General features: G+C 51.0%; 49 protein-coding genes, 1 tRNA gene and 2 pseudogenes (2 of these 52 only partly in view). 37 read left to right on the plus strand and 15 right to left on the minus strand.

The genetic code is table 11. The features are described 5' to 3' along the window. The 5 genes from GN242_RS07690 to GN242_RS07710 all read left to right on the plus strand — a co-directional run. Positions 1-310, plus strand: partial view of an acyltransferase family protein gene (locus GN242_RS07690; RefSeq protein ID WP_154751622.1) — the end only. The gene continues 791 nt to the left of window position 1, outside the view; only the last 310 of its 1101 coding nucleotides appear in the window; its start codon lies beyond the left edge, outside the window; its stop codon occupies positions 308-310. 279 nt (positions 311-589) lie between these two features. Continuing rightward, on the plus strand, positions 590-1735 hold the full coding sequence (gene dacD / locus GN242_RS07695; RefSeq protein WP_154751850.1) for a serine-type D-Ala-D-Ala carboxypeptidase DacD: 1146 nt from the start codon (positions 590-592) through the stop codon (positions 1733-1735). A gap of 158 nt (positions 1736-1893) precedes the next feature. Continuing rightward, complete coding sequence (gene sbmC / locus GN242_RS07700) at positions 1894-2364, plus strand: DNA gyrase inhibitor SbmC (protein ID WP_156287215.1); 471 nt, start codon at positions 1894-1896, stop codon at positions 2362-2364. Positions 2365-2576: 212 nt separating this feature from the next. Continuing rightward, entirely contained in the window at positions 2577-3635 is a 1059-nt protein-coding gene (locus tag GN242_RS07705; protein ID WP_154751620.1) for an FUSC family protein, read from the plus strand. A 161-nt stretch (positions 3636-3796) separates the two neighbouring features. Then, the gene (locus GN242_RS07710; RefSeq protein ID WP_154751619.1) at positions 3797-4114 is read left to right on the plus strand and encodes a DUF496 family protein; all 318 of its coding nucleotides are present in this window, start codon (positions 3797-3799) and stop codon (positions 4112-4114) included. A gap of 72 nt (positions 4115-4186) precedes the next feature. Here the strand turns inward: GN242_RS07710 and GN242_RS07715 are convergent, their stop codons facing one another. Beyond that, positions 4187-5260 carry a LacI family DNA-binding transcriptional regulator gene (locus GN242_RS07715; protein WP_154751618.1) on the minus strand — a complete coding sequence of 358 codons (1074 nt, stop codon included), beginning with the start codon at positions 5258-5260 and terminating at the stop codon, positions 4187-4189. Positions 5261-5439: 179 nt separating this feature from the next. Between GN242_RS07715 and kdoO the strand changes: the two genes are divergently transcribed. From kdoO to GN242_RS07735, 4 genes are all read left to right on the plus strand, one after another. After that, complete coding sequence (kdoO, locus tag GN242_RS07720) at positions 5440-6336, plus strand: Kdo hydroxylase KdoO (protein WP_156287216.1); 897 nt, start codon at positions 5440-5442, stop codon at positions 6334-6336. Between the two features lie 132 nt (positions 6337-6468). Then, the gene (locus GN242_RS07725; protein WP_156287217.1) at positions 6469-7899 is read left to right on the plus strand and encodes an EmmdR/YeeO family multidrug/toxin efflux MATE transporter; all 1431 of its coding nucleotides are present in this window, start codon (positions 6469-6471) and stop codon (positions 7897-7899) included. A 125-nt stretch (positions 7900-8024) separates the two neighbouring features. Continuing rightward, entirely contained in the window at positions 8025-8813 is a 789-nt protein-coding gene (locus tag GN242_RS07730; protein ID WP_156287218.1) for a siderophore-interacting protein, read from the plus strand. A 1-nt stretch (position 8814) separates the two neighbouring features. Continuing rightward, positions 8815-9339, plus strand: a complete 525-nt coding sequence (locus GN242_RS07735) for a PadR family transcriptional regulator (protein WP_230320645.1) — start codon at positions 8815-8817, stop codon at positions 9337-9339. 148 nt (positions 9340-9487) lie between these two features. On the opposite strand, the pseudogene GN242_RS07740 reads toward GN242_RS07735, so the two are convergent. After that, a pseudogene (locus GN242_RS07740) lies at positions 9488-10501 on the minus strand (NADH:flavin oxidoreductase/NADH oxidase); the annotation flags it as partial. 231 nt (positions 10502-10732) lie between these two features. On the opposite strand from GN242_RS07740, the gene GN242_RS07745 reads away from it, so the two are divergent. Beyond that, the gene (locus GN242_RS07745) at positions 10733-11671 is read left to right on the plus strand and encodes a 2-hydroxyacid dehydrogenase (protein ID WP_156287220.1); all 939 of its coding nucleotides are present in this window, start codon (positions 10733-10735) and stop codon (positions 11669-11671) included. A gap of 78 nt (positions 11672-11749) precedes the next feature. Here the strand turns inward: GN242_RS07745 and GN242_RS07750 are convergent, their stop codons facing one another. Continuing rightward, positions 11750-12448 (minus strand): RraA family protein, encoded by a 699-nt coding sequence (locus tag GN242_RS07750; RefSeq protein ID WP_154751612.1) that lies wholly within the window; start codon positions 12446-12448, stop codon positions 11750-11752. A 12-nt stretch (positions 12449-12460) separates the two neighbouring features. Beyond that, positions 12461-13669, minus strand: a complete 1209-nt coding sequence (locus tag GN242_RS07755; protein ID WP_154751611.1) for an aspartate transaminase — start codon at positions 13667-13669, stop codon at positions 12461-12463. Positions 13670-13990: 321 nt separating this feature from the next. Here GN242_RS07755 and nac point away from each other — a divergent pair, with 321 nt between their 5' ends. The 13 genes from nac to GN242_RS07820 all read left to right on the plus strand — a co-directional run bounded on the left by nac (position 13991) and on the right by GN242_RS07820 (position 25596). Continuing rightward, positions 13991-14914, plus strand: a complete 924-nt coding sequence (gene nac, locus GN242_RS07760; protein ID WP_154751610.1) for a nitrogen assimilation transcriptional regulator NAC — start codon at positions 13991-13993, stop codon at positions 14912-14914. Positions 14915-15195: 281 nt separating this feature from the next. After that, complete coding sequence (gene pxpB, locus GN242_RS07765) at positions 15196-15867, plus strand: 5-oxoprolinase subunit PxpB (RefSeq protein WP_154751609.1); 672 nt, start codon at positions 15196-15198, stop codon at positions 15865-15867. After that, positions 15864-16832: a 5-oxoprolinase subunit C family protein gene (locus tag GN242_RS07770; RefSeq protein ID WP_154751608.1), complete on the plus strand. Its 969-nt coding sequence runs from the start codon at positions 15864-15866 to the stop codon at positions 16830-16832. Before pxpB ends, GN242_RS07770 begins: the two co-directional genes overlap by 4 nt. A gap of 19 nt (positions 16833-16851) precedes the next feature. Further along, positions 16852-17283, plus strand: coding sequence for an acetyl-CoA carboxylase biotin carboxyl carrier protein (locus GN242_RS07775; protein WP_197094775.1), 432 nt, complete (start codon positions 16852-16854; stop codon positions 17281-17283). Next, positions 17264-18037: a LamB/YcsF family protein gene (locus tag GN242_RS07780; protein WP_156287222.1), complete on the plus strand. Its 774-nt coding sequence runs from the start codon at positions 17264-17266 to the stop codon at positions 18035-18037. The genes GN242_RS07775 and GN242_RS07780 overlap by 20 nt, the downstream gene beginning before the upstream one ends. Positions 18038-18179: 142 nt before the next feature. Next, positions 18180-18932, plus strand: coding sequence for an SDR family oxidoreductase (locus tag GN242_RS07785; RefSeq protein ID WP_154751605.1), 753 nt, complete (start codon positions 18180-18182; stop codon positions 18930-18932). 31 nt (positions 18933-18963) lie between these two features. Continuing rightward, positions 18964-19665, plus strand: a complete 702-nt coding sequence (locus GN242_RS07790) for an amino acid ABC transporter permease (protein ID WP_154751604.1) — start codon at positions 18964-18966, stop codon at positions 19663-19665. 6 nt (positions 19666-19671) lie between these two features. Beyond that, complete coding sequence (locus GN242_RS07795; RefSeq protein WP_154751603.1) at positions 19672-20430, plus strand: amino acid ABC transporter permease; 759 nt, start codon at positions 19672-19674, stop codon at positions 20428-20430. A gap of 3 nt (positions 20431-20433) precedes the next feature. After that, positions 20434-21171, plus strand: coding sequence for an amino acid ABC transporter ATP-binding protein (locus GN242_RS07800; protein ID WP_154751602.1), 738 nt, complete (start codon positions 20434-20436; stop codon positions 21169-21171). A gap of 32 nt (positions 21172-21203) precedes the next feature. Beyond that, positions 21204-22046 carry an ABC transporter substrate-binding protein gene (locus GN242_RS07805; protein ID WP_156287223.1) on the plus strand — a complete coding sequence of 281 codons (843 nt, stop codon included), beginning with the start codon at positions 21204-21206 and terminating at the stop codon, positions 22044-22046. Positions 22047-22272: 226 nt separating this feature from the next. Continuing rightward, complete coding sequence (gene katG / locus GN242_RS07810; RefSeq protein WP_156287224.1) at positions 22273-24483, plus strand: catalase/peroxidase HPI; 2211 nt, start codon at positions 22273-22275, stop codon at positions 24481-24483. A gap of 267 nt (positions 24484-24750) precedes the next feature. Further along, positions 24751-24996: a DUF2543 family protein gene (locus tag GN242_RS07815; protein WP_154751599.1), complete on the plus strand. Its 246-nt coding sequence runs from the start codon at positions 24751-24753 to the stop codon at positions 24994-24996. Between the two features lie 60 nt (positions 24997-25056). Next, positions 25057-25596: a DUF2058 domain-containing protein gene (locus GN242_RS07820; RefSeq protein ID WP_154751598.1), complete on the plus strand. Its 540-nt coding sequence runs from the start codon at positions 25057-25059 to the stop codon at positions 25594-25596. 1 nt (position 25597) lies between these two features. On the opposite strand, the gene GN242_RS07825 is transcribed toward GN242_RS07820, so the two are convergent. Next, the gene (locus GN242_RS07825) at positions 25598-26296 is read right to left on the minus strand and encodes an RluA family pseudouridine synthase (protein WP_156287225.1); all 699 of its coding nucleotides are present in this window, start codon (positions 26294-26296) and stop codon (positions 25598-25600) included. 186 nt (positions 26297-26482) lie between these two features. On the opposite strand from GN242_RS07825, the gene GN242_RS07830 reads away from it, so the two are divergent. After that, entirely contained in the window at positions 26483-26965 is a 483-nt protein-coding gene (locus GN242_RS07830) for a cold-shock protein (RefSeq protein WP_154751596.1), read from the plus strand. A 205-nt stretch (positions 26966-27170) separates the two neighbouring features. On the opposite strand, the gene GN242_RS07835 is transcribed toward GN242_RS07830, so the two are convergent. After that, positions 27171-28193, minus strand: coding sequence for an AraC family transcriptional regulator (locus GN242_RS07835; protein WP_156287226.1), 1023 nt, complete (start codon positions 28191-28193; stop codon positions 27171-27173). A 61-nt stretch (positions 28194-28254) separates the two neighbouring features. On the opposite strand from GN242_RS07835, the gene GN242_RS07840 reads away from it, so the two are divergent. Next, positions 28255-29457, plus strand: coding sequence for an MFS transporter (locus tag GN242_RS07840; RefSeq protein WP_156287227.1), 1203 nt, complete (start codon positions 28255-28257; stop codon positions 29455-29457). 245 nt (positions 29458-29702) lie between these two features. On the opposite strand, the gene GN242_RS07845 is transcribed toward GN242_RS07840, so the two are convergent. Both GN242_RS07845 and eruA read right to left on the minus strand, forming a co-directional pair. Continuing rightward, positions 29703-31313 (minus strand): LA2681 family HEPN domain-containing protein, encoded by a 1611-nt coding sequence (locus GN242_RS07845; RefSeq protein ID WP_156287228.1) that lies wholly within the window; start codon positions 31311-31313, stop codon positions 29703-29705. A gap of 12 nt (positions 31314-31325) precedes the next feature. Beyond that, a complete protein-coding gene (gene eruA, locus GN242_RS07850; protein ID WP_156287229.1) occupies positions 31326-35396 on the minus strand; it encodes an NACHT domain-containing antiphage protein EruA in 4071 nt (1356 codons plus the stop codon). A gap of 543 nt (positions 35397-35939) precedes the next feature. Between eruA and GN242_RS07855 the strand changes: the two genes are divergently transcribed. From GN242_RS07855 to GN242_RS07865, 3 genes are all read left to right on the plus strand, one after another. Next, positions 35940-36479 carry an SLATT domain-containing protein gene (locus tag GN242_RS07855; RefSeq protein ID WP_156287230.1) on the plus strand — a complete coding sequence of 180 codons (540 nt, stop codon included), beginning with the start codon at positions 35940-35942 and terminating at the stop codon, positions 36477-36479. Then, the gene (locus GN242_RS07860) at positions 36472-37845 is read left to right on the plus strand and encodes an RNA-directed DNA polymerase (RefSeq protein WP_156287231.1); all 1374 of its coding nucleotides are present in this window, start codon (positions 36472-36474) and stop codon (positions 37843-37845) included. The genes GN242_RS07855 and GN242_RS07860 overlap by 8 nt, the downstream gene beginning before the upstream one ends. 546 nt (positions 37846-38391) lie before the next feature. Then, positions 38392-39099, plus strand: coding sequence for a hypothetical protein (locus GN242_RS07865; protein ID WP_156287232.1), 708 nt, complete (start codon positions 38392-38394; stop codon positions 39097-39099). Positions 39100-39771: 672 nt separating this feature from the next. On the opposite strand, the gene GN242_RS07870 is transcribed toward GN242_RS07865, so the two are convergent. The 4 genes and pseudogenes from GN242_RS07870 to GN242_RS07885 form a co-directional block, all read right to left on the minus strand. Continuing rightward, positions 39772-40518, minus strand: coding sequence for a retron Ec48 family effector membrane protein (locus tag GN242_RS07870; RefSeq protein WP_156287233.1), 747 nt, complete (start codon positions 40516-40518; stop codon positions 39772-39774). 16 nt (positions 40519-40534) lie between these two features. After that, complete coding sequence (locus GN242_RS07875) at positions 40535-41653, minus strand: reverse transcriptase family protein (protein ID WP_231617141.1); 1119 nt, start codon at positions 41651-41653, stop codon at positions 40535-40537. Positions 41654-42115: 462 nt separating this feature from the next. Beyond that, positions 42116-42264 (minus strand): annotated as a pseudogene (locus GN242_RS07880) (integrase); the annotation flags it as partial. Positions 42265-42427: 163 nt separating this feature from the next. Further along, the gene (locus GN242_RS07885) at positions 42428-42859 is read right to left on the minus strand and encodes a LysR family substrate-binding domain-containing protein (protein WP_255476755.1); all 432 of its coding nucleotides are present in this window, start codon (positions 42857-42859) and stop codon (positions 42428-42430) included. Positions 42860-43211: 352 nt separating this feature from the next. On the opposite strand from GN242_RS07885, the gene GN242_RS07890 reads away from it, so the two are divergent. The 5 genes from GN242_RS07890 to GN242_RS07910 all read left to right on the plus strand — a co-directional run bounded on the left by GN242_RS07890 (position 43212) and on the right by GN242_RS07910 (position 51071). Continuing rightward, positions 43212-43847 carry a response regulator transcription factor gene (locus tag GN242_RS07890; RefSeq protein WP_156287235.1) on the plus strand — a complete coding sequence of 212 codons (636 nt, stop codon included), beginning with the start codon at positions 43212-43214 and terminating at the stop codon, positions 43845-43847. Beyond that, on the plus strand, positions 43834-46977 hold the full coding sequence (locus GN242_RS07895; protein ID WP_156287236.1) for an ATP-binding protein: 3144 nt from the start codon (positions 43834-43836) through the stop codon (positions 46975-46977). The genes GN242_RS07890 and GN242_RS07895 overlap by 14 nt, the downstream gene beginning before the upstream one ends. Positions 46978-47111: 134 nt before the next feature. Beyond that, entirely contained in the window at positions 47112-47549 is a 438-nt protein-coding gene (locus GN242_RS07900) for a DUF1090 domain-containing protein (protein WP_230320642.1), read from the plus strand. A 41-nt stretch (positions 47550-47590) separates the two neighbouring features. After that, positions 47591-49738 (plus strand): fimbria/pilus outer membrane usher protein, encoded by a 2148-nt coding sequence (locus GN242_RS07905; protein ID WP_231617142.1) that lies wholly within the window; start codon positions 47591-47593, stop codon positions 49736-49738. 250 nt (positions 49739-49988) lie between these two features. Further along, entirely contained in the window at positions 49989-51071 is a 1083-nt protein-coding gene (locus GN242_RS07910) for a mechanosensitive ion channel family protein (protein ID WP_154751589.1), read from the plus strand. A gap of 137 nt (positions 51072-51208) precedes the next feature. Here GN242_RS07910 and GN242_RS07915 read toward each other — a convergent pair whose 3' ends face one another. Next, positions 51209-52048, minus strand: a complete 840-nt coding sequence (locus tag GN242_RS07915) for an MBL fold metallo-hydrolase (protein ID WP_156288221.1) — start codon at positions 52046-52048, stop codon at positions 51209-51211. Positions 52049-52210: 162 nt separating this feature from the next. Between GN242_RS07915 and GN242_RS07920 the strand changes: the two genes are divergently transcribed. Continuing rightward, positions 52211-53098: a LysR substrate-binding domain-containing protein gene (locus GN242_RS07920; protein WP_156287237.1), complete on the plus strand. Its 888-nt coding sequence runs from the start codon at positions 52211-52213 to the stop codon at positions 53096-53098. An 84-nt stretch (positions 53099-53182) separates the two neighbouring features. Here the strand turns inward: GN242_RS07920 and GN242_RS07925 are convergent. Beyond that, positions 53183-53258 (minus strand) — tRNA-Asn (locus tag GN242_RS07925). A 302-nt stretch (positions 53259-53560) separates the two neighbouring features. On the opposite strand from GN242_RS07925, the gene GN242_RS07930 reads away from it, so the two are divergent. Continuing rightward, positions 53561-54682 carry a Gfo/Idh/MocA family protein gene (locus tag GN242_RS07930; protein ID WP_154751586.1) on the plus strand — a complete coding sequence of 374 codons (1122 nt, stop codon included), beginning with the start codon at positions 53561-53563 and terminating at the stop codon, positions 54680-54682. A 139-nt stretch (positions 54683-54821) separates the two neighbouring features. Next, complete coding sequence (gene fepB / locus GN242_RS07935; protein WP_156287238.1) at positions 54822-55868, plus strand: Fe2+-enterobactin ABC transporter substrate-binding protein; 1047 nt, start codon at positions 54822-54824, stop codon at positions 55866-55868. A 150-nt stretch (positions 55869-56018) separates the two neighbouring features. On the opposite strand, the gene entS is transcribed toward fepB, so the two are convergent. Continuing rightward, complete coding sequence (gene entS / locus GN242_RS07940; protein ID WP_156287239.1) at positions 56019-57293, minus strand: enterobactin transporter EntS; 1275 nt, start codon at positions 57291-57293, stop codon at positions 56019-56021. A 169-nt stretch (positions 57294-57462) separates the two neighbouring features. Between entS and fepD the strand changes: the two genes are divergently transcribed. After that, positions 57463-57671: the beginning of a Fe(3+)-siderophore ABC transporter permease gene (gene fepD, locus GN242_RS07945; RefSeq protein ID WP_156287240.1), read on the plus strand. 817 nt of this gene lie beyond the right edge of the window; only the first 209 of its 1026 coding nucleotides appear in the window; its start codon is at positions 57463-57465; its stop codon lies off the right edge, out of view.

The raw sequence follows: 57671 nt of genomic DNA on the forward strand, positions 1-57671 counted from the left end.
GATATTAACAGCCACTGTCTTTTCGATCTTTATGATGTCGTGTGTGATGAGATTTAGAAATCACAAAAATAATTTCATCGTCAGCATATTATCGTTTATCGGAAGATGTTCATTTTCAATTTACCTGTACAATTATATCTTCTGGTGTTTAAAGCCAGGAGTTAACAGTGTTACAAGCGTGCTTGGTGCTTTCTTATTCGTCATCATCATCGGTATTGCCATGCACTTTATTATCGAAAGAAACAGTGAAAAATTAAGGCGTTATGTATTCAGTTCCGGCACTGACGTTCTGAAGTTGATAAGAAGATGATCCCGCGTTCGTCCTGCCAGACAGCCCGGCTGCGGTGACGCATAAAAAGATGAACAGCCGGGTGGGGCGTTGTCAGGTGTCCATTTAACACGATTAGCAAACATTCTGTACGATAGTTTTCGACAGCGGCGGTGTTAATCGCCTGATTTATTCATATTTTCTTGCAATTTTGTCACGCAAATACATCCGGGATGCCGTACAACATGCGCAGTTTTTTACAGTGTAAATGTTGAGGATTGAGCGTTGAAAAAGCATCAGCTTGCAAGTTTCTGTGTGGTTATGGCGCTGAGTACCACTGCCTTTGCCGAAGGCCAGCCCGCTGTGGATGCGCTGGCATTTCCAATGACGGCTCCGGCAATTGATGCCGCTTCCTGGGTGCTGATGGATGCCACCACCGGACAAATCCTCACTTCCGGGAATCCCGATGAACGCCGCAACCCGGCCAGCCTGACCAAACTGATGACAGGCTATGTGGTTGATCGCGCCATCGATAAAAAGCGCATTACCCGTGACGATATAGTGACAGTCGGTCAGGATGCCTGGGGAGCAGGTAACCCGGTATTTAAGGGGTCGTCCCTGATGTTTCTTAAGCCTGGGGAAAAAGTATCGGTACGTGACCTCAGCCGCGGCGTAATTATTGACTCAGGCAATGATGCCTGTGTAGCGCTGGCGGACTATGTTGCCGGAAGCCAGGCGAACTTTGTCACCATGATGAATCAGTATGTGGACAAACTGGGGCTGAGTAATACTCATTTTGAAACCGTACATGGGCTGGATGCACCCGGGCAGTTCACCACGGCACGTGACCTGGCAACGCTGTCGCGCGCGATTATCAGCGGCGAGCCTGATTTCTATCAGATGTACAGCGAGAAATCGCTGACCTGGAATGGCATCACCCAGCAGAACCGTAATGGCCTGCTGTGGGATAAAACCCTGCACGTTGACGGGCTGAAAACCGGACATACAGAGAGTGCTGGTTTTAACATTATCGCCTCCAGCGTGGACGGCCAGCGCCGCCTGATTGCAGTGGTTATGGGTGGCAAAAGTACCAAAGGGCGAGAAGAGCAGGCGCGCAAGCTGCTGACCTGGGGGCAGACTAATTTCGACACTATTCAGCTATTCCATGCTGGAAAAGAGATTGGTCATGAGAACGTCTGGTACGGCAATCCACACAGCGTTTCACTGGGCAGCGAAAAAGATGTATTCCTTGCCCTGCCGCGTGACGCCGTGCAGAAAGTGAAAGCGAAATATGTGATTGACCGTAAAGATCTGGAAGCGCCGATCAAACTTCACGAACAGGTGGGAACTATCCAGCTGGTTGAAGGTGATAAGACACTGGCCAGCTACCCTCTGGTGGCATTAAAGCCCGTTGAAGAGGCTGGTCTTATTACGCGCATTAGCGACTATATTAAACAGAAGCTGTAAAACCTGACCCTCCTCCTGCCGGAGCCGCACACCCATGCTCCGGCCACTTTCCTGTTTGTGCAGTGCCTCTCAAATCAACACTTTCCTCTAAAGACAGCTGGCAAACGCCGCTTCTTCATGGTTATTTATACAGCTGTTAATCAGATCGGGAGAGGATCATGCAGGTTGAAATCAGCACTCTTGGGGCACGGCAGGTGGCAGCGGTTCGTCTGGTTGGCCCGTGGCACGAAACGGCACCCCGGGGCTTTGCGCGTCTGGGTGAATGGGTTTGCCAGCATCAGCTAAACGGCGACTGGCTGGCCTTATATTATGACAACCCAGATATTGTGCCTGCTGAACAATTACGTATTGATACCGGCATCACCGTTCCCTCTGGCTTTGTTTTACCGCCAGAGAGTGACGACATAGAGCTGCGAGCCGTTCCTGGCGGAACCTATGGTGTGGCAAAGGTTACGGTCAGCGACGGAAATTTTGCCAAACCCTGGCTTGAATTCTACGATGAATGGCTACCCACAAGCGGCTATCAGCGTGCTGAAGGCCTCTGTTTTGATCGCTATCTCAATGACGGATCGCAGAGTGGAATATGGGAGTTTTGCATTTGCGTCCCGCTCATCAAGAAGCCGGAATGAGGGGGCTGAAGTGTTATGGGAATGTGAATAAAATCAGCCATTAAGAGAATGTCTGATTAATGTTTTGTATACGAAAAGAGGGCTTAGTGTTTTCTGCTGTGTAACTGCGGAAATGCGTGAAAAAACGGCGGAAACTGCCCTTTCTTCGTCTGCTGCGAGCGTCTGCTTCAGGTATCATGTTCCGCCTGTTCACTCTTCTATCGGAGTCACATTTGCGACCGGATAAGCCCTTATCGGCCTTTGAATTCAGCCTGTATCGCAATTACCGTATCGTACACAGCGCACGTATTGCCCTGGCGTTTATTCTGACGTTCCTGCTGGTGCGCCTGATGGAGATCCCGGAAGGCAGCTGGCCGCTGATTACGCTGGTGGTTGTGATGGGGCCGATCTCCTCCTGGGGGAATGTTTTCCCACGTGCTGTTCAGCGTATTGGCGGAACTATTTTTGGCTCCATCTCCGGGCTGATAGCCCTCAAGCTGGAACTGATCTCTCTGCCCGTGATGCTGGTGTGGTGCGCCGTAGTGATGTTTATCTGCGGTTTCCTTACTCTGGGTAAACACCCCTATATGGCGCTGCTGATCGGCATCACCCTGGCGGTAATCTGTGGCGGCATTCCCGGTGATATGACCACCGCACTGTGGCGCGGGGGGGATGTGATTCTTGGTTCACTGCTGGCGTTGCTGTTTACCAGCATCTATCCGCAAAAAGCCTATACTCACTGGCGCATTCAGATGTCAGATATGTTGCTGGAAACAGCGCGCCTCTATCACGCGGGTTGTTCGCCTAATCTGGTGGAAAAGCCGCGTCTGTCGCAGCCGTTACAGCGCCTGTTAAGCAATGTGGTTAAAATGCGTTCGCTGATTGATCCTTCCAGCAAAGAAACACGCATTCCTCGTTCGGTGTTTGAAGGTATTCAAACCCTGAACCGTAACCTGGTTTGTACGCTTGAACTCCAGCTTAATGCCTGGTGGGCATCGCGTCAGAGTCACCTGATTATGCTGAATGCCCCGGCGCTGCGTCATACTCAGCAAATGACAGAAAATACCCTGCGCGCACTGTCCAAAATGATGGTGGGAGGCGATACCGGTAAAATGGCGGCGAACAGCGAAGAGCTGGCAGAGATCACCCGTGAACTTCGCCAGCTGATCGCCGAGTCTGACAGCGATGAACTGGTGGAAACTCCAATCCACGGCTACGTCTGGCTCAGTCTTGAAATGGCCAGCCAGCTGGAAAAACTGACCGATCTTCTGCGTCTGGCACTGCGAAAATAGAATGATCCAGCAACAACTTACTGCGAGCTGACTCGGTTCAGGGTAAGATAGGGGCAATGCTGTTCTGTAAGTTTAAAATTGCCATCGGCAGCGGCCCGCCGTTAAGCTGGTAGCCACGACAATGATGCCTGTTTTCACAGGCCCAAATGAAAGGTGTCTTCATGGAAAATGCAAAACAATCATTTCAGGACGTACTGGAGTTCGTGCGTATGTTCCGTCGTAAGAATAAGCTGCAACGTGAAATTATCGACAACGAAAAGAAAATCCGTGATAACCAGAAACGTGTGCTGTTGCTCGATAACCTCGGTGAGTACATCAAGCCAGGCATGAGCGTGGAAGCTATTCAGGAAATTATTACCAGTATGCGCAGCGATTACGAAGATCGTGTTGATGACTACATCATCAAAAATGCCGATCTGTCGAAAGAGCGTCGCGAGCTGTCGAAAAAACTGAAGTCACTGGGTGAACCGAAAGCCTGATCCGCGAGCGGAGATGTCTGTTAACACCCTTCGGTGAACATAATAAAGCCGGGCAGAGATGCCCGGCTTTTTTTATTGCTCGCCGTTATCCAGCCGCTGCGCCAGACGCCGTAGCTCCGTTGCTATAGGATGGCTGATCCGCTGATTACGGCGCGGCGCGGCGGTGCTGCTACGCACCACCAGCGATGTGGTAAAAGGCGGCAAATTATCATCACTGCCGGGGTGCTCGAGCTGATTTGTCAGCCACTGAACGCTACGCTCGCCGAGCTGGCGCATATCCTGGCGTACGGTGGTTAGCGGTGGCTGATACCAGGCACTGTCGGCAGTATCGTCATAACCCACCACGGATATCTCTGCGGGGACTGCCACACCCATCTGGTGCAGCGCCTGCATCGCACCCAGCGCCATCTGATCGTTTGCCACCAGCAGTGCGCCAGGCAAAGGTTCACCGGCAAGCTGCATTACCGCCTGGTAACCTGACTGAGCACTCCAGTCGCCATCAAGCTGTCGTACAGGTTCCAGCTGGTGCTCATTCAGCACCTCGATCCATACGGCGTTGCGGGCGCGCGCCGCTACCGACTCCGCCGGGCCATTAAGCAGCGCAATATCCCGATGCCCCAGCTCTAGCAAATGCTCTGCCCCCTGACGTGCGCCGCTATGAGCGCTGAACGTGCAGGCAGCAACGTCGGCATCTTCAGCGACATCAAGAAACAGGCAGGGCAGGGATGCCGCCATGCGTTCAATCTGCTGTGCCGCCTGTGCCTCAAGCGGAACATTAATTAACAGCGCGTCCACCCGCTGTGATAGCAGGTCGCTGACCGCCTGCTGCGCACCGTCACTGCCCGCCATGGCAATCACCAGATGATAGCCCAGCTGACTGGTTCGCTGCTGAATAGCGGAAGCGATCTGCGCCGGTGCCAGCAGCGCTAAATCACTGGTAGCAAGGCCCAGCGTACGGGTATTTTTCCCGGCCAGCTGCTGCGCCACACGATTAGGTACGTAATTCAGCGCCTGCATGGCCGCTTCCACCCGAATACGGGTCTGTTCTGCAACCTGGCTTGAATGGTTCAGCACCCGGGAGACGGTCTGATAGGACACACCAGCGGCGCTGGCGACGTCTTCCAGCGTCACGGAGCGAGATCTCATAGTTAACTCCTGTTTTTGAATGCGCAGTGTAGCAACAAAACGCCCTCGCATCTTTCGTTCAACTGCACCACGTACTCCCTTCCTGTTGTTGAGCTGCGGTTTAAAAAAACTGGTAAGTGGTGAATATAATATTTCCAGAACCTGGTGTGTTTTTTCGACAGACAATAAGGATATATGATATGTCTGAACAAGCCTTATCCCGGGACAGGGTGATCCGAACACTCCCATTAACCCACTGGAATCAACCGCATCATGATAGCGGAGCGCTGGCCTCGCTCGAGCAGGGCAACGTCCTTTTTTTGCCCCACCTCTCTTTTACGCTGATGCCGGAAGAGCTGAAGCTGCTTGACCCGGCGCTGGTGGCTCCAAAGCGTAAAAATATCACCTTCGATCCGCAACATAATCGCGTACGTGGTCTCGCCCGGCAGCAGTATGCCCAACAGGTTACTGACCTGCTATCCCGCTATTATCAGCACTGTTTGCAGTTAATCGATGCGCTACTGCCGGAGTACCGGCACGCCGTGCACTCACCGTCGAATACACTGCGCCTGCATCCGGTCAGCACCTGGCGCAGTAAAAGTTCCTGGCGCAAAGATGACAGCCGTCTCCATGTTGATGCTTTCCCATCCCGGCCCATCCACGGCGAACGTATTTTGCGTATTTTCAACAATATCAATCCGCATGGTGAAAATCGCGAATGGCGCGTGGGTGAGCCATTTCCGGTACTGGCGCAGCGCTTTATGCCTCATCTGAGTGGTTATTCACCGCTGAGTAGCTGGTTTCAGCAGCGTATAGGGATGACCAAATCTTTGCGCTCGCGCTACGACCATATGATGCTGCGGCTGCATGATGCGATGAAAGCGGATAGAAAATATCAGGAGCAGGGGCCACAGGTGACGCTGAGTCTGCCCCCGGGCAGCAGCTGGATCTGTTTTGCTGACCAGACACCCCATGCGGCGATGAGCGGTCAGTTTATGCTGGAGCAGACATTTTTATTGCCGGTTTCAGCAATGCTGAACCCGCAAAACTCGCCGCTAGCGGTGCTGGAAAAACTGATGCAACAGCCGTTGTTATGAACAAAGCGGGGTGCCATAGTTTGTCATCCCGCCGTTGCTGCACTTTGATACATAAAAAGACTTTGCATAAAACCATCCCTTTAACCATGATAATTAAGGTAGGCCCACCCCCTGGTTAAAACTGGAACAATCTTGCAAAACCTTCGTGTTTCTCTACAGCAAGCGATAAAACGGACTGCCTGGTATCCGAAACGACGTTCCTTCCGCGTACTGTTCTGGCGCGAAATAACACCGCTGGCGGTGCCCATTTTCTTTGAGAACTTATGCGTTCTGTTAATGGGAGTGCTGAGTACTTTCCTGGTCAGCTGGCTGGGCAAAGAAGCGATGGCCGGCGTCGGTCTGGCCGACAGTTTTAATATTGTGGTGATCTCATTTTTTGCCGCTATCGATCTGGGTACTACGGTGGTGGTGGCCTTCAGCCTCGGTAAGCTCAACCGTGAACGGGCGGTGGCGGCAGCGCGTCAGTCGTTGATTATTATGACGCTGTTTGCCGTGCTGCTGGCGCTGGCTATCGAGTTTATTGGCCCGCAGATTATCGATCTGATAGCGGGTAAAGCGGAGCCGGAAGTCAAAGCGCTGGCGCTCTCCTATCTTCAGGTTACCGCCTGGAGCTATCCGGCAGCGTCCATCGCACTGATTGGCTGCGGGGCACTTCGTGGTGCCGGAAATACCAAGATCCCGATGCTGATAAACGGCGGGATGAATATCCTCAATATCATCATCAGCAGCATACTGATCTACGGCTGTTTCTCCTGGAATGGCTTGGGGTTTGTCGGTGCCGGGCTGGGTCTGACTATCTCCCGCTATATCGGTGCAGCGGCGGTGATTTACGTGCTGGTTATCGGTTTTGTTCCGGCACTAAAAATATCGCTGAAAAGTTATTTTACCCGCCTGAATATGAGTATTCTGCGCGAAGTACTCGGCATTGGTATTCCGGCCAGCATTGAGTCAGTTCTGTTTAACGGCGGCAAGCTGTTAACGCAGATCTTTGTGGCCGGAATGGGTACCGATGTGATCGCCGGTAACTTTATCGCTTTCTCTATCGTTTCCCTGATCAACCTGCCGGGGAATGCACTCGGTTCGGCATCGACCATTATTGTCGGTTCGCGACTGGGACGCGGTCAGCTGGGGCAACCGGAACGTCTGCTGCGCTTTATTTTCGGGCTGTCGAGCATCGGTCTGTGCCTTCTTGCGCTGCTGACCGTGCCGTTTGCCGGCTTGCTGGCGCAGTTCTACACTCAGGATGAAGAAGTGATTCACGTGGTGAAGATGCTGGTATGGCTCAACGCTGCGTTTATGCCGTTCTGGGCTGCCTCCTGGGTATTGCCCGCCGGATTGAAAGGCGCACGCGATGCGCGTTACACCATGTGGGTTTCTCTGCTAAGTATGTGGGGCGGGCGTATTGTCGCTGGTTACCTGCTGGGGATCGTACTGGGCTTCGGCGTGGTCGGCATCTGGCTGGGTATGGTGCTGGACTGGATGATCCGGGGTTTCTTCTTCTATCGCCGTATGAACAGTGGCCGCTGGCTGTGGAAGTATCGTCCGCAGCCTGAGCAGCATTAACGCACAGATTGCCACCTTTTTTCCCTCTGCGCTCTCAGTCACTGCTTGCGTTCAAGATATATCATAGATATATTTTACCCGGATGAGAATGATTCCTGATTTCAACTATTCCGAGGGTATAAAAGTTGAGTGACTCCCCAGCAGCAAGCCGCGCTCCTAAGCGCGTACGTAATGAACTGCGTTTCCGTCAGCTGGCGGTTACTGCAAAAACTAAAGTGGCCGGATGCTTCTGGCGAATTGATTTTGCCGGTGAAGATCTCGCGGGGTTTAACTCCCCAGGATTCGATGACCACATTAAGGTGTTCTTCCCGGATGCCAGCAGCGGTACGCTAAACCTGCCGGAAGTGACGGAAGAGGGCGTGGTGTGGAAAGAGGGCACGCGTCCGGTCTCCCGTGATTACACCCCGCTGTTTTTTGACGGCGTGGCAAAAACCCTGACCATTGATTTCTATATCCATGACGGTGGCGTGGCCAGCGACTGGGCAGCCCAGGCGCAGCCGGGTGATGCATTAGCCATTGGCGGCCCGCGTGGTTCGCTGGTGGTGCCGGAAGATTACGCTTTCCAGCTGTATGTCTGTGATGAGAGCGGCCTGCCTGCCTTTAAACGCCGCAATGAAACGCTCAGTGGCCAGCAGCTCAGTCTCTATGCTTATGTGGATGAAGCCACCGGCGTGGATTATCTCGACGGATTGAACGGCGTTAATGCCGCCTGGATTGGCAGCGGTAAGATGCAAACAGAAAATCTGGCGGCACTGATTGATACGCTGAATTCAGTTCAAATCCCCCGTGAGGACTATTTTATCTGGCTGACCGGTGAGGCGGAGTTTGTCAAAAAACTCAGCGATTACTTTATTGAACAGCGCGGTTGCGATGCCACCTTTGTGCGCGCCGTTGCCTACTGGCATCAGAAGTAGCATGAAAACCGATCTGCCACTCTGGCAGCCTGAAAGCAATGCTCGCCCCGGCCGCAGAAAACGCCGGGAAAAGATGCTTGATGCCAGCGATATCCGCCTGCTGCTGCTGCATTTCCTCAGCATTAACCCGGCTCACGGCTACGAGCTGATCAAAGCCGTTGAAGATCTGTCAAAAGGGGAATACAGCCCAAGCCCGGGGATTATTTATCCCAATCTGCAACTGCTGGAAGAGATGGAGTACATCGCAGTGGTGGATGCCCTGGCAACGCGTAAAGCGTATCGTCTGGAGGCGAAAGGGGAGGAGCAGTTGCAGCAGCACGCGCAAGGCCTGACCGCCATCATCCAGCGGCTGTCGACGCTGGCTGTGCTGGTGAATAATCGCAGTCTGCCGGATGTTGAGCGCGCTATTCATAATATGAAAACGGCACTTAATTTCCGCCTGTCGCAGGAAGGGATTTCGCAGGAGACGCTGTTCGCTATTGTTGATGCGCTGGACGATGCCGCGAAAAAGATTGAACGCAGCTGATAAAAGGCGGAGTGATATTCTTCTGAGATGGCCTGAAGAGAGGCCATCTCAGCGAGGGCGTTTACTCCCCTAAACGGTAGCGTTCCAGCCAGTGCGCATAAGGTGCCGGCAGTACCCAGGATGGGCTGCGAATCTTGAGTTTTTTCGCCAGGTAATATGGATAGTGCGGATTAGCGAGGTGCGCGCGACCGATCATTACTAAATCCATCTGCTGTTCGGCAATCACACGCTCGGCAACCTCCGGTGCTTCAATGCCCCAGGAGGATGCTACCGGTAAACCGGCCTCACGGCGCACGCGCTCCGCTACCGGAGCCAGGAAGGCAGATCCCCACGGGATTTGGGTCTCAGCAATGGTAAAGCCTACGCTGACATTGAGCAGATCCAGCCCACCGTCACGCATCAGCCGCGTCAGTTCAATTGATTCAGCCAGCGTTTCTTCATCACGTCCGTCATATTCAATCACGCCAAAACGAGCCGTCAGCGGCAGGTTCTCCGGCCATACTTCACGCACGGCGGCCAGCGTTTCCAGCAGGAAGCGACTGCGTCCGGCGAAATCACCACCGTAGCCATCGGTACGCTGGTTGGCATGGACGGAGAAGAAGGTCTGGGCCAGATAGCCGTGGGCGAAATGCAGCTCCAGCCATTCAAATCCGGCGTCACGTGCGCGGCGCGCTGCCGCTACAAAATCACTTTTCACCCGTGCGATATCGTCCAGCGTCATCGCCTTTGGTACCTGCGGCAGGTTATGACCGAAAGCGATGGCAGAAGGGGCGATAGTCTGCCAGCCACGGCTGTCACCGGCGGCGATATGGTCGTCACCTTCCCATGGACGGTTAGCGCTGGCTTTACGTCCGGCATGGCCGATCTGGATGCCCGGCACAGCTCCCGCCGCTTTAATTGAGGCAGCAATCTTCGCCATGCCTTCTGCCTGCTGGTCGTTCCACAGTCCGGTGCATCCCGGAGTGATACGGCCTTCCGGCGACACCGCCGTGGCTTCGACAATCACCAGCCCGGCGCCGCCGCGTGCCATTGCCGGATAGTGCACCTGATGCCAGTCGCTGGTCAGCCCCTCTTCGGCGCTGTACTGGCACATCGGAGGAACGGCAATGCGGTTACGCAGCGTGACGTCTTTCAGGGTAAACGGAGTAAACAGTGCAGACATAATCAACCTGTAAAGTGAGAAAACAGCGGGAGAAAGGCACCACAATAAGCTACCTGAGGCGCGACCGATTTGCTGTGTGTGCTGAATCAGTCTGCCATTCTGGTTGCTGCACAGCAATAAGCCGGGCTTATTATGCGATAAGTATAACGTTGCAGGATCGGCAGTGAATTTCTGCCAGGTTATTAACGTGCTTCCCTCTTACCCTCACGTTAATAATAAAGGTAACCCGCAATGAAACAGGAAATTCTGATTATTCAGCCGCTAATGCCGGACCTCAGCGAGATTCTGCACCAGCAATATCACTGCCATCGTCTGTATGAGCAGACTGACGTGGCTTTATTTCTTAGCCAGCATGGGCACAAGATCAGGGCCGTTGCCACCCGGGGTGATGTCGGTCTGGCGGCTGAGTTGATGGCCGCCTTGCCCGCACTGGAGCTGATTACTGTGTTTGGCGTTGGCACCGATGCGATCGATCTCGCTGCTGCCCGCGATCGCAATATCACGGTGACCATCACCTCCGACATTCTTACCGACGACGTAGCCGATCTGGCGTTAGCGCTGATGTTGAGCACATCCCGGCAGATAGTAGCGCAGGATACTTTTCTACGCAGCGGCGCCTGGCAGCAACGCCCTCCTCAGCTGGGAAATAAACTGAGCGGTAAACGCGTTGGCATTATGGGACTTGGCAAAATTGGTGCCGCCATTGCCCGGCGCTGTGCTGGTTTTGATATGCAGATTGGTTACTGCAACAGCCGTCAGAGTGATGAACCGGGCTGGCAGCGTTTTGGCGATCTGCATCAGCTGGCGCAGTTCAGCGATTTTCTGGTTCTCGCCGTGCCGGGCGATGCGCGTAATCGCAAAATGGTGGATGCGGAGATCCTCAGCGCGCTGGGTGAGCAGGGCATTTTGATTAACGTCGCGCGTGGCGCGGTGGTGAATGAGGATGACCTGATTGAGGCACTGCAAACTCAGCGCATTCGCGGCGCAGGTCTGGATGTGTTTGACAGTGAACCGGGAATTGATTCACGTTTTGCTTCACTGAACAATACGGTGCTGACGCCGCATATCGCCAGTGCCACGGCAGAGACGCGGCAGGCGATGGCGCAGAATGTGGTGGATAATCTGGCGGGCTGGTTTAAGGGGGAAGGGGCGATCACACCGATTGGATGATACCGTCCAGGCACTGTGTTTTTGCAGGGGCGAAGCATGCTTCGCCTGTTGCTTTTGAAAATGTACGGTATTCAGATGCTAGCCCTGATAGCGTCCGTCTATGACTTCAACTCCTTTTCCCGCCAGCCACGGATCAATCCATTCGCGCTCCAGCTCGCCACGCTGCGCCAGTGCAAAATTCCGCTCATCGACAATTAAATATGCCTGCGCGGCCTCAAGAATCTGTGCGGCATCTTCCCGCGGAATCACAATCACACCGTCGTAATCGCCAAGAATAATATCCCCGGGCGATACATGAATATTTCCGCAGGCTATGGGCACATTAATCTCGCCGGGGCCATCTTTAAACGGCCCGCCCGGGGTGATACCGGCAGCGTACAGATGATAATCCATCTTACTGATGCCTTCGATGTCGCGAATTGAACCGTCCAGTACCAACCCTTCAATACCGCGCTGACGTGCCCAGGTGGTCATCACTTCCCCCATCAGCGCCTGGCTGCGATCGCCCTCATTGGAGACTACGATCACATCCCCTTTTCCTGCCATATCCATCGCTTTATGCAGCATCAGATTACAGCCGGAACGGGCTTTTACCGTTACCGCCAGGCCGCACATCACCGAATGTGACGGATTGCTCATCAGGCGGATATCGCAGGTGAGCGCTGGCAGGCGGCTCATGCAGTCAGCCACTACGGCAGCGGGCAGGGTGCGAAACGCCTCAACATAGGGCGCAGCCTGTAAATTACGTTGTAAGAAAATACGGTTTCCAACAGTCATTATAATCCTCGCTTATTTCAGGCTGGCAACGGCGGCGGCAATCAGCTCTGCCCCATGTTGCAAGGCAGGTAAATCGGTGGCGATAGAGAGACGGAAATAAGGCGACAGGCCATAAGCCGCACCGGCAACAACCGCTACGCCTGCGCTGTCGAGCAGCCACAGCACGACCTCATTATCCGTAGTCAGGCGCTGCCCTGCCGCCGTGGTTTTACCCAGCAGACCGCCGCAGTTAACGTAAAGGTAGAAGGCACCCTCCGGTACCCGACAGCTGAGTCCCGGGATCGCATTCAGCCGGGCGGCGATGTCATCGCGGCGCTGGCGGTAGATCTCAAGGCTGGTGGTAATAAATTCGGTGCCGCTGTTGAGTGCTGCCAGTGCAGCGGCCTGGCTGACGGAGCTGGCATTGCTGGTGGATTGTGATTGCAGCGTTCCCATCGCAGCGATCAGTGTTTTTGGCCCGGTGGCATAGCCGATGCGCCAGCCGGTCATGGCATAGGTTTTTGAGACGCCATTAACGATCAGCGTGCGGTCTGCCAGACGCGGCTCCACCTCAAGCAGATGCACATTGGGCGCATCGTCATAGCGGATATGCTCGTAGATATCGTCGGTCATAATCGCCAGATGGGGGTAATCCAGCAGCACATCGGCCAGCGCCCGCAGTTCGGCGCGGGTGTAGCTGGCTCCGCTCGGATTGGAAGGGGAGTTAATCAGCAGCCAGCGGCAGCGACTGGTAATCGCGGCCCGCAGGCTTTCCGGCGTCAGCTTAAAACCATCCTGTTCGCTACAGGTGACAATCACCGGACGACCGTCGCAGGCCAGCACCATATCCGGATAAGAGACCCAGTACGGGGCAGGGATCAGCACCTCATCACCGGTTTCCAGCGTGGCAGCAAAAGCATTAAAGATGGCGCTTTTAGCCCCGTTGGTCACGATGACATCGTCAGCATTAACTGTCAGACGGTTCTCACGCAGAAACTTCTCAGCAATTGCCGTGCGCAGCGCCGGGGTGCCGTTGTTCTGCGTATAGCGGGTTTCACCGCGCTCAATGGCGGCGCTGGCGGCCTGGCGGATAACTGCCGGAGTGTCAAAGTCCGGCTCGCCTACCACCAGGTTTACAATGGCTTTTCCAGCACGTTTCAGCGCGTTGGCGCGATCGGATGCGGTACTGCTTGGAGAGGGTTTAATACGGGTAACGCGATTAGCAATATGGATGGCACTCATGACAACACTCCGGTCGGTGGCGTAATGAGCTTAAGTTACGAACATGCGGGTGTATTCGGCTAAGAGGAGTTTGTTCTGATTCAAGAGCGAAAGCTTATGGATGGGGCAGGGCCATAAGCAAAAGCCATTTAATGGTGCAGGGCTGCATCACAAACTGAAGAGAAAAACATGTTAAAAAACGGTTAATATGGCGATCTATCTCACTGTTTTACATATTAACTTTGCTGATGTGTCGGCGCTCACCCTCAGAGTGGTCTGGATCTTGCTATATTCCATTTCATCCAATAGTTATCCCAGCGAAGTGCAGAAGAGGAAGTCATTATGAATCTCAGACGACTCAAATACTTTATCAAAATTGTCGATGTCGGCAGTCTGACGCAGGCAGCCGATATTCTGCACATCGCCCAGCCGGCTCTCAGCCAGCAGCTGGCTTCGCTGGAAGGTGAAGTCAAACAACAGCTGCTGATCCGCACCAAACGCGGCGTAACGCCAACCGAGGCGGGCAATATTCTCTATGCACATGCCCAGGCCATTTTACGCCAGTGCGAACAGGCGCAAAGTGCGATTGATGGTGCCGGGCAGGCGCTGAGTGGTCAGGTTTCAGTCGGCCTGGCTCCCGGCACTGCCGCTTCGCTGCTGGCGCTGCCGCTGATGGAAGAGGTGCGCAAACAGCATCCCGGCATTCTGCTCTATTTTAATGAGAGCTTTGGTACCACTCTCAGCGAGCTGATTATGAGCGGGCGCATGGATATGGCCGTGCTCTACGGCAACCGCCAGGTGCATGGACTGGCATTTATCCCGCTGATGAAAGAGGATCTCTATCTGGTCACGCCGCAGGCCAGCGCCAGTTTCGGCAAAACCGTAACTCTGCAACAGATCGCCCATCTGGAGCTGTTTCTGCCGCGCCCATACAACATTATGCGCAAGCTGGTGGATGAAGCCTTTGTGCAGAAAAACCTCTCTTACAGCGTGAAATGTGAAATCGAATCGGCGTCCACGCTGGCACTGGCGCTGGATAACAATCTCGGTTCCACCATTCTGCCGGAGTCCATCGCGCGCAATATGGTGGCGCAGGCCCATGCCCGTATGGCGAAAATTGTTGACCCCGGCATTCAGGCGCCGCTGTCGTTCTGCACCTCCGACCATCTCCCGCTCTCTCAGCCTGCCGAGGCAGTGAAGAAGATTCTGCTGGCGCTGATGGCAGAGCGTACTCAGGATAACCGCCCGCTGACGCTGGTTGGATAGGGCCATACGATCGGGGTACTGAACCCGGATCATCTGCGCGGTACACAGTTATTGACTCAACATGATTCGAGAGGCGGGCAGGCGGCAACCCCCTGGCAGCATAGATCGCTATGTGGCTGGGGGAACGGGTGCAGCCAACCAGCTCGCAGTCAAAAGTTAAAGAGTAATAAGTCTGTCTTATCCCCCTAAAGCGAAACCCTCTTACAGACTGGCAGAACGACCGGGCTACAGTGACCCCATGTCGGGCTTTCCGTTGACGGATATGATGTTGAGGATGAGGAATGGATCCAGCAGGTCAGTTACAGACGCCACAAATCAGCTGGCTGGGAACCCATGCGCTGCTGTTTGAAGCGCCGGGAGCACTCTCTCTGGCTAACCAGCAGCGCATCTGGGCGCTGGCAGACTACAGCGCACAGCTGCCCGCTATTCGCGGCGTGGTTCCGGGGATGAACAATCTGATGCTGGTGTTCACTCCGCAATGGAGCGCGGCGGAATCACTGCCGGAACAGCTGCTGCGCCAGTGGCAGCGCGGCGAAAGCAAAACTTTCTCAGGCCGGGTGATTGAACTGAACGTTACCTATGGCGGAGAACCCGGCCCGCATATCTGCGATGTGGCGGACTATACCGGAATGACGATTCAGGAGATCGTTCAGCGCCACACTGAACCACTCTATCCGGTATATGCCCTCGGCAGCCATCCAGGCTACTGCTATCTCGGCAATATGGATCCGCAGATTGCCACTCCGCGCCGCCATACCCCGGTACAGAGTATTCCCGGTGGTTCGGTCTCCATTGGCGGCGTGCAGACCGGCGTTTCCGCTTCTGCCGGGCCAAGCGGCTGGAACACCATAGGCCGTACCGACTTCCTCTTCTTTGATGCTCATGCTGCACCGCCGGTACGCTTACAGCCCGGTGACAGCATCCGTTTTCGCGTAGAAAAGGTGCTGGCATGATCGAGATAGAACGCACCACACCGCTCAGTAGCGTGCAGGACAGCGGCCGTTTCGGTGCTCTGCATTATGGCGTTGGCACGGCGGGGGCTATGGATCCGCTGGCGCTCAGGCTCGGTAACGCACTGCTGGGCAACCATCCGGATGACGCGGTGATTGAAGTCCCGCTGTTTCCCTTCCGCGTACGTTTTCATCGCGCTGGGGTATTTGCCCTAAGCGGCGGCGACGGACAGGCCACGCTCAATGGCAGGCCCGTCCCTCCGTGGTGGGTTGCACGGGCCAGCGCCGGGGAGGTGCTGACGCTGAATGCTTCACGTTTTTCCGCCCGCAGCTATCTGCATCTGCCGGGCGGGGTGGATGTGCCGCGCGTGCTGGGTTCGCGCAGCACCCAGTTACGCGGGGAGTTCGGCGGCTGGCAGGGGCGTGGCCTCAGCGCAGGCGATCGGCTTAACGCATGCTCTCCTGACTATCGCGGCGCGAGTGACTTTGGTATCCCTTCACCACGGCTGGCATTGCAGGCTGATTCCCTGCTGGTACCGCAGATCCGCGTGCTGCCCGCTGCCGAATATCCGCTGTTTACCCCGGAGTCGGTGCAGCGTTTCTGGCGGCAGCAGTGGCGCATCACGCCACAAAGCAACCGCTACGGCTACCGGCTGGAAGGTGACGGGCTGGTAGCGAAGGAACCAATCGAAATGCGATCTCACGGCATTATTCCCGGCGTTATCCAGGTGACCCACAGCGGTCAGCCAATTATCCAGATGCGCGATGCGCAGCCGAGCGGAGGCTACCCAAAACTGGGGACGGTAATTGATGCTGATATGTGGCTGCTGGGGCAGGTGCCGGTGGGCAGCCAGGTGCGTTTTGTTGAGGTGGATCTGGCCCGGGCGCAGGAAGCACAGCAGGTTCAGCAGCGCTGGCTGGATGACCTCTGTTACCAGATTGACCGTTACCGCCGCAGTGCGGGCTGATCATTTAACAGGAGAGCCGATGTTAGCGTTCAGAGAGTTACAGAGCCTGGTATATCAAATGCAGCGCAGCGGGCTGACCAGCCTGCACATTAACAGTGCGGAGTATGCCATTCGGATGACCTGCCCGCCGGGGTATCAGCCGCCGGTAACGGAAACGCTGGCGGCCCCAGAGCCAGAGGTGCACCGGGTTGCCGTCACCGCAGCGATGCCGGGCCGTATCTGGCTACAGGATCCGTTAAGCGGCAAAAACATCGGGCCAGATCCCGGGCCGGTAGAGGAGGGGGCGCTGCTGGCGCTGCTTCAGGTCGGGCAGATCTGCCTGCCGGTGCGCGCACCACAGGCAGGAATTATCACAGCAATTGACGTGCAGCAGGGGCAGTCGGTGGAGTATGACCAGCCGCTGATGCAGCTACAGACAGAGGAGCAGAGCCATGCGCAGCATCGATCTTAATGCCGATCTGGGGGAAGGGTTTGGCGACTACCGGCTGGGGGATGATGCCGGACTGATGGCGCTTATCAGCTCGGCCAACGTCGCCTGCGGCTTCCACGCGGGGGATGCCGCAATCATGGCCAGCAGCGTATCGCTGGCTAAACAGTACGGCGTCGATCTCGGCGCTCACGTTGGATTCCCGGACTTACAGGGTTTTGGCCGCAGACGGATGCAGATCGAACCGGCAACCCTGGCACACTTTGTCACCTATCAGCTGGGAGCGCTGGCCGGCTTTGCGCGGTCTGCCGACTACCCACTGACCCATATGAGCTTTCACGGCGCGCTGGGTAATATGGCGGCAGAAGATGAATCGCTGGCACGGCCGCTGTTGCAGGCAGTGCGCGCTTTCGATCCCACATTAATTATCAGTACCACATCTGACAACGCCGTAGAGCGCTGTGCGCGTGAGCTGGGGCTGAACGTCGCCTGCACTTTCCTGGCAGATCGCGCCTATCAGGCCAACGGTCTGCTGGTGCCGCGCGGCACGCCGGGGGCGGTGATCCACGACCTCGAACAGGTCAGCCAGCGGGTGATTGACCTGCTGAAAAACGGCGCGGTCAGCGCCATTGACGGCACGCGGCTGCCGATGAACATCTCCTCGATTTTGCTGCACGGCGATACCCCGGGGGCGCTGGCTCTGATCGCGCGTCTGCGCCGGGATATCGTGGAAAGTGGTGTAGAAATCAGGTCGCTGTCACAACAAAAAGTCCGTTAAGACCGGTATGTAGCCAACGCAGCAGCAGCCTGGAGTATGAAGGATATAAGAACGGCTTATTGCCACAAAGGCTTAACCTCTTACCCCCTGGCAAGCCCGGGGGGATAGAGTCAAAACACCAGAAAAATAACAGGAGTGCATTATGCCTTTTTCAGATTACAAAACTGCCCTGGTCACCGGCGCTTCAGCCGGTATGGGAGAAGCGATTGTCGAGCGCCTGTGTAAAGAGGGCATTGTGGTACATGCTCTGGCCCGGCGCGGTGATGAGCTTGAGCGCCTCGCGGCCCGCACCGGCTGTATTCCCCATGTGGTGGACGTCGCGGATGTGAATGCGCTGACCGAAGTCTGTCGCAATCTGCCAATCGATATTCTGGTCAACAACGCCGGGGTATCCCATCCGGGATCGATTCTTAACGCGGAAGAGCACTATATCGACACCCAGGTGGATGTGAACCTGCGCGCCGTGCTGCATCTGTGCCGCCTGCTGGTGCCGGGCATGATGGAGCGCGACTGCGGCCACGTTATCAACATCACCTCGATTGCTGCGATCTATAACTTTGGTGGCAACTCGATTTACCACGCCACCAAAGCGGGCGTCCATGCGCTGTCGCGCCAGCTGCGCGTCGACTGTTATGGCAAACGTGTGCGTATCACTGAGATCTGCCCGGGCCGCGTTGCCACCGATATTTTCGGCAACGTGTCCGGCGATAAAGAGGGTGCCCGCCGCCAGTTTATCGATGGTTTCGAACTGCCAGAGGCTAAAGACATTGCTGATACCGTAGCGTTTGCGCTGGCGGCCCCGGTGGCGGTGAATATCGGGCATATCGAGATCACCCCGACACTCCAGGTGCCGGGCGGGCTGTCCACCATGCGTCCAGGTGATGCCACCCGCTGACAGTCAGCAGAACAACTGAGGGCAAGCGACGATGAACGGTTCACTCGATTTTAGCGTCATTCTGCATGGTCAGTACGGGCAGATGATCGTCGACGGTATGCTGCTGACGCTGCAACTGGCGCTCGGTTCCTGGCTGCTGGCGATGGTACTGGCGATGCTGCTGGTGGTGATCCGCCTCAGTAACCTGCGCGTATTGCAGTGGCTGGTGGCGGCCTATGTCTCTTACCACCGCAATGTGCCCACGCTGATCCAGCTGATGATGTGGTACTTCGCCATTCCTACGCTGTTGCCGGAGTCCGTGCAGATCTGGTTGAACGATTTCAACGCTGAATTTGTCTTCTCACTGCTGGCGCTGGGGCTGTGTCAGGCGGCCTATTTCTCCGAGGATATCCGCAGCGGCCTGCGCGCCACCCCCGCCGGGCAGACGGAAGCCGCCCGCGCGCTGGGTATGGGATATATGCAGTCTATGCATCTGATTATCCTGCCGCAGGGCATCCGGAACGCGCTGCCTGCGCTGATTAACCACACGGTACTGCTGTTTAAAAACACCAGTCTGGCGATGGTGATTGGTGTGGCGGATCTCACCTATGTGACGCGGGAAATTGAGAACTACACCTTCCGTACCTTTGAGGCTTACCTGGTGTCGACGCTCTGCTACCTGTTCTTCTCACTGTTGTTGATGGGCGCGGGTGCGCTGCTGGCGCAACGTTTCCAACGTGTCTATGCGAGGTAACGTCTGATGATGGAAATGCTGACGATTATACAGCAGAACGGCATGTTGTTCCTGATGGGGCAATACCCTAACGGCCCGCTGGGCGGGGTGCTGTGTACGCTGCTGGTATCGGTACTGGCGATTGTGTTTGCACTGCCGCTCGGCGTCATACTGAGTGTGGCGCGCATCTCACCATATCGCTGGCTGCGCTGGCCCGCCACCGCCTGGGTTTACGTGCTGCGCGGCATTCCCCTGCTGATGGTGGTGTTCTGGACATACTTCTGCCTGCCGCTGCTGCTCGGCCATACCCTGAGCGGGTTTGGCACCATGCTGGTGACCCTGGTGATTTATGAAAGTGCCTATATCGCAGAAATTGTGCGCGCCGGGATTCAGGCGCTGCCGCCGGGGCAGTACGAGGCATCACGTGCGCTGGGGATGAGCTATTCCCGAACCTTTCGCCTGGTGATCCTGCCGCAGGCGCTCTACAACATGCTGCCCAGCCTGGTCAGCCAGCTGGTATCGATTATTAAAGACAGCACGCTGGGCTACGTGATTAACGTACCGGAACTGACCTTTGCCGCCAATCAGGTCAATAACCAGCTGCTGACTAAACCCTTCCAGGTATTTGCCATTGTGGCTCTCAGTTATTACGTCATCTGTTTCAGCCTGACGTGGCTGGCGAACCGGCTGGAGCGGCGCATCGCAGAGAAACGCAGCCGCAGTCATCCGGTCAGTTCGCCCACATCCAGCGCGCTGCTGGTCACCAAACCCGTTGTTGAGGAGTAAGGCATGAATCCGATTATCCGGTTTAATCAGGTGAATAAGTGGTACGGCGCCTATCACGCGCTGGCAGATCTTAACGCGGAAGTGAATAGCGGTGAGGTGGTGGTGGTGTGCGGCCCGTCCGGCTCTGGCAAATCGACGCTGATCCGTACCGTTAACCGGCTGGAGCCAATTCAGGACGGCCAGATAGTCTTTGACGGCCATGATATTCACGGCAGCGGCATTCAGCAGAACAGACTGCGTGCACGAATTGGCTTTGTATTTCAGAGCTTTAACCTGTTCCCGCATCTGTCGGTGGTTGATAACGTAATGCTCTCGCCGGTGAAAGTCCTGGGAATGAAACGCAGTGAAGCCAAACAGCAGGCGCTGTCACTGCTCGAACGTGTGGGCCTGGCGCATAAAGCCAACGCCTGGCCAGCGCAGCTCTCCGGCGGACAGCAGCAGCGGGTAGCCATTGCCCGTGCGCTGGCGATGAACCCCCCGGTGATGCTGTTTGATGAGCCGACCAGCGCGCTGGATCCGGAAATGGTCGGGGAAGTATTGAACGTAATGCGCGGCCTGGCCCGCGACGGCATGACCATGATGTGCGTGACGCATGAAATGAACTTTGCCCGTGAAGTCGCGGACACCGTCTGGTTTATGGATGAGGGCAGGATCCTCGAAAAAGCCCGCCCTGAAGACTTTTTTACCCGGCCGCAGCATGAACGCGCCCAACGTTTTCTGACGGATCTGCGTCAGCACTGATCTCACCTGCACATTAACGGAGTCTGTTGAATATGAGTAAAAAAATTCCGCTGTCGTGGGCGATCTGCCTGCCTTTACTGCTGAGTGCCACCCTGTCTGCGCAGGCCGATACGCTCTCTGATATCGCCAGCCGCGGGCAGCTTAACTGCGGCGTCTATGCTGATGTGCCACCGTTCTCCTCACCGGATCCCAAAACCCGCCAGCTGGTGGGCATGGATGTTGACCTGTGCCAGGCGCTGGCAAAGCAGCTGGGGGTAAAGGTGAACCTGATGCCGGTTTCCGTGGAGGCGCGTATCGCAGTGCTGACCACCGGACGTGTTGATGTGCTGATTGCTAACCTCGCTTACACCAAAAGCCGCGCCGCGCAGATCCAGTTCAGCGACCCGTACTACATCGCTAAAGAGGTGCTGGTGGTAAAAAGCGCTAATGCTGATAAAACCCCGGCGGACTTTAAAGGCAAGCGCCTGAGTTCAACCAAAGGTTCTACTTCAGAGCAGTCCATCCGTATGGCACAGGCCAAACCGGTGACCTTCCAGGATACCGCCTCAGCCTACCTGGCCCTGCAACAGAATAAATCTGTAGGTTTTGTCACCAACGGGATGACCGCCACCCAGCTGGTTAACCGCGCGGCAGCGGATAATATCAAGCTGGCGATCGTCAAAGAGCCAATGGCGCTGGAGCCGGTTGCCGTCGGGATGAAAAAGGGCGATGAGGCGCTGCTGGCTAAAGTGAATGCCGGGCTGATGGCGATGGAGAAGAGCGGTGAAATCGACAGCATCTGGAACCGCTGGCTGGGGCCGGACACCGAGTACAAAATGGTGCGAGAAGAGAAAGTCCAGCCGTTGAGCCAGCTGAAGTTTATCCCACTGGAGTAACCTGCTGCGCTACGAAAAAATAGCAAAAAGCCCGCGTAAAGAAACTTACGCGGGCTTTTCTCATTTTGTGTCCTGTCCGGGATAACCTTTTTGATTGAATGGCTATTATATAAATGATCGGTTAAAAGCCCAGGTAAGGGCTATCAAATACATAGGGCAATACAGATGTGTGCTGGCGACGTCCGCGTATACAGTAGCGGTGACGATAATTTAAAGGAGTGTGAGCATGAGCAATTCCATTGATGACGCAGCAGAAGACGCAAAACCCATTGTTGAAGCCGAAAGAGAAGCTTCTGCCGGGAAATGTCCTTTCCATCAGGGCAATGCTAACCAGGCCTCAGGCGGCGGTACCACCAATCGTGACTGGTGGCCAAATCAGCTGAGAGTTGATCTGCTGAATCAGCATTCAAACCGATCCAATCCACTAGATGAATCATTTGATTACCGTAAAGAGTTCGCCAAACTGGATTATTCTGCGCTCAAAGCCGATATCAAAGCCTTGCTCACTGAGTCACAAAGCTGGTGGCCAGCCGACTGGGGCAGTTATATCGGACTTTTCATCCGTATGGCGTGGCACAGTGCCGGTACCTATCGTTCCGTTGACGGACGCGGCGGTTCCGGACGCGGACAGCAGCGCTTTGCACCGCTAAACTCCTGGCCCGATAACGTCAGCCTTGATAAGGCCCGTCGCTTGCTGTGGCCGGTCAAACAAAAATATGGTCAAAAAATCTCCTGGGCCGATCTCTATATTCTTGCAGGCAACGTAGCGCTGGAAAACTCCGGATTTCGTACCTTTGGCTTTGGTGCCGGGCGCGAAGATGTATGGGAGCCAGATCTTGACGTGAACTGGGGCGACGAAACCACCTGGCTGGAGCACCGTCATCCTGAATCACTGGCGCAGTCGCCGTTAGGTGCCACCGAAATGGGGCTGATTTATGTCAACCCTGAAGGCCCGAATCACAGTGGCGATCCCGCTTCCGCTGCCCCGGCTATCCGTGCCACTTTCGGTAATATGGGGATGAACGACGAAGAGATCGTTGCGCTCATTGCCGGTGGTCACACGCTGGGTAAAACCCATGGCGCAGGCCCGGCCACCCATGTTGGTGTTGATCCGGAAACCGCGCCGATTGAAGCACAGGGCCTGGGCTGGGCCAGCAGCTATGGCAGCGGTGTGGGTGCCGATGCCATTACTTCCGGTCTGGAAGTGACCTGGTCACAGACGCCAACGCAGTGGAGCAACTACTTCTTCGAAAACCTCTTCAAATATGAGTGGGTGCAGACGCGCAGCCCTGCGGGGGCGATCCAGTTTGAAGCCGTGAATGCCCCGGAGGTAATTCCGGATGCTTTTGACGCGTCGAAAAAACATAAACCTTCCATGCTGGTGACCGATCTGACGCTGCGATTCGACCCGGAGTTTGAGAAAATCTCCCGTCGTTTCCATAACGATCCTCAGGCGTTCAACGAAGCTTTTGCCAGAGCCTGGTACAAACTGACGCACAGAGATATGGGGCCAAAAGCGCGCTACATCGGGCCGGAAGTGCCGAAAGAAGATCTTATCTGGCAGGATCCGCTGCCCGCACCGATCTGTCACCCGACCGTTGCGGATATTGCGCAGCTGAAAGAAAAAATTGCCGCAGCGGGTCTGACCCCCGGCGAGCTGGTCTCGGTGGCGTGGGCTTCGGCTGCCACGTTCCGTGGCGGTGATAAACGCGGCGGTGCCAACGGTGCACGGCTGGCGCTACTGCCGCAGCGGAGCTGGGAGGTTAACGCCGTTGCTGCCCGAGTACTGCCCGCTCTGGAGGCGATTCAGCGCTCATTCCAGAAAGCATCGCTGGCAGATGTGATTGTTCTGGCTGGCGCGGTTGGTGTTGAGCAGGGGGCGAAAGCGGCAGGCGTGGAGATTGAAGTGCCGTTTATCCCGGGGCGTGTCGATGCCCGTCAGGATCAGACTGATATCGAGTCATTCGAATTGCTGAAACCAAAAGCAGACGGTTTCCGCAACTATCGGAGCGTGCACAGCAGCACGTCGACAGAAAATCTGCTGATCGATAAAGCACAGCAGCTGACGCTCACCGTGCCAGAACTGACGGTACTTATCGGCGGTTTGCGTACGTTGGGTGCCAATTTTGACGGGAGTCAGCATGGTGTTTTCACCCACCATGTGGGGCAGCTGAATACTGATTTCTTTGTCAATCTGCTTGATATGCGCACCGAATGGAAAGCGACCGACTCTTCTGGTGAGCATTTTGAAGGGCGCGATCGCCTGAGTGGTGAGGTTAAATTTACTGCCACCCGTGCCGACCTGGTGTTTGGTTCAAATGCGGTATTACGGGCTTCAGCAGAGGTTTATGCCAGCAACGATGCCAAAGAGAAGTTTGTGAAAGACTTTGTTGCCGCCTGGACGAAGGTGATGAATCTGGATCGTTTCGATATCTGAGAGCTGTTACCCGGCCCTGATGGCTGATATGGCAGCAGCACCCGGCCCGCTTGAGGTAAACTTAAGCGGGCTTTTTAGTTGGCCTTTTTACATCGCCTCTGTTTATCGCCCCGCCCTGTGGATTAATGCCGCAGTCATAGTGCCTCACAACGTACTTTCCAGGGCGATGTCCCTATGGATACCAGAAAAATTTCAGCAAGAATGATATTATCCCGCTCAGACAATACATGCAGCAACTGACACAGGCGTAAACCCTGGAGACGACTTATGAACAATGACATCCCGCTAAAATATTATGATATCGCCGATGAGTATGCGACGGAATCCTCATCGCCGGTCAGCGAGTCAGAACGCGACCCCCTGGCGCGCTATTTCGAGCTGCTGATCACCCGCTTAATGAACAACGAAGAGATCAGTGAAAGTGCGCAGCAGGAGATGGCCAGTGAAGCTGGAATCAACGCGCAGCGTATTGATGATATCGCAACTTTCCTGAACCAGTGGGGCAATGAGTAGCCTTACCTCGCAAATAACAGGTACAGTTCCACTTATTATTTAACGGATTTAGACACAAAGATGACAAAACTCACCTTGCAAGAGCAGATGCTAAAAGCGGGATTAGTCTCCAGTAAAAAAATGGCTAAGGTTCAGAGAACGGCTAAAAAATCACGCGCTCAGGCTCGTGAAGCACGGGAAGCTGTGGAAGAAAATAAAAAAACGCAGATCGAGCGCGATAAACAACTCAGCGAACAGCAAAAACAGGCTGCTTTAGCCAAAGAATATAAAGCTCAGGTGAAGCAGCTGATTGAAATGAATAAAATTGAGATTTCAAAAGGCGATATCGGCTTTAACTTCACCGACGATAATGTGATTAAAAAAATAATGGTGGATAAGTTAACGCAGACTCAGCTGATTAACGGGCGTCTTGCTATTGCCGGTCTGGCCTTGGATAACGGCGGCGAGAAACAGTACGCGATTATTCCTGCCAGCGTAGCCGACAAAATTGCGCAGCGAGATGCAAACAGCATTGTCTTAAATAGCGCGCTGAGTCAGGAAGAGCAGGATGAAGACGATCCGTATGCTGATTTTAAAGTGCCAGATGATTTGATGTGGTAATTCAGAACGGGCTGGCATGACGGGCGGCGATGCGCTCTGCGCTGACAGGATGCTCAAAGTGCAATTCGCTGGCGTGAAGCATCAGTCGCGGCGTCTGCCCGGTGCCTGGCAGCAGGCGGCCACCGTACAGGTCGCAGCCCAAAATAGGGTGGCCCAGCTGCTGGCAGTGAATGCGCAGCTGGTGAGTGCGGCCGGTCTCCGGAGTGAGCTGTACCCGCGTCAACGGCAGTAAGGTTCCATCCTCTGACGTCTGATAAAAGCGCTCAACCACCTGATAGCATGAACGTGCAGGCTTGCCGTGAACGGAGCAAATCGACATCAGCGGAAATAGCGCCGGATCTTTGGCAATGGCCGCGTCGATCACGCCTTCATTGTCCGCTACATGCCCGCAGAGCAGTGCGCTGTAGATCTTGGTCACGGTGCGCTGGCTGAACTGCCGGCAGAGTGCGGCATTGATCGCTTTATTGCGGGCAATCACCATCAGCCCTGAAGTGCCAAAATCAAGGCGATGAGCCAGTGTGCAGCCGGGAAAACTCTGCACCAGCCGGTAATGCACCGAATCGAGATTTTGCGCATTTTTTCCCGACAGACTGAGCAGCCCGCTGGGTTTATTGATCAGCAGCAGATGCTCATCCTGATAAAGAATTTCTATCTCGTCGTGGCACGGCGGGGCAATAAAATTATCAAAAATTGTCGACATCAGGCTGCCCGGCAGAGGAGTGGCTGCGGATAATAACCAATTTTTAGCCGACAGGCGAATCTGGCTGTGCCCTGGCAGCGTTGAAATTTATCGTCCAGACTTAAATCCGGGCGTAGTCTCCGCAGGCAATGTGTTCTACACTGCGCGCTGCAAAAATTGAGCAGATAAACGATTAAGTAGGCGGTAATGGCGATGAACGGAACGATCACAACCTGGTTTAAAGATAAAGGTTTTGGATTTATCAAAGATGAAAATGGTGATAACCGTTATTTTCATGAGGTTAAGGTCGCCAACCCTGAGCTGATTAAGAAAGACGCGGCTGTCACTTTCGAACCCACCACCAACAGCAAGGGTTTGTCAGCTTATGCGGTGAAAGTTGCCCCGGAAAGCAACTATATCTATATCGCGGGTGAGCGCCTCAAGCTCAAGTCGATTAAGTCTTACCTGGTGTATAGCGAAGAAGTGCCTGTCGATGCGCGCATTGATAAAGAAAATACGGTGCTGTCGGTGGGGATTCTGATGAGTAGTATCAGGCCAAAATCAACCAGTCAGCCGGATGAAATGCGCACGCTGAAAAAACTGGCGATCACCACCTTCCAGGGAACGACATTAATCTTCTCGGAAGATGAGATCGACGTGGATAGCACGGTGAAAATGCTTAAAATCTGACACCGTCCTGACGGTAACTCTGGCGAAATCCTGCTGAACACCATTGACGCAGGATTTCGCTATTGCTTCAGGAGATTAGCCCCTCATGTCTGCGGTGATAAATTCCCATTTTCGCCTTTTCCCCACGCCCTGAACTGCCCACGAAAATGCCTGCTCAGTTGAGATCGGCCTCCTGTAGTAAAACCGCAGATGATAAAGATAATGTTCACTCAGTTACTGTATTCCCGCTTCTCGCTGGTCGATGCCGCATAGCGCCGGGCGGATATCCATTGATGCGCTTAAAAGCCCTGCTAAACGCTGCCTGTGAGGCATAGCCGAGGCGTAAAGCAACCGTGTCAATTGAGAGCTTATCGTGAATAATCCAGTGACCTGCGATGCGCATTCGCACCTGCCTTGCATAGCGCAGGGGAGGTATGCCGATAACTGATTTAAAGCGTTCAGCAAAAACAGAACGTGACACATGCGACTGAGCAGCAAGTTCAGCAACAGACCACTCCCGACCCGTATCACGATGAATGGCCAGAATAGCCCGGGCAAGTCGTGGATCACGTAATGCAGCAATAAGGCCAGCGGCGTTCTCGCTGCCGTTTTCGATCCATCCGCGCACGATCATGGCAGCCGCCACTTCTGCGAGACGTGCCAGAATGCCCGCGAAGCCAGCGCGTCCGGAACAGATTTCAAATTTCATCGCGCCCAGAATTGGAACCAGCCCCGGATAGAGCTGTTCATTTGCCTCAACCACTATGGCTTGCGGCATCAGTTTACCAAGACCCTGCATTCCACCAAGATCAAACTCCATACAGCCATAAAACAGAACCGTGCTGGGTGTCGGATGCGAACTCGGGCAAGTATTGATTCCGCTGACGGCCTCCCCTAAAGGAGCAGCGCCTAACGTGTCGATATGTTGAAATGGACGGCTGACATCCGATATAAGCTGATGATCCTCACCCTGCGGCATGAATACCATGCTTCCTGCTTTCAGCTCGTGCAACGTACCGTCGTTTGTGCGAAGCAGAGCAGTACCCACGGCGATGTAATGAAAATAGGCGTGTCCCGCTCGGTTGCTAAAACCAATGCCAAACTCAGAGCCAGTCTGTAAACGGCGATACTGCACGCCGCGCAGGCGCATTTCCAGCAGCAGTTCACTGATGAGTTCGGATGACAGGGCAAAATGTTTATTCTCATGCATAATCAGAGTTTCGGGTAAAAAATCAAGAGGTGGCATCATAGATCGTCCAGCTGCACAACTCTAGACTTGGAGCTGTAATTTTCCCCAAGAAGAGTGTGTTATGAGAAATGAAGCAACTGAAGCTGTATCCGCTGGTTTGAATAGTACGGAACCGACAGAATCCGCATGGATGGCCGTCATTTCACTGACTATGGGCGTGTTTGGCCTGCTGACTGCAGAATATCTTCCTGCCAGCCTGTTGACACCCATGGCCGCCGATCTCGATGTGACCGAAGCTCTTGCTGGTCAGGCTGTGACGGTAACGGCGGTGGTGGCGCTGTTTGCTGGCCTGATGGTTCCGCGCCTGACGCGTAATTATGATCGCAGAAATGTTTTGCTTGGTTTTACCGTGCTGATGATTGCCTCCAACCTGCTTGTCGCACTTTCATCCAGTCTGGCTGTTCTGTTAGTTATGCGCATTTTGCTGGGCATCGCGCTGGGAGGCTTCTGGAGTATGGCTGCGGCCGTAGCTATGCGGCTGGTTCCTGCGAAAAGCGTCCCGCGTGCTCTCTCAATTATTTTTAGCGGTATTGCCGTCGGTACTGTAGTTTCAATCCCGCTGGGGAGCTATTTAGGTGGGCTTTATGGTTGGCGTAGTGCTTTTCTCGCGGCAACTGCGGTAGGCGTACTGACACTGCTCTTTCAGCTGTTTACCCTTCCTGGTATGGCTCCGCGTAAAATGATGATAACGGCATCTGTCATGGATTTGCTTCGTCGTCCCGGCATCGCGGTGGGAATGACGGGATGTGTGATTGCTCATACTGGCCAGTATGCGCTGTTTACCTATATTCGTCCGGCTCTTGAAAATATTGCTCAACTTGATGTGGATCGCCTGTCATTAATACTGCTTGGCTTTGGTGTCGCTAATTTTATCGGTACGCTGCTGGCCGGGTGGTTGATGGAGAAAAGCCTTCGCCTTACCCTTATATTGATGCCAGCGGTTGTCGGTTTAGCGGCATTGAGTATGATTTTACTGCCACTTGAGGAAACAGGATTGATGTTGTTCGTCGCGTTATGGGGGCTGGCATTTGGTGGCGTGCCCGTTGCGTGGTCAAACTGGGTAGCGCGTTCCGTTCCGGATCAGGCTGAAACCGCCGGCGGCATGGTAGTGGCTGCTGTTCAGTCTTCAATTGCTGCCGGTGCTGCGCTGGGAGGCTTACTCTTTGGTATCAGTGGTGTAACCGGTGTTTTCATCACCGCTGGGTGCATAATGTTTATCGCCACACTGGTTATTGGACTGAAGGTGCGGGTAGCGCTGACCTGACCACTCACCAGATAACACCGCTTTCACATGACGGCCAGCTGAACCAGTTGGCTGGCTTGAAAAAAACAGCGGGATTTCTTAACCCCTTGACGCTTTATCTGTTGTCCGCTCCTCGCTCATAGCGGATATTTCCCAACTTAACGGGCGGGTTAGTGCCAGGAGCGGAAGCTGGAGTGCCAAAGACTCTCTAATAGTGGATGGGTAGTTTTGCAGCGGGGTTTACATAGTGCTTCGCTTGCTTCCTTTTACTTAGGTTCTGACGAATACTTCTTCATATGCAGTTCATTGGTAATATAAGGAATATTCTCTTTTTTTTGTTTCTCACCTTCATATCTAACCATAAAGGCAAATGAAAATATTGCTGAACGGGTAATCTGAATCAACTGATCGAAATGGTGAATAAACTCATCCTCTTTGATAAAAAGAATATCTTTAATCAATTTATAAGACTGGTAAAGATCTTCTGCTTTATCACTTTTGTGTACCACCAAAAATTTATGTTCTAGACCATTGCGCCACTCTTTATAAAAAGCCAATTCGCCACCTTTATTTTTATTCAGGTCAGTAGCAATACTGTATAATGCTAAAAGTCCAGGTGACTTTATATCCTCAAACCGTTGTCTTCTGTTATCAACGTCTAACTGCCAGAAGTTTTGAAAATAGATATGTTTCTGTAACCCGCCTTTCTTTGCAGGTGGATAAACTTTGTGAAGTTCACAGATACATACCGCAATCTTATCGAGAATACCAAAACACAGACGAAATGCCGTTCTGATCTTCTCAATATCAATGCCTAAGATCTCGTCATTATGTAACTCCAGAAAATGGCATTCTTCTTTAATTTCATCCGTATCCTGAGGGTAAAGGTATTCAAAATAGAGATGGCGGGCAAATGAAAATTCCGATTTAAAGCGGTTTAAAGCCATCTCCATTGGAATAATAAAATCACCGGTTACACCAGAAGAAGAGATGACAAGATTATCGGTGGCACTCCCCACACAGGGGCAATAAAGACCGTGCTCGGACAGCGTCAGATGATTTATTAGGCAGAATTGCCTGTATGCACTCAATGCGTCAAACTCCTGTTGCGTGAGCATGTCATCATGTTTGTCCGTTTCGCCGTCTGCTGATATACATTTTTCTATTTTATCGTTTGTTTGTGCTATGCGTCCAAGATAGAATGATTCCCATTGTGGAGGTTTTTTTTTGGAAACAGATGCATTAATATAACCTTTTCGTATCTCTTTCAATTGTTTAATAGAGTATGAAGATGAAACAAGGTTTAGCTCAATGAGCGCGGCAGAACGATTGACCCAAGACTGTGGTATATCTAATCCCTTGCGATTAGTGAGATCATAATATCTCAGTGCCTCACTCAGCCTAAATTGACTTCTTAGCGAATTGGCCAGATTAACGGACAGTTCCGCCTGAAACTCTTCGCTCTCTTGTGAGGAGAATCTAAAGGCTCGCCAGTAGATGTTTTTTAACGAAACAAGTTCTTCTATTGACTGGAATGTGTGGTCGCGAGGATTATCGACACTTATCTTATTAGACAAGGCATTACCATAATTATAATAAAAATGGCTCTCTCCTTGTACATGCGCTAATGCTTCCTTGTTATCATCCATCAGCTTAAAACCAAGATCTGCTGCATTTTTATGGTTGCTCATTTGCCCAATATCAACAAGACCGCCAGCCACATTCCCCAGCACTATAAAATAATTTTCACCTTTGATCGTTATTTTCCCCAGTTTTTCCAAGAATACAACGGATTGCTGGTATGCCAGGTCAAAATCACCACAATCAACCAGTCGGTGAATATTGAGGCTTTCATCTACAAGTTCTTTTGTAATCATGATTCATTTTCCTTACATAGATGATTTTTGCGTTTCAACTGTCGAATTAGCCTCACCTGATACGTCAATTACTATTGCAGACAGGCGGTCTCGCTTAACCATTAGCACAGCTTCATTAAGAATCTCCTCCATTGTCGTGGCGTTTACTGGGGGGGGCGTATCTTTCGCCGGGCGAGGGATAGCGCTTGGTCGAGAAGCACCAAACCAGAAGACCAGATAGATGCCGTAGCCTGCGGCATCGGGATTGGTAGTATAAAGTTGGTCAAGTTGCTCGTTAAGCGCGCTCCAGACGTCCCGGTGATAATCACGCTTTATCTCAATGGGGATTTTTATTCCTGGAAGTGAAATGATGATATCAGCCCTTTTACCCGAAACCATGTGGCCTTCGGGCTCACAGATTATTTGTAACGGATGGAGTCGTGCTCTAAGCAGCTCCAGAAAAAAATTCCGGCAGCTCTCTTCAGGCTTAGGCACTAAAATTTTACCATTGCCATTCTCATTCCAGAACTGTTTATAAATATCGGTATTTTCATAAGTAATTCGGTTAGCGATATCCTGCAACTGATCTAACAATAACGCATAGAGATCCATTACATTAGCTGGGATCTTATTTTTAAGCGTATTCAACGCTTGCTTCCAGTTAGTGTGTTGAAACTGTGATTCCCGATACCGCACCTTCTGATTGCTTTGGGCGTGCAAGAGATAACCCCGGTAACTTGTACATTCTGGCAGTAATAGTAAACGTTCAAATACTTCACCGGCATCGTATGAGGAAAAAGATGAAACATCATCAATCAATCTTTTGATAAAATCAGCATACTCCCAATTATTTGCTGAGTTAGAGTCGTTTCTTGCAACGCGATCTGCATTAGGAAAATGAGTAGCAGAGACAGTGATGATCGCTTCCAATTGTGTTAGTGATAAACGCTGCTCACTACTCCCACGACCTATTTTCGCCTTACCTGCTAGTTGACGAATGAGCGCTATCATTTCAGGCGCGGATTTTGATTCAGATAAAAATAGATCCTGACACTGGTCTGGAGCGAATAAATAAGTACATAAAAGCCAAATTTGATAACTTGGATTTTTAAGTTTTGAGGCTTGCGCTATCATCAACTCAGATAACTGCAACAACTCTGCATGACTCTCAGGATGCGCTAACAACCATCCCACCAGGTTTTGTAAATGGAGAACATCGTCAGGGTGTTCTTTAATTAGTCTCATAACTAAAGGAACGGCATAGTCGATTGGAATACAGGTATCATTTAACAGATAGTTAAGTGCACGGATATCTTGCAACTGATTATTAATGCAGAAATTGATAATGTGGTAATAGGTTTTGATGAAAAATGCTGTTTTGTTAAGTATCACATCCTTTTTCCACGGTAATGAATAATTACTTACAACATTATTGTCTTTGGTGAAAAGTGCTAATATCACATCCAGAGCCAATAGCGTTGTTAATAAATCTTCGTTCCATTGTGTAACATCAGTATGTTTTTTAAATAACTCATCGCTTCCTGCCAGTACTGCATACCACCATCCGTAATACTCCCTCTTCAGTAAAGCACAATTCAACTCGTCAATTGTGGGCAGATCTGAACGATTTAAAATCGCTAAAAGACCGGATATCGCATCAGTGACGTTTGCGGCACCTAATATGTCTGCACAGCGCTGCACTGGCATCAATTTGTCATCAACATCGCTGTATTTCGAATAGTAAATATAGGAAATATGTTTGAGCCACTCCAAATGTTGGCCCGACACAATTTCCTGACGACATAACTCGAAACTGTGCCTATCTTCATAACGCGCCGCGTTTCGTTCTTTCTCATACGCTATTTTGTTAAGATTATGTTTTACTCTCCAATCGTCAATCTCGCAGACGATGGAAGTCTCAAACACAGTAGTCAACTTTACATTTAAATGGCAGTACGCAGAAAGAAATTCAAACGTATCTTGGGATGGCTTGGCACATCGGTAAAGGACCGGAAATGTCAGTCGATAAATACATTCAATTTTTTCTGAATCAGCTTCAGCATGGGATAAATAGTGGATAAAACGTGCCAGCAAAATTTCATCAGGAATAAGATGGAAGGTGCTTCCACCAAATTCATGTAAGAACACGTAATGAGTGTTATAGCGTGTAAATGAAAGAATGGCGGCGTCTATAATATCTTCATATTGCCAGCTACGGTTTTTTATCTCCTGAACGATAGATTTCTGCACATTGTCATAACCGCCATAGTGGTGATTATGGGAGTAGCTATAGAACGTTTTTAGGCACAACCATATCTGAGATGTGCTGTAACCATTCTTCTCGCTCAGTATCTGCAATAATCCAGCTTTCAGAAAATGCACAATCTCATAATGATTTTTAGCTGAAGAATACCAGTATTTACTGTGAGCGGTGTGGTACCGTTCGAGATGCTCAAAGATAGCGAGCAGATCAGCAGTCGGTACAATATTATTCAGCCGCCATAACGCGCCTATCGGTAATCGCTCACTGGTTATGTTTAATGTATCAATCAGCAGTTGTGCTATATCCTGCGGTGTAAAGTAATCTTTATAAAGCAACTGAATGATATGGTTGCGTAACCGGATGCTATCGTGATTTTTGTCTTTTAACTCCGAAAAAAAACGTACTGAAAATTTCTGACCAGACACTCCAAAATGGATTAATGCCGTTATTGATTCCTCTTTTTCCGCATACGATGAATCCTCCGATTTGGCAATATTAATTAAGTCATCACTCAGTGCGACTATCGGTGTTGCCACCGATAAGGATTCCAAAACGATCATCCGCAGAGAAAATGACGAATGAGGATCGCGGACTATCTGTCGCAATTGAGCTTCCATCTCTACCGTCGCGAAGCCATTCAGATATGAATTGAGACCATGATTTCTAAACCAAGGGTCACGTTCTGAAAGTTTTGACAGCGCCACCAATAGATTTTTTTTTTCCGCTATCGGTAATGAAGCTGCATCGCCATAGGTCAGAACGCCGTAAGGATCGGCTTCAATGAATACCTGGGCGTATTGTGGTAAAAAGACCGCTAGCCATGCGTGTAAACCTCTCAATTCTGAAGACGGATACCCCTCAAATCCCAGCATACTTCTCAAACGTCCCATGGGTAGCCCTTTGTCAACGATCCCGGCTAACCATTTTGCCGCTAAATACTCAGCAATTGTCCTATGGCTGTACTCAACAGTCTCAAGCTCATCTCCGGCAGAAAAAACCCGCCTCGATAACGCTGCTCTAATTATTTCATGTGAGAAGAACGAGATGGTTCTGGAACTGGGGTATTCTGGTCGGATATCGTTCGGAAGCAGAGAAACTCCGGAAACATCACTCAATATGCGCAACGCGCAAATCGATCCAGCAGGATACTCTAATTCGTCGCAGGTATAAATTCCTGAAGTTAGCCGCGTATGCTCTCGGCTATGTTCAGTTAAAAGGAACTGTGTTGCAGAGTGGAAAAGTTCAGACCTTGTACGGGGCCAGTTTCCTTCTTTAACGGCTTCAGCCAGCATTAGCAGATTTTGTGGGTTGTAAAGAAATTCGCTGGCGGCATGTTTTTCTGCTTCAGCCAGAAACGCTTCGGGGTGTTCTACACCATTAGCTTGTAGAATCGCAGTCTGCTCTTCTTTTGACAGCGATTGCAAATGTAAAACAACATAGCCTCCAGTCTGCTCAAAATAGGGTAAAAATGCTGACAAGTCTGATTCGCCTAACCAATCCTGAGAGCGACAAGAAATTCTGACATTTTGTGGCGTTTGGGAAAAAAGCCTACGGACGATGTCATCTACAACGTCACTACTGTTACTGGCACTCCTCTTCTCATCTAATGCATCGATGAATAATGTTTTCTGATTATCAATAGGTACGCCACTTAAGAAGTGACGTATTGTAAGATATTTTGCCTCTTGCAATGCCGCAAACTGTTTGAAGAGGTGCGTTTTTCCAGCACCAGGATCACCAAGCAGAACAATATTCGGAAAGTGAGAATAATCACTAAATACCACCGTTTGGGTATCTTTATCCTGTAGAGGATAGATTTGCCTGACTTGCCTGTTTAGCATTCTATAGGCTCCTGAGTATCTATTTTGGTTCTACCAAATCTGTATGGCAGGTTTTACTCCAAATTTACCATAGACTTTCAGCCGATACAGTAAACCTGACCTGCACCCCGTTGGGTAAGACAACTCAATGTTAGTCTTGTAGTTGTTGGAGTTGCTAACTTCCGATCCTCGCTCGTAGCAGACCCCACAGTGTCAGGCTGTCCGCTCCGTGCCAGAAGCGGATGTTAGTAAATCTGCACCGCATTAATTGGAGGGGCACAGGCCAATATTTTTTCGCTTGCTTTAATATATGCAACAATCCTCAGTTGAGGTATTTCAAAAGAAACTTTTTCAACTTAACCCTATGATATTAAGTTGATTTATTATTGGGGTTGGTGATATAACTTATAGTAAGAGAGACAGGTTCTTCCTCTTACTTTTTGGTAAGGGCGGCTCTGATAAAGAACAGCGTAAGCTGTTGAGCTTCTGCTCACTGATCCTGCGGGATGTTCAATAAGTATTCAAATTTCCCTGTCTCTCTCCCCTTTTCACATGGAGATGTTCATGCTCGACAAGGTATGGTTTACCTATAAGGCACGGATTCAGGCACACCATCGGTTAGAATGGATGGATACACATTCGCAATTTCTTCTGGTTTGGTACGCTATCTTAGGTGCTGCGTTAGCAGTTGTTGCAATTCGATACCCAACATTACTGGGTAAAAATACAGATATTTTTGGCGCGATTTTGTCTATTGCATTGCTTGGTGTATCGCTGTCTGTTGCAAATCGAGATTTCCGCGGCAGGGCGTTGAATATGCGAAAAAATTATTTGGCATTGCAACATTTATACAATGTTATAAATACAAGAAATGCCGTTCAACCAGACGATATCGTTAAATATGATGAGTTAATGAATGATGTGGAAAATCACCGAGATATGGACGATAAGACGTCCCGTGTACGCAATGCATTACAGTTGACGTCTCGGCAGCCAGGGAGAAAGGAATATTTCCAAGTATATTTTTTTACAGTGTTCAAGTATGTTGTTTTACTCATTTTCTATACTACCCCGGTTATAGTTGCGTGGTACCTCTATGAGTAGTGCTGTGCGTAGTTTTAAGAGATGTTTTACAGTAAAAAATTTAAAGAAAATTTATTTCGACAAAATTAAAGAGTCAGGTGCTATTGGCATTGATCGAGTTAGACCAAATGGTTTTGAGAAAAATCATGCTACTGAATTGTCATTGATTGCTAGGAAAGTTACTGATGGAAGCTATAAATTTACTGCCTATAAGGAAAAGTTAGTATCGAAGGGGGCATATTCATTTCCCCGACAGATTTCTATTCCAACTGTTCGAGACCGAATCACTCTTCGAGCTCTATGTGAGTCTCTCTCAGAAGTCTTTCCGAATGCAAAGCTATCACTGCCACAAATAGTAATAGAATCACTTAAAGATGCTATTGACTCTGGACAATATACCGAATTTGCTAAAATTGATCTCAAAAATTTTTACCCTTCTATTCCCCACAAATTAATTGAAAGCTCGATAAAAAACAAGATCAGAAAAGTTGAGTTCAGAACACTTATCAGTAATGCTATTTCAACTCCGACAGTCAGTGAGTCTACAGGAAGTAAAGGTTCAATGAAAAATGGAACCGGAGTACCTCAAGGATTATCTATTTCCAATGTTTTAGCGGAAATTGCATTGCAAAATATTGACGAAAAAATCAGCCTCATTCCAAATATTTGGTATAAACGTTATGTAGACGACATCCTTATCCTTACCAAGTCTGGAAAATCTGCTGAAGTTGCTGATGCAATTATAGGCGAACTGGAATATATAGGTCTTTCCCCACATCCCATTGGTGGCGTTGATTCAAAATCAAAAGTTGGGGGGTTGAGTGAGGTTTTTAATTTTTTAGGTTATGGGGTAAGCGAAAAAGGGATTGCAATCAAAAAAGATAGTATATTGCGCTTTGAATCATCACTTGCAAAAATATTTACCGCTTATCGACATGCATTAGCTAAAGCAAAAAATAATAAAGATAAACAACGGGCAATAGCCTACTGTCAATGGAAGCTTAATTTACGCATTACTGGATGTGTTTTTGATGGGAAGCGTATGGGGTGGGTGGCTTACTTCTCTCAAATATCTAGTACAACCCAGCTCCGAGCCGTTAATCATACTATAACAAAGTTGATTAAGCGGTTTGAAGTAAAAGATATTATTAAACCGAAATCACTAATTAAAACATTCTACGAGTGGCATCGAGGGGATAAAAGCTCTCACAAATACATCCCAAACTTTGATGATTTATCAGTCGAGGAACAAAGAGCGATAGTTTCTTTATGGGTTGGAACTGAAGAAGCAAGTAAGCTAAGCAATGCGGCAGTAGTAAGAATGTTTAATTACAAAATTGTCTCCTCTGTCAAAGAGCTTGAGCAGGATATCGCCGGTTTTTCATAGCGTTCAACATTAAATTTATTTATCTCGACTACAGGGGGCTCTCCCCCTTATGTAAAACAATACCATCACTTCTTAACATTTCGTAAGTTATTTGGCTTTTTGATTTAGAAAGATAGTTTCATCTTCCAATTTCTGATTGTTTGCTGAGCGAATCTAACGCTTTTGTCACACTTGCCTCCTTATGCCATCATGTTTATAGAGGTTGTTATGAGTGTGATAAATCATTGGGCGGTTAACCTTTGGGATGGATGTTTTGAGACGCTGCTCAGGCTGTTGAATACGGTGAATGAATCGTCGCGCCTCTATTAGCCATCTTATAGTCACCAACTTCTGTTTCAGGCTCTAAGACCTTAGACGGCACAAATTTGTCCGTTCAGTGCCAGAAGCGGGCGTTGCAAACCCATTTATATAAGAACTGATAGGAACTAATGATGTGTATTGGAGAGTGAAATTTTACTACTTCTCTAAAAGAGATCAGAACGATATATTAGATAGCGTATAGATAAATTTTTAGTTTAGGAAAACGAATGAATGAAAATGTGTAGAGTGACAAAAAAGACAATGTCTGATGGTTGGACTGTTAAAGAAATCGATTTTCACGCTTATGAAGGACACCATCACTACTATTATCTAGGTAAAAGAGCGCCGGTTGTAAAGGTCGGAGAGGAAAAGTTAGTTAAACAGTATGCTGGTTATACGCTTATCGAGAAGGATTTACGCAGCGTACTTGTATGGCTAAATGAGATTGAGAGTATAAATCCAGGGCCTTTTGCTCGATACGAAAACCCACAGCAAATGGATTTAGTTAAAGGTTATTTTGTTGCGGCTTTAACTTTCTACGGTAAATGCTTCACAGCAAGCAAAGGTAGAGGGCTTAAGTATGATAGAGTTAACGTTCCTGAAGAGCACAGAGAAACTCATGACACGATTATGGAAATGCGGCATAACTTCACAGCTCACAGTGGCATTGGCTTTGAAAGTGTAAAGGTAAGTCTAGTGCTGCATCCTGATATATATTCTGATATGGAGCCTCAACTCTACACGGAATTAAGGCAACCTGACCTTTCCCAAGATTTAATTAAAGAAATGATTATCATAGTTAAAAAGCTTCAAGAGCAAGCTCTTAAAAAAAGAACAGCCGTAGGTGATAAGTTTCTAACTGAGATTGTACGGCCACAAGGTAAATTATTTTGGTATCAAAAAGGTACTTATGATCAATTTTACACTCCTGATGTTTCACCTACTGATGATTAGTCTGAGGCATTACTAAAAATACTTGTTTCGAATATGATAACAATTGCACTGAAGCTCCAAAATCGAAGCTACCCCTGACTCAAATATAATCAGCATAATAGCTTAAGTATCTTGGATTTTCTTAAGCAATTAGAACCTATGAGACAGGTAAATTTTTAGGTCAATTTCCGATATTTAAACCAAAAATCAGAAAGCGAGCTCAGAATTCAAGCCGAAATGTCCACTCCTCGCTCATAGCGGGCCTGCAGCTCCTCGTCCGTTCTGTGCCAAAAGCTGACATATTCATTTTTGGATGAATTAGTCAGCTACCTATAATGACGCTTTCATATCGTGGTGCCTTTTTCTTAAATACTACTAACCCACTTCTCATCTGTTTCTCTATCAACCACAATCGTATTGATTAACCCGTAGTCACCTATAACGAACGATGAAGTGGTATTTATCTTATCCGGGGACAGTTCCACAGCTTTATGTAAATAAATGGTGATGTGCTATCTGTTCATCTGGCCAGCGGAGGAGATATTCATTATGCTTCGATGATCTGGTTATTCTGACAACCATCAGATCCGGCCCTAAAGCGCCCCTAGAAGCGATCGTGCGTGGTGGGGAGGGTACTGCGCGCTCTTGGTAATGATTCAGTAAATATTTAGCCACTTTAATTGTACGTAATAATTATCTATACAGTCTTTTTACTAATGGTTCTATGGATGATGAATAACAAAACTCTCTATTTATATTATTTATCAATTCAAAAACTTGATCTTCAACCTCATAGTAATCATTTCTAGGCAATCGAGGATGGATTATTCCAAAATCTCGAAGCAAGGTTGTGATATTATTTTGATGCTTTACGTAAGAGAAAGAACCTGATTTGGCTTGTGTACATGCAGTATTTGAGTTACTTATAGCGTTGTTTATTTTTATAATCAGTTCGCAATAGTCTTCAGATATGGATGTCGAGCCAGAACGAGACTTGTTAAAAATAATATTATACCATTTGAATATATCAAATGAAGATGCGGATAGACGATCTCTTTTATTTATCTCGTATGATAAGTACTCTTGAAATATCTTAAAGTGCGATATATGGTTGCCGAGAGCTGACACGCTGACACTATTAGTATACCCAAGCAAAGCAACAACTATACCACCTATGCTTGCTACTAATCCCAATATTATGAAAGTTGCTTGTAATATTAATATCGACTGGGAGTAGCCTTTGGTGAAATTTAAAATGCAAGTGTTATGGAAACAAAAGTTTCGACTAAAATAACCTTCTTGCATTCCAGTTGAAATAAATGAAGTTACAAAAAATATAGTGCCCAGAGAAATGATAGCAATCAAACATAGAAGCAAGGTTCTAAGAGGGTGTGAATTAATTTTTTTTAGAAGGATATAACTTTTAAAAAAACTTTTCATTACTTTAACCTGAAGATTATTGTATATAGCTCGGTTTTATAACTTTTGTTTTATTGCGAAATATAGTAGCTTCACGCACAAAGGTTCGTTGTAAAATGTTTATGCGCTCATGTACTCTATGATATCTTTTCCAATACCAATAAGTATCATGCTTGCCTTTATGAAAATCATCTTCAAGGTTGGCTAAGGAAATAGACACTCTATCAAGATCTTTTTTTGATGGTAAAGGGAAAAGTTTAAACAGTCGATTTACTAAGCTTTCATATTGAGAGTGATTTACTCGCTTAAGTTTATTTACTCGGCCCATGCATCTGTTGAAGTCCTTTCTATAAGCATGTGTTGTACGGTAATTTCTTTCAGCAGCTAAGCTTTCAATATTGCGCACGGATGCTCTAATACGTTTTGCCTCATCTGAAGGGAGACGAGGCTCGGAAAATGAAACACGCAATCCGTGAACTGTTAATGGAGTAGTCGATATATAATACTGTTGGGTTTTTTTTAAATTAACAGGTAAATCTTTCTCATGTAGCATATTAATAATTATATCTTTTGCATATGAAAAGTCATAATTAGACACAGTTGATGATACTGTTATATCGTCAACTAAGCGAGTATACCTTAAATTCTTTCGAGATAACCTATCAACAATCTTCCATTCAACGTCATGTAGACATAAGCAAGATAAATAGCTTGACGTTAAAGCTCCTTGCACTAAATGTCCCTCATAACAGCAGATATTTGTCAAAACCTTTGATACATCATCGCTAAAAAAGAAAAAATTAGAGAAAATACTCTCAACATGTATTGCTTGAACATTATCGAAAAAATTTTTAATGTCTACTTTTAAAAGGCTCTTCGATTGGCAATGAACTCGCGCGCATGCAATGTAATCTTTTTGTTCAATATTTTCATCCAAAAATTGATTTGGAATTGAACCAAATAGATACGATGCCCAAATAATAGGAGGGTTCTTTTTTTCTCGTCCTTTCGGAGTGTATATATTAAATATCCTCCTGTTTATGCGACGTTGAATTTTTCTAATCAATGATTTTGGATTATAAACATTCCTTGTACTACCATCACTTTTTTCAACTTCAGAAGAAGTATATCTTTCTTGATCAGGAGTTGTTAACACTGTTTCAAGTTCGGATCTTGTTATACTCAGAGTCGAACATAATGAATCAATAGAGTTTATTGCGGAGACAGTGTTCTTTTTAGTATGGCGTATATGAAGAGACATTATAATCCTTTATACAATATAAGCTCGATCACCTCGAATAAAGAGGACTGGGGGTTATGTTGCTTTTATCGGCTATAACTGACAACTGCCATAATCCCCATGATCGAGCTTACCGTCCAACTCTACTCTGCGTAGCCGAGAGAGGGGTGTGCGCGGGGCCCTCTCCCGAATAGCTTAGTCAAACTAAGCGCCTTGCGGCATTAGTCAATTAAAGACAAGTAATCTCAGCCGATTGTTGCAAAAAAGCGGTTCGCTAATGCGGGGTTATATATACACTCATTTGATATAACTGTCAAAGTTTTACCAATGTTATTATGCGCATACTAATTAATCAGTGCTGTTGCCAGAAAAAATCCCCTACCATTCCATTAAACCTATACGTTGCTCCAGGTACGTATAGCGATTATATGCCTTACGAACTTCATTTTTATGTTATCTGCTAACGCGGCTTCGATCACATCAGCATTAAATCCTGCTTCATCCATAGCTGTGCTACTCGTTAACCTGTCCGGGAGTTCTCTTTTAACCAACAGTAATAAGAATCGCGAACGTCTGCTCCTCGTTCATAGCCAACATTTTCCACCTTAGTGGGCTGGTTAGTGCCAGAAACAGACAGTCCTTCACTACTACCACCTTCAAAAGATTAACACTCAGCCGGCTGGTAAATTTTCATAGTGAAGGTGATAAACCCTGTTGCTTCTCTTCAGCAGAAAGAACGAAGGCATGCGCTGATGGCGATAAGTGGCGATAGCCGATGACGAGACCGAATTCAATTTCAGCACCCGATAAGGGATGATAACTAATCTGGTCACCTCGAAAGCCACTCATACTTTGAGGAACGTCAGATACACCTCCTCCCACAGACACCAATGACAAGACGGCATGCATTCCATGTGCTTCCTGAGTAATCATCGGCACAAAACCGGCTTGAGCACAAAGGCGGATAACCTGCAGATGAAAGCTCCGCCCCTCAGGCATTGGCCACAAAATAAAGGGTTCTCCTGCAAGATCCGCAAGCGTAAGGTCTGACCGCTTACTGAAAGGGTGATCTTTGGGGATAGCCATACACAGACGATCGCTGTCGAAATTGACCTGTTCGATGTCATCAGCCTTTTAAAATGAGGGAGGCCGCAAACGTGGACTATCCGCGAAATCTTCGCGCGGTTAAGGCATCAACCGCTCAGGAGGGCTTTCGTCTCAGAAGCGGACATCTCATATCCCAAATAGGAAATAATCCCGCTGACATTTATCAAATTAAAAAATCTGATATTTAGCCGCGTTGCTCCTTATTTCTCGCGTCATCTTTTACTCTGTCCGTAACGCTATTAACCCCGATAAGTAAATCCTTAAATATGCTATATCGATTTCTCCGGGCGTTGACTATCATAACGCCCTGTTGTCGATGGAGAGCGCTGGCGTCAGACTATACGACGCCGAAAGTACAGGGAGTAGTATGATTTCTATTTTGCTCGTAGACGATCATCCGGCAATCTGTTTTGCACTGAAGGTGCTGCTGGAAAAGCAAGGTGACATGGTCGTCACCACCTCTTCCGGGGAGAAACTGCTGGCACAGCTGCATCAGCAACGCCCCGAATTATTAATTCTGGATCTCGAACTCAGGCACGCGGACGGTCTCGATTTGCTGCCCCGAATTAAGCAGCACTTTCCAAATCTTAAAATCCTGGTGTTTACCAGCCAGCCTGCGGGAATATTCGCCCTGCGTACGCTTCAGGCCGGGGCGCAAGGGTTTATCAATAAAAACATGCCGCTGGAAAACGTCGAACCGCTGTGTCGATTGATTATGGCGGGCTATCAATGTTTCCCCGAGGGTACCCTCTATAAAACCGCGATGGTCAGTGAAAAAAGCGATGCACCTGAAACGCTGCTGGGACGTTTTTCCGATCGCGAAATCGTGGTGCTGAATTATCTGAAGCAGGGCAGAAGCAATAAGGAGATTGCCGATCTGCTGATGCTCAGTAACAAAACCATCAGCACTTATAAAGTGCGGATGCTGCAAAAATGCGGCTGTGACAATCTCAACCAGCTTATCGCCCTGATTTTCGGGGAGGGCGACCATGAACATACTTAGCTGGCTGCTGCTGTTTGTTATCGCCTGCATGGTTCACGGCGCAGCGGCACAGGAGCCGCTGAAGCTCCTCGCCCGCAGCCAGCAGGCAATTGCGAATCCGGGCCTCAGCGCCAGCGAGTGGCGCTGGGTGCGTGAGCACCGCAAGATCCGTCTCGCCGTCTGGTTGCCGATGTCGCCTCCTTATGACATCACCACCGGGCTGAACGACTACGGCGGCATCAACGCCGATTTTATCGGTCTGGCGGCGGATAATCTTGGTATCGAAATGGAGGTTATCCGCTACGAAAATTATGACGAGGCGCTGGCGGCGTTGCGTACAGGCAAGGCGGATTTCATCGCCCGGGCCAGCGATAACCAGCGTAACCAGGGGCTGATACTGAGCCACCCCTACAGCCCCAACGTTGCCGTTGAAGTGGTGAATAACGCAGCCATCCGCAATGACACGGTCAGAAAGGTTGCCATTGCGCCGGGCTACGATCCCCAACGGGTGCAGCAGCGCTATCCGCAGGCAGAGATTGTCTCATTTAACTCTCCGCGCCATGCGCTTGAGGCCCTGGCATTTCGCAAGGTCGACCTCTTCTTTTGTGACAGTGTCACTGCTGGTTATCTTGTGAGCCAGTCCAGTATCAGCAACTTAATGATCCACCCCCTCACCACGCCATTTCCTGTTTCCGGTTTTTCCTTTGCGGCAATGCCGCAGATGCAAACCTGGATCAACGTGCTGAATAAAGTGATGCTCGCGCTGCCGGAAAGCGCCAGCGTGGGGATCCATCGCCGCTGGAAGGGCGGCATCACGCTCTCACTGAGCGAACAGCAGCCAGTCTATACTTCGCTGGAACATAAATGGATCAACGAGCACAAACGCATCCGGGTGGCGGTGGCGGAGGATAACCCGCCGGTGGCTTTTTTTGATGAAAGCGGGAAGCTACGGGGCATCATTGCCGATGTCCTTACCGCGTTACAGCTTCGCACCGGGTTTACCTTTGTGATCCAGCGTTATCCAGGCCAGCGGGCGGCGCTGAAGGCAGTGAAGGCGGGCAAAGAAGATCTGGTCGCAGGGGTAACCCAGGAGGATATCTGGCGCTCGGAGCTGCTGACCACTCGCACCTGGCTCTATAACTCCTGGGTGATGGTTGGTCGCGCGCAGCACGTGCCGGGAGCGGTAAACCCCGGGATTCTGAGCCTGGACGGTCAGTCCCCTGAGGAGTGGCTGCGTAAGCAGAGCGGCGGCCAGCCGGAGAAAGTCGATACCTGGCGACACGGGCTTAACCGGATGGTTCTGGGTAACGGCGAGATGATGGCGATGCCGCTGATAGTCGCCAACACCCTGTTAGAGAATAAAGAGTATGCCTCGTTGCGTATTTTGGGCAGCATCGATATCGATTCTATGCGCTTCTCCTTCGGCGCATCCCGTCAGTCGTGGCCGCTGATCGCTATTCTCAATAAGGCGCTGATCAATATTCCCCCGGAAGATTTACACGCTCTTACCCGCGGTGGCAACGCCGGAAACAGCTTCGCCTCCAATAGATCAAAGCAGGTCGCCCTGAATGGGGCGCTGATGGTTGCCGTGGTCGCCGCGCTGCTGCTCACCCTCGTCGCTGGCTGCTGTTATCGCCGCCAGCAAAGCCACCAGCGCCGTATGCTGGCGATTGTTGCCGCCCAGCGCAAAGCCCGAAAACGCGCCGCCAGCGCCAGCCGGGCGAAGAGCGCGTTTCTCACCACTATGAGCCACGAGATCCGCACTCCGGTCAGCGCGATCCTGGGGATGCTGGAACTGGTGATGAAGCGTCCCGGCGAGGTACAGCAAAACCGTGAGTCGGTGCGTATTGCATGGGAAGCAGCCCAGGCTCTGCTGTTGCTGATTGGTAATATTCTTGATGTGTCGCGCATTGAGTCGGGCCGCCTGGTGCTTCGCCCTGAGCGGGCGTCGCTGATTAAGCTGATAGAAGAACCGGCGATGCTGTTCGAAGGCATGGCGGCTCAGAAAGGGCTGATGTTTGTGCTGGAGCTGGATGCCGATCTCCAGCTGGACGTGCTGGTCGACCGCAGCCGCTTCCGGCAGATTCTGGTTAACCTCGCTGGAAACGCGATTAAGTTCACCGAACGCGGCCAGATAACCCTGCGTGTGCAGCTTGACGGGTGTGACGACGGTTATCTGCTGTTGCACATAGAAGTGGAGGATACCGGCGAGGGCATTGACGAAGCCACCCGGGTGCGGCTGTTCCGCCCCTTCGCCCAGGGTAACAGTCAGAATGTCGCCCAGGGGAGCGGGCTGGGCCTATATATCTGCCGTACGCTAGCGCAGATGATGGGTGGCAGTATCGATTTGAACAGCGAGCCGGGCAAGGGTACCCGAGTCACGGTACGCCTTAAGCTGCCGGTAATGGCCGGGCTGCCTGCGGGCTCCGTCCTTCAGCCTGCAACGCCTGAGCCTTGCGCCTCACTGGTGGTGTTGATCGTCGATGACAACCCGGCGGGCAGAATGCAGTTACGCCAGCAACTTAGCTGGCTCGGCCATCAGGTCATCAGTGCTGAAAGCCCGAAAGTGGCGCTGGAAAAACTCGAGCATACCCGGCCTGACGCGGTGATCACCGACTGCAATATGCCCGGGATAAGCGGTTTTGAACTGGCGCATATCATCCACATGCAGTACCCGGGCGTTCCTGTCTTTGGCTCGACCGCTGACGCCCGTGAAGCCGTCCGGGAAGAGGCCCGGGAGGCCGGTATGCGCGACTGCCTGTTCAAGCCGATGACGCTTAATATGCTTTCGGATCTGCTGGCGACAGTGAGCAGCCCCGTCCCGAACCCCGATATACCGCAACGGGCCATGACGGATAAACTGCCACCGGAGCTGTTGAAAGGGGAGAATCTGGCACTATTTCTCTCGCTACAGATTTCGGTACTGGATGAAACTCTTGCCCGCTTACGCGCATGGCACGACGCGCCGGATACCTCTTTACGCGAGACGCTTCATAAGCTGCGGGGCGGGATCCAGCTACTTGGCGTACCGGCGCTGGTGGCTGCCTGTGAAATGCAGGAAGCCGCCCCGGACAGTGAGGGAGTGCGCAGCCTTGAAGCGCAGCTTATACAGCTTCGTGTCGTGCTACAGGAGTGGCACGACACCAGATGAGATCTGTAATCCACGTCCTACATAAGATGAGGACGCGTCTGCATCGTTCTGGCTATCCCCGTTGCAGTATTCTTTTGTTCGCAGGAGATTGCCTGGAGCATTTGCCCCAGGCAATACATCAACAAAGGAGAAAGATGATGAAAAAATTAATTTCCGTTCTGGCGGTAGTTGCTTCCGTAGGTTTGTTTGCTTCCGCTTCCGCACAGGCCGCTCAGAACTGTGCCGCGAAAAGCGCTGCGCTGGAAAAACAGATTAAAATTGCTGAGTATTACGGCAATACTTACAAAGTTGCTGGCCTGAAAAAAGCGCTGGCTGAAGTGAAAGCACACTGCACAAACGACAGCGTGCTGGCTGGTGCACAGAAAGATGTGAACAAGCTGGAGAAAAAACTAAATAAAAAACGTGAGGACATCGCTGACGTTCAGGCTGACCTGCGTAAAGCAAAAGCAAAAGGCGATGCCAGGAAGGTCGCTAAATACCAGAAGAAACTGGCTGAGAAACAGGCTGATCTGCGTGAGATTCAGCAGAAGTTGAGCCAGGCTCGCGCTGAACTGGCTGCACTGCAGAAATAAGTTTTAGCGAACGTTATCGCGGGTAGCTCACGCTATCCGCGATGTTTGTTCACGTAATGATGGCGATTCGCCACGCAACGTTGATAACCATGCTGCTACTGACGGTAACGGCAGCGTCTGCTAATGAAAAAACATGGGTCATTCTCAACAATAATTTTAAGGGATCTATTTTTCTCGATATTTATGCCGGTGTCCCCTGCCTGACGCGCCCTCTGCTTGAAGAGTGGGGCGTAAAACCCTTCGTTGTTGATAAGCTGCACTGGAATAGCAGACAGTGTCTGACCGCTGCCTCGGCAAACCAGTTCTATCTACGGTTCTGGTATCGCCCGGCTGCCAATCTGCTGACGTTACTATTCCCTGAAGAGGCTTTTAACGCGCAGCAAAACGGGGTGAGCACAAGTCGCTGGGATGACGGCATTAATGCGCTGTTCGTCAATTACCGGCTGGATGTGGATAACAAAAGAGCGCAGTACAGTTGGGATACTCCCGGCACTGACGCCACGCTGGTGCTGGAAAACGGCCTCAATGTCGGGCCGTGGCGGGCGCGCTACCAGAACACCTTCTGGCGTGAGGCCGACAAAAATCATGGTTCCTACAGCAACACAGCCTCCCTGTGGCGAAGCATTACTTCGATGCGCTCGCGCCTGAACATTGGCGATGGCTATACCTCGTCAAACCTGTTTAACAGCATGTCCTATCGCGGCGTCTCCCTTGCCAGCGATGAAGCAATGTTTCCGGATAGCTGGCGGCCTTATATGCCGCTGATTAACGGCTATGCCCGCAGCGAAGCGGAAGTCACCATTCACCAGAACGGCGAACGCGTCTACCGCATTCATGTGCCACCGGGGGCATTTACTATTCGTGATTTCTACCCTCCGGATTCGCAGGGCAACCTGGAGCTGACCATTCAGGAGAGCGACGGCACCGAGCGTACTCGCCTGCTGCCATACTCCATCATGCCGAATCTGGTACAGCATGACATGTTCAGCTACGAGCTGGTCGCCGGGCGTTATAAACCTTATCACGGCGTGGAGCTGGAAAAAGATCGCTTTTGGCAGAGTACGCTCTCCTGGGGCATCGCACCCCACACCACGCTGTTTGGCGGGGTGCAGCAGGGTGAGAGCTACTTTAGCCACATGGTCGGAATGGGCGGTAATATGGGGGAGTGGGGGTCGCTCTCCTCGGACGTGCGCACCGCACACTACAGCCAGCAGGGGGAAAGGTTCAGCGGCAGCGTCGGGCGCTTGCGCTATGCGAAAGCCTTCTTTCAGACCGAAACCAGCCTCAACGCCCAGCTTCAGTGGTATCCCCGCAATAGCCAGTACCGCTCCCTTGAGGAGCGGCTAAACCGCGCCTCGCTGCTGCCTTGGGGCTGGGATGATGACACCACCCAGCGCACCCTTGAAAGCCAGGTGGAGCTGACGCAAAACTTCAATGAAGACTCAAGCCTGAGTCTCTCCTGGCGCTGGCTGAAGTCGCGCAGCCGCGAGTCGGGCAGCAACAGCCTCACCCTGAGCCTGAGCGCCAGCTGGCGCGAGGTGGATGTCTCGCTGTACGGCGGATATGACCGCTACGCTGACTATGCGCCGGAATCGACGCTGGGCATCAACATCAGCATTCCGTTTAGCATTGGTAGCCACGTCAGTCACTTCGCGCTGGTTTCCGATCTTGCCAGCCGGGATAAGAACACTCACGGGGTAAACGTCAACGGTTCGGCGCTGGATGATTTCAGCCTGCGCTATGACGTGACCGCCCAGCATACTGAACACGGGAACGATGCCCTGCAAACCAGCCTGGGTTATCAGTACAACAGCGGGGAGCTGAACCTCAGCATGAATCGCAGCGGCACGAAGCGCGATTATCATGGCGACGTCAGCGGCAGCGTGTTGCTGTATCAGGAGGGCGTTGCCTTTGGTCAGATGCTGGGCAGCACCGTAGCGCTGGTTCAGGTGCCCGGCTCGGCGGGGATCGGCTTTTATAACCAGTTCGGCTCCACCACCAGTGCCAGCGGCGATCTGCTGGTCAGCTATCTGACCCCTTGGCGGGTTAATCGTATTACGGTGGACAGCCTCAGCCTGCCCGAAGGAATGGGGATGGATGTGAGCGAGCTGGAAACCGTCCCCACTGACGGCGCTATCGTTAATCTGCGCTTTTTGAAACCGGAAAAAACCGACGACTTGCTGCCCTGATAGACGACGTGAGTCGCCCGGGGGACGCGTATGCAACGTAATTAATATCAGTGGGTTGCATTTATGCTACGCTTAAATTATCGGTTTCTTTTCGAGGTTTTTTTGATGTTAACAAATTCAGTTAACTGTATTTTTCATAAACTCATATGCGTTCACCATTTACTCCGCAGATAACCGGTAAGACAACGGTTACTGAATTTTTATTACCGATCTGAAAATCAGATCTTTTGAATGAATATAAGGGAAAAGAATGCTAATGATATTCGATGAGTTATCTGGTGCTCCTGTCTGGGTGCCTGCGGTATTGCTCGTCACTCTTTCACTTGCGCTAGGCTTCCTGGCCCGGTTTATACTTCTCAGGTTCATCCGCTACTGGCAGAGTCGTGACCGGAAGCTCTTCAAGTCACTTGAAAAACATCTTCGTGGATCACTGTTTCTCTTCATTCCCTTACTGTTAATAAATGTAGGGGTTAATTATATTAATATTCAGCCAAATTCCCTTGGCTTTATAACCTCCACTCTTAATATTTTTATTATATTATCATTTTGCTCCATCTTGATTCGGCTGGTTAATGTCGCGCAGGATATGCTCTTTATTCGCTATGATATTAATCTTTCGAATAATCTCCGTGCCCGTAAAATTCGCACTCAAATAATATATGTAAAAAAAGTCGCTATTGTCCTGCTCGTATTATTCTGTCTTACTCTGATACTTCTCAGTTTTCCCGGCTTTCGAAAATTTGGCACGACAATCTTAGCTGGCGCAGGGGTTGCCGGAATAATCATTGGGTTTGCCCTCCAGAAGTCGCTTGTTAACCTGTTTGCCGGGATTCAGATAGCTTTTACGCAACCTATCAAAATTGATGATGCTGTTGTCGTCGAAAATGAATGGGGCTGGATAGAGGAGATAAACCTGACTTATGTCGTTGTACGTATCTGGGATCTGCGCCGGCTGGTGCTGCCGATTACATACTTTACAGAAAATCCTTTCCAGAACTGGACGCGTAATAACGCACAGATATTAGGCTCTGTTTTTCTTTATCTCGATTACTCCATGCCGCTGGCTCCTCTCCGTGAGCATTTTGAAAAAGTCCTCAGTGAAACAAAACTCTGGGATCAACAGACTCAGGTGCTTCAGGTAACTGAAACGACGGACAAAACCATGACTATCAGATTATTGATGACTGCGCAGAATTCCCCAACGGCCTGGGATTTACGCTGCTACGTGCGGGAAAAAATGATTGAGTTCATTCAGCAAAATTATCCGCAGAGCCTTCCTCATGTAAGAGCTACGCTGACCGGTTCGGGGTTTGATAGTCCGAAGGATCAGTAGATAATCGTTTTCATTTTTATGTCTGACGCAGAATCTACAGAGACGTGAAGTGTGCTGCGTGAGCATCGGTGCAGCTGAACTTCCGCTCCTTGCTGATAGGGGCGGAACAGAGCATACACCTGTTGTTCAATCCGGGCTTATTCGGCAGGGACAATACGATATTCATTCTCAAACAACTGGATGCTGGCAAAGCCTGTGTGATCCAGGTGCATCCCCGCAATGATCAATTTTTCATTCGCGGCCAGCCGCAGCGCTTTTTTTCTTGTCTCTATGGCCTGAGAAGGATTGACATCAAACATGATGGATATGGCCGGTTGTGCTGACTGAATATGTGGAAAATGGACAATATCCCCCCATATCAACAGACATTTTTCATCCGAATGGATACGAAAGCCGGTATGACCTGGCGTATGGCCCGGCAGCCATACAGGGAGAATGCCCGGCATAATCTCGCCTTGATCAATTAGACGTACCTTCCCGGCATATGTGTTTAAGATCCGACGAACCAGCATAAAATTACGTTTGCCACGTTCATTAGCTCTATCTAATTTTTCATTGTCCTGCCAGTGTGCAGCTTCAAGAGGGTGAAGATGCAGTTCAGCATTTTTATAAATTTGGTTTCCCTCTTCATCCAGCAAGCCGCCAATATGATCGGGGTGGCAGTGAGTCAATAATACCGTGTCTATATCATCAGGGCTGATGCCGAGCTTCTCAAGTCTGCTCCGAAGCAGCCCCCCCACGTTATTGTGCCCGCCCGCCCCGGTATCAACCAGAATGGTGCGTCCGCGACCACAGATGAGATAACAGTTGATATGGATATGGCCATAATTTGCGATTCCGGCGCTGCGCTGAATTTTCTCAGCCTCAGTGGTCTCAATGCCTGAAAGCACATCAAGCGTAGCTGCCATGGTGCCATCGCTCAGGGCGGTTATCTGAAAATCGCCAATCTGGCAGGATGGGAAAGTAAACGGGTGCATAAGTACCTCACATGTATAACGAGCAGGCGCGACACGCCCTGTCTGATGACGTTTCATCATGCTATACAGTGTTTCTGCGGCGTTAAAACGATATTATTTCAACCTGTGATGACATTTAATCACTGAAGGCTCACTCCATCAGCCAGAGCAAAGGTCAACTTAATGCGTAAAAAAATTCCAGGTAGCCGTTCCCTGCTGGCCTTTGATGCCGCTGCAAAACACGGTAGTTTTGCCCGGGCGGCGCAAGAGTTGTCACTGACGGAGGGGGCGATTAGTCGGCAGATAGCGCGCCTTGAGTCAATGTTGAACTGCAAGCTGTTCGATCGCACTGGCAGTCGTGTAAAGCTCAACCCGGTTGGTGCTCGCTACGCGCAGAAGATACGCGAAACACTCGAACGGCTCGAAAGAGATACCCAGTCGATTATGGGCATGCCTGAAGGGAGTAAAAGTCTGGATATTGCAGCCCTGCCGACCTTTACCAGCCGCTGGCTGATTCCTCGCCTGCGCGGCTTTTACGCGCAGCATCCTGATATCACGGTGAATATTGCCGCCAGAACTGAACCCTTCATTCTTACCGATAGTGGCTTTGACGCCATAGTTCATTTTGATCACCCTGCATGGGCAGGTATGCATACACAGTTTCTTTTCCAGGAAACGCTGCTGCCTGTATGTCACCCAATGCTGTTAAAGGATAATGACAACATCGCGCAGTTGAACGAATTGCCGCGAATTCACCGGCGCCAGAATCCTGACGTGTGGCATCGATATGCGAAGGAAATTGGGATTGAGCTTGATAATCCGGCGCATGGAGTTCGCTATGATCTCCATGAAATGGCCATTGCTGCTGCATTTTCAGGGCAGGGCGTTGCAATGGTGCCGCGCATGTACGTAGAAAGTGAGTTAAGGAGCGGGGAGCTTGTTGCCCCCTGGCCAGAATCTGGATTACTGAGCAAAAAGTTCTGTTTAGTTAAGCCGCCCGAAACTGGAAGCAATGAAGCTGCGCTGCACGCTTTCGAACGTTGGTTACTGGCGGAGACTCACCAGATTTGATGGATAAAATCTGATTCTGAAGCAGCACAGATGAAACAAAAACAAAAAGCCCGCTCAGGTTTCCCTGAGCGGGCTTTTCAAATTTGGCTCCTCTGACTGGACTCGAACCAGTGACATACGGATTAACAGTCCGCCGTTCTACCGACTGAACTACAGAGGAATTGTTGGAACGGGGCGCATCATATCCAGCGGGGCAGGGGATGTCAAAGCCTGTTTTCACCCTTTTGATTCAACTGCTGAATAAAGCAGCACATCTCGCTACGTTATGTGATTTTATCCACAAAAATTATGATTTTGCGCATTGTGCTACAGAACACAACGGGGCTTGCAGTGGCGTTGCACTCATTTTCGTCAGAGCGATCACGTTTATTTCATTCTGGCGTTGAATAGCAATCTTATGAAATATACATTTCATGGATATTGAATTTTTGTTCCATTATTTCTCTACTCTAAGGATTTACCATGAAAAAAGTCAGAATTGGCCTGATCGGCACCGGTTATATCGGACGCTGCCATGCGATTGCCTACTCTCAGGCACCGACGGTGTTCAACCTGAAAGGGGAACTGGTGCGAGAAATGCTGGCTGAGGTAAATCCGGAGCTGGCAAGTGCTCAGGCGGCGACTCTCGGTTTCAACCGCTCAACCGGAGACTGGCGCGAGCTGGTAGCAGATGAAAACATTGATGTGGTCGATATCTGCGCCCCTAACTTCCTGCATAAAGAGATGGCGCTGGAGGCCATTCGTCACGGTAAGCACGTCTACTCCGAAAAACCGCTGGCGCTGGATGTGGCCGACGCTGAAGAGATGGTGCGGGCAGCGGAAAAAGCCGGTGTAAAAACTCTGGTGGGTTTCAACTATATGAAAAACCCGACCAGCCAGCTGGCAAAAGAGATTATTGCCCGGGGTGAGATTGGTGAAGTGGTGCACTTCTACGGCACGCACAACGAAGATTATCTGGCGAATCCGAATACCCCGCTGGACTGGCACTGTCAGAAAGCATTGGCAGGTTTAGGCGCGCTGGGCGATCTGGCCGCGCATATCGTCAATATGGCCCACTACCTGGTGGGTAACATTGATGAGGTCAGCGGCGATATGATGACGGTGATTAAACAGCGTCCGGATCCGAAAAATCCTTCCCAGCTGCGTGACGTCGAGAATGAAGACCAGGCCAGTGCGCTGCTGCGTTTCGCCAACGGTGCCCACGGGGTGATTGAAACCTCGCGCATCGCCTGCGGCAGCAAAATGGGGCTGACCTATGTAGTTACCGGCACAAAAGGCAGCATTCGTTACACTCAGGAACGCATGGCGGAGCTGGAACTCTATATTCATGATGATCCGGCTGGTCGTCAGGGTTTCAAAACCATTCTCACGGGTCCGGCACACCCTGACTACGCGGCGTTCTGTATCTCGGCAGGCCACGGTATCGGTTTTAACGATCAAAAAACCGTGGAAGTGCGCGATCTGATCAACGGCATCGCCGCCGACGATCGCATGTGGCCCGATTTTGCCGAAGGTCTACAGGTGTCGAAGGTTCTGGAAGCAATTGCTCTTTCTGCCGCCGAAGGGCGCTGGATGAAAGTATAATTTATCAGTAAGGCCGGATGCTCCCGGCCTTTTTCTTCTTCTGCTGTTTGTTCCGCGCGTCGTTAGCCGTCATAACCGATTTAATTTCCCCGCCATTAAATGTATGATAATAAGACTCATTTGCAAAGAAATGGCCAAGATGAAAAAACTGTTCTCCTTCCCGGTACTGTGCGGACTGCTGATTGCTGCTGCGCTTATCTTCGTGGTGTCTGTACGCAGCTGCTCAACACAGTACTCCGCGTCACAACCGGCCTCCGCGCAGGCGGCCGTGCCTGCCGATGCGTCACCAACCGCGCAGCAGGGCTGGCCGCGCACGCTGCAAACGCCTAAAGGGCCCCTGACGCTGCAAAGGCCCCCTGAGCGTATTGTCTCCACCAGCGTCACCATTACCGGTACGCTGCTGGCAATTAATGCGCCGCTGGCAGGCTCCGGCGGCACCAGCCGTAACAGTACGGTTTCCGACGATCAGGGTTTTTTCACTCAGTGGAGCGCGGTAGCGAAGAAAGCGAATCTTAAGCCGCTATACATTACCGAACCGAATGCTGAGGCGATTGCCGCTGCGGCACCTGACCTGATTGTGATCGCCGCTACCGGCGGGGATTCGGCGTTAAAGCTTTACGATCAGCTCTCTGCAATAGCGCCCACGCTGGTTATCGACTACGGCGATAAGAGCTGGCAGCAGCTGGCGGTGCAGTTAGGCGAGATCACCGGACATGAGCAAGATGCCAGCGCCGCGATTAATCGTTTTGAGCAGCGAGTGCAGGCGGTGAAGCAGAATATAACCCTGCCGCCACAGCCAGTTTCAGCGCTGGTATATTATGAGGATGGTCGCGGTGTGAATTTGTGGACCCCGGCCTCTGCGCAGGGCAAGCTGCTGTCAGAACTGGGCTTTACCCTCGCGATACCGCCTGCGGGAGTGCAGGGTGGCACCAGCATGGGCAAGCGTAACGATGTTATCCAGCTGGCGGGTGAGAATATGGCCGCCGGGCTGGCCGGCAACAGTATGCTGCTGTTCTCAGCAGACGATGACACGGTTACGCGGGTGCGGGCTAATCCATTTCTTGAGCATTTGACGTCGGTGACGTCGGGGCAGGTCTATGCGATGGGTCCGGATACGTTCCGTCTGGATTATTACAGCGCCAGCAATATGCTGGACAGTATTGAGCGGCATTTTAAATCGCGCTAATCCTTCGATACGCGGGCGGTGCATGACTTGTTTAGTTTCTCACCAGGCGAGGCATATCTGCTAATGCCCGTAGGGGCGAGGCATGCCTGCTAATGTTTACCCGTAGGGGCGAGGCATGCCTCGCCCGGCGCGTGACGGAAAAACAATACGTTAAGAATTCGTCACCGGATCCGTCTCTTCAGCTGTTTCTTCTGGCTCCGCCATTGATAGCGATGCTCGCCGCAACGTACCCACCAGACTTGCCAGCACCAGCGCTACGCCCGCCGCTGCCGCACCAAACGACAGCACGCTCACCATCGGCGTAAACAGTTTTCCCAGTACGCCCAGGCCCAGCGCACCCACCGAATCCCCGGTTACATCCTGAGCCGTTCCCAGGCTGTTCACCCGGCCCAGCAGATGGTCAGGAGTATGGTGCTGAATCAGCATATATTGCAGCAGCGAAGCAATCGCATTGCAGTAGCCGTAGACCACCAGCGCCAGCAGTGCAGGGATAAAGTGGCTGTACAGCCCCAGTGATGCAATAGCGAGAAATGCACAGGTAGCGCTGACCAGCACCAGCATTCCCGGTCGCCCGTGACGAGGCACCCAGCCGCTGGTAAATGCGCCGATCATTGCCCCCAGCGGCACTGCGGAATACATCAGTCCAATGGCAGATGCATCAGCGTGATAGCCGATGGCCAGCGCCGGAAACAGAATACGGACTGCGCCGACAATACTCACCAGCATCCCCAGCAGCACCACGGATCCCACCACTTTCTGCTGACAGACAAACTTCACACCGCTGGCGAGCGCACGCAGCGGATGCTCAGGCTCCTGAGGTTCCGGCTTCAGTGACGGCAGGCGCACCAGCGGGATCAGCGTCGCCAGCGTACCCACCGCCGCCACGGCAAAGGCCCAGCCTACGCCACCGGCGACAATAATTACCCCGCCAATCGCCGGGGATAGAATCGCTCCAAGGCGCACGGTCACCATACTCAGCGCACCCGCAGCGCCAAGATTTTCGCGGCCCACCAGCAGCGGGATCACCGCCATTAATGCCGTCATCCCCAGCGCGCCAAAGAATCCATCCCAGGCAGCCAGCAGATAAAGCGCCCACAGGGAAGGTGCCGGGAGAAAGGCATTCAGACTGAGAGCGGCAAAGCCGATACCGCAGGTGCCGCGAGCAAACAGAATCAGCTTACGACGATCGAGGCGATCCGCAAGGATGCCGCCAAGCATCAGGCCGATAAACATCCCGATGCCGTCGAGCATCACCGCTACACCCACTTGCAGCGTAGACCCCGTCATGGCCTGAATCTGAATGGGTACGCCGACGGCAAGCATGCCGAGAGAGAATACCGAAAGCATTCGGGCACAAAAGATGGCACGAAAATGGGCGTTATTTTTCAGTAAGCTGAAATCAAGCAGAATGGAGGACTTAGCCATGGGTTTCCATGTAGTTGATGAAGCCGGTGCCTGGCGACCGGACAGCTATCCGGTGCGGCGCGATGGATGCCGATGTTTTTCTGGCGGAGCGCATGGTAACATATTTGGTTAGTAACGTTAATGATAATAATACTCATATTCATTTGCATATGAAGAGGATTTCTCAGGGATGTCATTGCAACAAACTTCCCCGCGTACGGCCCCGCTTTCGCAAGGTTTTTCGCGCAGCGGCGGCGTCATTATCTGCCTGTTATTACTCGTGGTGGTCACTCTTGCGAGCCTGATGCTGGGAGCAAAATCAATTCCGCCTGCGCTGGTATGGCAAAGCCTGTCCGGGCAGGTCACCAGCGCTGACAGCATTATTGTTCTCAATGCCCG

The sequence above is a fragment of the Erwinia sorbitola genome (assembly GCF_009738185.1).
GTDB lineage: Bacteria > Pseudomonadota > Gammaproteobacteria > Enterobacterales > Enterobacteriaceae > Erwinia > Erwinia sorbitola.

What these genes read in the sequence shown, in the direction of transcription:
- GN242_RS07735 (WP_230320645.1), top strand. Translation starts at nt 8,815, where the DNA reads ATGAAAACCGATCTGCCACTCTGGCAGCCTGAAAGCAATGCTCGCCCC.
- GN242_RS07745 (WP_156287220.1), top strand. Translation starts at nt 10,733, where the DNA reads ATGAAACAGGAAATTCTGATTATTCAGCCGCTAATGCCGGACCTCAGC.
- GN242_RS07775 (WP_197094775.1), top strand. Translation starts at nt 16,852, where the DNA reads ATGTTAGCGTTCAGAGAGTTACAGAGCCTGGTATATCAAATGCAGCGC.
- GN242_RS07805 (WP_156287223.1), top strand. Translation starts at nt 21,204, where the DNA reads ATGAGTAAAAAAATTCCGCTGTCGTGGGCGATCTGCCTGCCTTTACTG.
- kdoO (WP_156287216.1), top strand. Translation starts at nt 5,440, where the DNA reads ATGTCTGAACAAGCCTTATCCCGGGACAGGGTGATCCGAACACTCCCA.
- nac (WP_154751610.1), top strand. Translation starts at nt 13,991, where the DNA reads ATGAATCTCAGACGACTCAAATACTTTATCAAAATTGTCGATGTCGGC.
- GN242_RS07930 (WP_154751586.1), top strand. Translation starts at nt 53,561, where the DNA reads ATGAAAAAAGTCAGAATTGGCCTGATCGGCACCGGTTATATCGGACGC.
- GN242_RS07855 (WP_156287230.1), top strand. Translation starts at nt 35,940, where the DNA reads ATGCTCGACAAGGTATGGTTTACCTATAAGGCACGGATTCAGGCACAC.
- GN242_RS07715 (WP_154751618.1), bottom strand. Translation starts at nt 5,260, where the DNA reads ATGAGATCTCGCTCCGTGACGCTGGAAGACGTCGCCAGCGCCGCTGGT.
- GN242_RS07890 (WP_156287235.1), top strand. Translation starts at nt 43,212, where the DNA reads ATGATTTCTATTTTGCTCGTAGACGATCATCCGGCAATCTGTTTTGCA.
- GN242_RS07870 (WP_156287233.1), bottom strand. Translation starts at nt 40,518, where the DNA reads ATGAAAAGTTTTTTTAAAAGTTATATCCTTCTAAAAAAAATTAATTCA.
- GN242_RS07830 (WP_154751596.1), top strand. Translation starts at nt 26,483, where the DNA reads ATGGCGATGAACGGAACGATCACAACCTGGTTTAAAGATAAAGGTTTT.
- GN242_RS07820 (WP_154751598.1), top strand. Translation starts at nt 25,057, where the DNA reads ATGACAAAACTCACCTTGCAAGAGCAGATGCTAAAAGCGGGATTAGTC.
- pxpB (WP_154751609.1), top strand. Translation starts at nt 15,196, where the DNA reads ATGGATCCAGCAGGTCAGTTACAGACGCCACAAATCAGCTGGCTGGGA.
- GN242_RS07835 (WP_156287226.1), bottom strand. Translation starts at nt 28,193, where the DNA reads ATGATGCCACCTCTTGATTTTTTACCCGAAACTCTGATTATGCATGAG.
- GN242_RS07840 (WP_156287227.1), top strand. Translation starts at nt 28,255, where the DNA reads ATGAGAAATGAAGCAACTGAAGCTGTATCCGCTGGTTTGAATAGTACG.
- GN242_RS07780 (WP_156287222.1), top strand. Translation starts at nt 17,264, where the DNA reads ATGCGCAGCATCGATCTTAATGCCGATCTGGGGGAAGGGTTTGGCGAC.
- GN242_RS07770 (WP_154751608.1), top strand. Translation starts at nt 15,864, where the DNA reads ATGATCGAGATAGAACGCACCACACCGCTCAGTAGCGTGCAGGACAGC.
- GN242_RS07905 (WP_231617142.1), top strand. Translation starts at nt 47,591, where the DNA reads ATGTTTGTTCACGTAATGATGGCGATTCGCCACGCAACGTTGATAACC.
- GN242_RS07895 (WP_156287236.1), top strand. Translation starts at nt 43,834, where the DNA reads ATGAACATACTTAGCTGGCTGCTGCTGTTTGTTATCGCCTGCATGGTT.
- dacD (WP_154751850.1), top strand. Translation starts at nt 590, where the DNA reads ATGGCGCTGAGTACCACTGCCTTTGCCGAAGGCCAGCCCGCTGTGGAT.
- eruA (WP_156287229.1), bottom strand. Translation starts at nt 35,396, where the DNA reads ATGCTAAACAGGCAAGTCAGGCAAATCTATCCTCTACAGGATAAAGAT.
- GN242_RS07825 (WP_156287225.1), bottom strand. Translation starts at nt 26,296, where the DNA reads ATGTCGACAATTTTTGATAATTTTATTGCCCCGCCGTGCCACGACGAG.
- GN242_RS07755 (WP_154751611.1), bottom strand. Translation starts at nt 13,669, where the DNA reads ATGAGTGCCATCCATATTGCTAATCGCGTTACCCGTATTAAACCCTCT.
- GN242_RS07790 (WP_154751604.1), top strand. Translation starts at nt 18,964, where the DNA reads ATGAACGGTTCACTCGATTTTAGCGTCATTCTGCATGGTCAGTACGGG.
- GN242_RS07795 (WP_154751603.1), top strand. Translation starts at nt 19,672, where the DNA reads ATGATGGAAATGCTGACGATTATACAGCAGAACGGCATGTTGTTCCTG.
- katG (WP_156287224.1), top strand. Translation starts at nt 22,273, where the DNA reads ATGAGCAATTCCATTGATGACGCAGCAGAAGACGCAAAACCCATTGTT.
- GN242_RS07915 (WP_156288221.1), bottom strand. Translation starts at nt 52,048, where the DNA reads ATGCACCCGTTTACTTTCCCATCCTGCCAGATTGGCGATTTTCAGATA.
- GN242_RS07920 (WP_156287237.1), top strand. Translation starts at nt 52,211, where the DNA reads ATGCGTAAAAAAATTCCAGGTAGCCGTTCCCTGCTGGCCTTTGATGCC.
- GN242_RS07845 (WP_156287228.1), bottom strand. Translation starts at nt 31,313, where the DNA reads ATGATTACAAAAGAACTTGTAGATGAAAGCCTCAATATTCACCGACTG.
- GN242_RS07900 (WP_230320642.1), top strand. Translation starts at nt 47,112, where the DNA reads ATGATGAAAAAATTAATTTCCGTTCTGGCGGTAGTTGCTTCCGTAGGT.
- GN242_RS07750 (WP_154751612.1), bottom strand. Translation starts at nt 12,448, where the DNA reads ATGACTGTTGGAAACCGTATTTTCTTACAACGTAATTTACAGGCTGCG.
- entS (WP_156287239.1), bottom strand. Translation starts at nt 57,293, where the DNA reads ATGGCTAAGTCCTCCATTCTGCTTGATTTCAGCTTACTGAAAAATAAC.
- sbmC (WP_156287215.1), top strand. Translation starts at nt 1,894, where the DNA reads ATGCAGGTTGAAATCAGCACTCTTGGGGCACGGCAGGTGGCAGCGGTT.
- GN242_RS07860 (WP_156287231.1), top strand. Translation starts at nt 36,472, where the DNA reads ATGAGTAGTGCTGTGCGTAGTTTTAAGAGATGTTTTACAGTAAAAAAT.
- GN242_RS07785 (WP_154751605.1), top strand. Translation starts at nt 18,180, where the DNA reads ATGCCTTTTTCAGATTACAAAACTGCCCTGGTCACCGGCGCTTCAGCC.
- GN242_RS07710 (WP_154751619.1), top strand. Translation starts at nt 3,797, where the DNA reads ATGGAAAATGCAAAACAATCATTTCAGGACGTACTGGAGTTCGTGCGT.
- GN242_RS07910 (WP_154751589.1), top strand. Translation starts at nt 49,989, where the DNA reads ATGCTAATGATATTCGATGAGTTATCTGGTGCTCCTGTCTGGGTGCCT.
- GN242_RS07815 (WP_154751599.1), top strand. Translation starts at nt 24,751, where the DNA reads ATGAACAATGACATCCCGCTAAAATATTATGATATCGCCGATGAGTAT.
- fepB (WP_156287238.1), top strand. Translation starts at nt 54,822, where the DNA reads ATGAAAAAACTGTTCTCCTTCCCGGTACTGTGCGGACTGCTGATTGCT.
- GN242_RS07800 (WP_154751602.1), top strand. Translation starts at nt 20,434, where the DNA reads ATGAATCCGATTATCCGGTTTAATCAGGTGAATAAGTGGTACGGCGCC.